This is a genomic window from Streptococcus cristatus, assembly GCF_008369405.1.
GTDB lineage: Bacteria > Bacillota > Bacilli > Lactobacillales > Streptococcaceae > Streptococcus > Streptococcus cristatus_G.
In genome coordinates this window covers 115344-157843 of record NZ_VSJJ01000005.1, presented here as the reverse complement: position 1 = coordinate 157843, position 42500 = coordinate 115344, and the positions used below count along the sequence as shown (strand labels likewise).

39 protein-coding genes and 1 pseudogene (1 of these 40 only partly in view) are annotated in these 42500 nt (G+C 43.4%); 30 read left to right on the top strand and 10 right to left on the bottom strand.

Annotated elements, in window-relative coordinates; genetic code table 11:
* Positions 1-113: 113 nt before the first annotated feature.
* A pseudogene (locus tag FXF62_RS06230) lies at positions 114-1380 on the bottom strand (ISL3 family transposase).
* 336 nt (positions 1381-1716) lie between these two features.
* Here FXF62_RS06230 and FXF62_RS06225 point away from each other — a divergent pair.
* The 17 genes from FXF62_RS06225 to FXF62_RS06140 all read left to right on the top strand — a co-directional run bounded on the left by FXF62_RS06225 (position 1717) and on the right by FXF62_RS06140 (position 16234).
* Positions 1717-2163 (top strand): LytTR family DNA-binding domain-containing protein, encoded by a 447-nt coding sequence (locus FXF62_RS06225; RefSeq protein ID WP_149518082.1) that lies wholly within the window; start codon positions 1717-1719, stop codon positions 2161-2163.
* Between the two features lie 5 nt (positions 2164-2168).
* Positions 2169-2834: a LiaF transmembrane domain-containing protein gene (locus tag FXF62_RS06220; protein ID WP_149518081.1), complete on the top strand. Its 666-nt coding sequence runs from the start codon at positions 2169-2171 to the stop codon at positions 2832-2834.
* Positions 2835-2969: 135 nt separating this feature from the next.
* Positions 2970-3158: a 50S ribosomal protein L28 gene (gene rpmB, locus FXF62_RS06215; RefSeq protein WP_001140948.1), complete on the top strand. Its 189-nt coding sequence runs from the start codon at positions 2970-2972 to the stop codon at positions 3156-3158.
* A gap of 145 nt (positions 3159-3303) precedes the next feature.
* A complete protein-coding gene (locus FXF62_RS06210) occupies positions 3304-3669 on the top strand; it encodes an Asp23/Gls24 family envelope stress response protein (protein WP_005591747.1) in 366 nt (121 codons plus the stop codon).
* 2 nt (positions 3670-3671) lie between these two features.
* A complete protein-coding gene (locus FXF62_RS06205) occupies positions 3672-5336 on the top strand; it encodes a DAK2 domain-containing protein (RefSeq protein WP_149518080.1) in 1665 nt (554 codons plus the stop codon).
* 263 nt (positions 5337-5599) lie between these two features.
* A complete protein-coding gene (locus tag FXF62_RS06195; RefSeq protein WP_149518078.1) occupies positions 5600-6190 on the top strand; it encodes an SP0191 family lipoprotein in 591 nt (196 codons plus the stop codon).
* Between the two features lie 148 nt (positions 6191-6338).
* Complete coding sequence (locus FXF62_RS10755) at positions 6339-6515, top strand: hypothetical protein (protein ID WP_185774118.1); 177 nt, start codon at positions 6339-6341, stop codon at positions 6513-6515.
* A gap of 183 nt (positions 6516-6698) precedes the next feature.
* The gene (locus FXF62_RS06185; protein WP_149518077.1) at positions 6699-7574 is read left to right on the top strand and encodes an ABC transporter ATP-binding protein; all 876 of its coding nucleotides are present in this window, start codon (positions 6699-6701) and stop codon (positions 7572-7574) included.
* Between the two features lie 12 nt (positions 7575-7586).
* The gene (locus FXF62_RS06180) at positions 7587-8321 is read left to right on the top strand and encodes an ABC transporter permease (RefSeq protein ID WP_149518076.1); all 735 of its coding nucleotides are present in this window, start codon (positions 7587-7589) and stop codon (positions 8319-8321) included.
* A gap of 4 nt (positions 8322-8325) precedes the next feature.
* Positions 8326-9432 (top strand): sensor histidine kinase, encoded by a 1107-nt coding sequence (locus tag FXF62_RS06175; RefSeq protein ID WP_149518075.1) that lies wholly within the window; start codon positions 8326-8328, stop codon positions 9430-9432.
* Positions 9429-10028, top strand: a complete 600-nt coding sequence (locus FXF62_RS06170) for a response regulator transcription factor (RefSeq protein WP_149518074.1) — start codon at positions 9429-9431, stop codon at positions 10026-10028. Before FXF62_RS06175 ends, FXF62_RS06170 begins: the two co-directional genes overlap by 4 nt.
* 160 nt (positions 10029-10188) lie before the next feature.
* Positions 10189-11889, top strand: a complete 1701-nt coding sequence (locus FXF62_RS06165; RefSeq protein ID WP_048766450.1) for an acetolactate synthase large subunit — start codon at positions 10189-10191, stop codon at positions 11887-11889.
* Complete coding sequence (ilvN, locus tag FXF62_RS06160) at positions 11882-12358, top strand: acetolactate synthase small subunit (RefSeq protein WP_005591757.1); 477 nt, start codon at positions 11882-11884, stop codon at positions 12356-12358. Before FXF62_RS06165 ends, ilvN begins: the two co-directional genes overlap by 8 nt.
* A 217-nt stretch (positions 12359-12575) precedes the next feature.
* A complete protein-coding gene (gene ilvC / locus FXF62_RS06155) occupies positions 12576-13598 on the top strand; it encodes a ketol-acid reductoisomerase (protein ID WP_149518073.1) in 1023 nt (340 codons plus the stop codon).
* Between the two features lie 66 nt (positions 13599-13664).
* Positions 13665-14915, top strand: a complete 1251-nt coding sequence (gene ilvA, locus FXF62_RS06150; RefSeq protein WP_149518072.1) for a threonine ammonia-lyase IlvA — start codon at positions 13665-13667, stop codon at positions 14913-14915.
* 93 nt (positions 14916-15008) lie between these two features.
* Entirely contained in the window at positions 15009-15908 is a 900-nt protein-coding gene (locus FXF62_RS06145) for an SPFH domain-containing protein (protein WP_149518071.1), read from the top strand.
* 110 nt (positions 15909-16018) lie between these two features.
* Positions 16019-16234: a capsule biosynthesis transcriptional regulator gene (locus FXF62_RS06140; protein ID WP_001130035.1), complete on the top strand. Its 216-nt coding sequence runs from the start codon at positions 16019-16021 to the stop codon at positions 16232-16234.
* A 97-nt stretch (positions 16235-16331) separates the two neighbouring features.
* Here the strand turns inward: FXF62_RS06140 and FXF62_RS06135 are convergent, their stop codons facing one another.
* Both FXF62_RS06135 and FXF62_RS06130 read right to left on the bottom strand, forming a co-directional pair.
* Entirely contained in the window at positions 16332-17072 is a 741-nt protein-coding gene (locus tag FXF62_RS06135; RefSeq protein ID WP_149518070.1) for an amino acid ABC transporter ATP-binding protein, read from the bottom strand.
* Positions 17069-18634, bottom strand: coding sequence for an ABC transporter substrate-binding protein/permease (locus FXF62_RS06130; protein ID WP_149518069.1), 1566 nt, complete (start codon positions 18632-18634; stop codon positions 17069-17071). Before FXF62_RS06130 ends, FXF62_RS06135 begins: the two co-directional genes overlap by 4 nt.
* Positions 18635-18764: 130 nt before the next feature.
* Between FXF62_RS06130 and FXF62_RS06125 the strand changes: the two genes are divergently transcribed.
* The 9 genes from FXF62_RS06125 (at position 18765) to sufB (ending at position 28894) form a co-directional block, all read left to right on the top strand.
* Entirely contained in the window at positions 18765-20660 is a 1896-nt protein-coding gene (locus FXF62_RS06125) for a DUF2207 domain-containing protein (RefSeq protein WP_149518068.1), read from the top strand.
* 88 nt (positions 20661-20748) lie between these two features.
* The gene (locus FXF62_RS06120) at positions 20749-21591 is read left to right on the top strand and encodes an undecaprenyl-diphosphate phosphatase (protein WP_149518067.1); all 843 of its coding nucleotides are present in this window, start codon (positions 20749-20751) and stop codon (positions 21589-21591) included.
* Between the two features lie 111 nt (positions 21592-21702).
* The gene (mecA, locus tag FXF62_RS06115; RefSeq protein WP_149518066.1) at positions 21703-22446 is read left to right on the top strand and encodes an adaptor protein MecA; all 744 of its coding nucleotides are present in this window, start codon (positions 21703-21705) and stop codon (positions 22444-22446) included.
* Positions 22437-23609 (top strand): glycosyltransferase family 4 protein, encoded by a 1173-nt coding sequence (locus FXF62_RS06110; RefSeq protein WP_045500708.1) that lies wholly within the window; start codon positions 22437-22439, stop codon positions 23607-23609. Before mecA ends, FXF62_RS06110 begins: the two co-directional genes overlap by 10 nt.
* 83 nt (positions 23610-23692) lie before the next feature.
* Positions 23693-24463: a Fe-S cluster assembly ATPase SufC gene (gene sufC, locus FXF62_RS06105; protein ID WP_149518065.1), complete on the top strand. Its 771-nt coding sequence runs from the start codon at positions 23693-23695 to the stop codon at positions 24461-24463.
* A 41-nt stretch (positions 24464-24504) separates the two neighbouring features.
* Positions 24505-25767 (top strand): Fe-S cluster assembly protein SufD, encoded by a 1263-nt coding sequence (sufD, locus tag FXF62_RS06100; protein ID WP_149518064.1) that lies wholly within the window; start codon positions 24505-24507, stop codon positions 25765-25767.
* 40 nt (positions 25768-25807) lie between these two features.
* On the top strand, positions 25808-27040 hold the full coding sequence (locus tag FXF62_RS06095; protein ID WP_149518063.1) for a cysteine desulfurase: 1233 nt from the start codon (positions 25808-25810) through the stop codon (positions 27038-27040).
* Positions 27027-27464, top strand: coding sequence for a Fe-S cluster assembly sulfur transfer protein SufU (gene sufU, locus FXF62_RS06090; RefSeq protein WP_002902442.1), 438 nt, complete (start codon positions 27027-27029; stop codon positions 27462-27464). The genes FXF62_RS06095 and sufU overlap by 14 nt, the downstream gene beginning before the upstream one ends.
* Positions 27465-27481: 17 nt before the next feature.
* Positions 27482-28894, top strand: coding sequence for a Fe-S cluster assembly protein SufB (gene sufB, locus FXF62_RS06085; protein ID WP_149518062.1), 1413 nt, complete (start codon positions 27482-27484; stop codon positions 28892-28894).
* Between the two features lie 188 nt (positions 28895-29082).
* On the opposite strand, the gene pbp3 is transcribed toward sufB, so the two are convergent.
* Entirely contained in the window at positions 29083-30360 is a 1278-nt protein-coding gene (gene pbp3, locus FXF62_RS06080) for a D-alanyl-D-alanine carboxypeptidase PBP3 (protein WP_149518061.1), read from the bottom strand.
* Between the two features lie 279 nt (positions 30361-30639).
* Between pbp3 and FXF62_RS06075 the strand changes: the two genes are divergently transcribed.
* Positions 30640-32598, top strand: coding sequence for a peptide ABC transporter substrate-binding protein (locus FXF62_RS06075; protein WP_187984249.1), 1959 nt, complete (start codon positions 30640-30642; stop codon positions 32596-32598).
* A gap of 285 nt (positions 32599-32883) precedes the next feature.
* Here FXF62_RS06075 and serS read toward each other — a convergent pair whose 3' ends face one another.
* The 5 genes from serS to FXF62_RS06050 form a co-directional block, all read right to left on the bottom strand.
* A complete protein-coding gene (gene serS / locus FXF62_RS06070; protein WP_149518059.1) occupies positions 32884-34161 on the bottom strand; it encodes a serine--tRNA ligase in 1278 nt (425 codons plus the stop codon).
* Positions 34162-34373: 212 nt separating this feature from the next.
* A complete protein-coding gene (locus FXF62_RS06065; RefSeq protein ID WP_015605694.1) occupies positions 34374-34745 on the bottom strand; it encodes a DUF956 family protein in 372 nt (123 codons plus the stop codon).
* A gap of 71 nt (positions 34746-34816) precedes the next feature.
* Positions 34817-35728, bottom strand: coding sequence for a PTS system mannose/fructose/sorbose family transporter subunit IID (locus FXF62_RS06060; protein WP_149518058.1), 912 nt, complete (start codon positions 35726-35728; stop codon positions 34817-34819).
* Positions 35729-35746: 18 nt separating this feature from the next.
* Positions 35747-36550, bottom strand: coding sequence for a PTS mannose/fructose/sorbose transporter subunit IIC (locus FXF62_RS06055; RefSeq protein ID WP_005591779.1), 804 nt, complete (start codon positions 36548-36550; stop codon positions 35747-35749).
* Positions 36551-36594: 44 nt separating this feature from the next.
* The gene (locus FXF62_RS06050) at positions 36595-37584 is read right to left on the bottom strand and encodes a PTS sugar transporter subunit IIB (RefSeq protein ID WP_005591780.1); all 990 of its coding nucleotides are present in this window, start codon (positions 37582-37584) and stop codon (positions 36595-36597) included.
* Between the two features lie 788 nt (positions 37585-38372).
* Here FXF62_RS06050 and glyQ point away from each other — a divergent pair.
* The 3 genes from glyQ to FXF62_RS06035 are packed head-to-tail and all read left to right on the top strand — an operon-like array spanning position 38373 to position 41612.
* Positions 38373-39290 (top strand): glycine--tRNA ligase subunit alpha, encoded by a 918-nt coding sequence (gene glyQ / locus FXF62_RS06045; RefSeq protein WP_002893545.1) that lies wholly within the window; start codon positions 38373-38375, stop codon positions 39288-39290.
* Between the two features lie 2 nt (positions 39291-39292).
* A complete protein-coding gene (gene glyS / locus FXF62_RS06040) occupies positions 39293-41332 on the top strand; it encodes a glycine--tRNA ligase subunit beta (protein ID WP_149518057.1) in 2040 nt (679 codons plus the stop codon).
* Positions 41333-41354: 22 nt separating this feature from the next.
* Positions 41355-41612 (top strand): DUF896 family protein, encoded by a 258-nt coding sequence (locus FXF62_RS06035; protein ID WP_149518056.1) that lies wholly within the window; start codon positions 41355-41357, stop codon positions 41610-41612.
* Positions 41613-41780: 168 nt separating this feature from the next.
* Here FXF62_RS06035 and FXF62_RS06030 read toward each other — a convergent pair whose 3' ends face one another.
* Positions 41781-42500, bottom strand: partial view of an asparaginase gene (locus FXF62_RS06030; RefSeq protein ID WP_149518055.1) — the 3' portion only. The gene runs 243 nt beyond the window's last position; the window shows 720 of its 963 coding nt (coding positions 244-963); its start codon lies beyond the right edge, outside the window; the stop codon is at positions 41781-41783.

The window sequence follows — 42500 nt, the reverse complement described above, 5'->3', positions numbered from 1 at the left end:
ACAAGACACCACTACTTTAACATAAAGAAAAAGTAGTGAGTACTCTCTCCCGTCGGAGATTTCTTCACTGCTAATCTTAGTATGTTTGTCAACTGTAGTGGGTTAACAAAAAGTCATACCCTGGAGAGGACCGAATTGGTTCTCTCCGTTTTGATGTTCAAAGCGATGAGAATACGTTTTTTGAAGTTTTCAAAGTTTCGAAAGCCAAAAGCGTTGCGCTTAATGACCTTGATGAGGTTGTTTGTAGCCTCTAGCTTAGGGGCAGTTCTAAAGCGTTGACAATCTTGTTCTTGTCTTTCAAAAAGGTCCTAAAGACAGTCTGAAAGATAGGATTTACACAAGCAATTCTTTCTTCAATGAGGTCAAAGAAATGGTCAGCCTGTTTTACTTGGAAATGAAAGAGTAAGAGCTGATAGAGCTTATAGTGTTCTCTGAGTTCTTGAGAGTAAGAGAGCAGTTTTTCAAGAATTTCTTGATTTGTCAAATGCAACCGAAAAGTCGGACGATAAAAGCGTTTGTCACTGAGTTTCCGACTGTCTTGTTGGATCAATTTCCAGTAGCGCTTGAGTGCCCTGTACTCGTGCGATTTTCTCTCAAATTGCTTCATGATTTGAATATGAACACGACTCATAGCCCGGCTCAGATGTTGGACAATGTGAAAGCGATTCAGAACGATTTTAGCCTTTGGAAATAGTTTTCTGGCAATGTCGTAATAGGGGCTAAACATGTCCATGGTAATGACTTTGACTTGGTTTCGGACCTGTCTAGAATAACGAAGGAAATGATTGCGAATCGTCACTTGCGTTCGCCCATCTAAGATAACTAGGATCTTTCTTGAATTAAAATCCTTTGCAATGAAGCTCATCTCTATCTGCCGATTGAAACAGTCACTTCCCTGACTGTTTCCACATCCCAGCCCATGTATTCTGTAAGGCAGGTCAGGTCTGCCTTACACTCGAATTCCTTTAGTTTTCGAATAACTGTGGAAGTGGAGACAGCCAAGCTTTCAGCGATGTCGGTCATAGAAAGCTTCTCCATTAGTTTTTTAGCGATTTTCTGCTTGACGATGGTTGCGATTTGGTGGTTCTTCTTGACTAAGGAAGTCTCAGCGACAGCCATTTTCCCGCAATCCTGACAGCGAAAACGCCGTTTCCTTAGGCGAATGAGTGTCCTGTATCCAGCGCACTCTAAATAAGGGATTTTTGATTCTTTTTGGAAGTCATATTTAGCCATCTGCCCTTGGCAGTGAGGGCATTTAGGAGCAGGATAATCCAGCTTCGAGATGATTTCTTTATGGGTTCCAGCATCTAGAGCATCTAAAATAGTGATGTGAGGGTCTTTGATTTCCAGTAGGTTTGTGATAAAATTTAATTGTTCCATATGATTCTTTCTAATGATGGTTTGGTTGCTTTTCATTATAGGTCATATGGGACTTTTTTTCTACACTCAAAAAGGCTCTATAATTCCTGCGGCGGATTTACCCACTACAGATATTATAGAGCCTATTATTGTTGGGTTCAATTCATTAAAAGAATTCGAATCCCTGCAATCGGCATATGTCTGATGAAATCGAAATCTTGCTTGGCAAGGTTTTTTTATTTCATTTTCACCTTTTAAAACAACCACTTACTGCTCCAAATTGACCACTTACTGAAAGTCCCTTGTTTCTTTTCAAGAAATTGTTATAATGAAGATAGAAAGAGGGGAGGAGTGCTTATGAAAGTTCGGATTGAGCTAGACGATCGTTTAGCTGATACAGAATTGGTGATTCGAGTATCGCGGATTGATGATAGGATTCAGAAGATTCAAGATGCTTTGAATGAAGCGACTGCTCCAGCCATTCTCTTTTATAAGGAAAATAGTGAGTATTTTGTGGACTTGGCGGAGATTCTTTTTTTCGAGACGGACGGAGCCAAAATCTTCGCTCACGCGCGCAATGATGCCTATGAGGTCAAACTCAAACTCTACGAGTTGGAGGATATATTGCCCCGCTATTTTTGCAGAATTTCTAAGTCAACCATTGCTAATGCTAGGGCGATTTATTCTCTAGAAAAGTCTTTCTCGGGTACCAGTTCCGTCCAGTTTTCTGAAACACATAAGAAAGTGCATGTTTCAAGGCATTATTATCAACTACTAAAAGAAAAGTTAAGTGAAGTGAGGTAATCATCATGAAAAAAACAATTCTAGGCGTCGGTTTTTTGGTTTTAGCCGGCTGGGTTTTGCTTCAGGGAAACTTTGGTATTCCCATGTTCAATTTTAATATCTGGCCCCTGCTTTTGGTCGGCATGTTTGCTTATTTTGCTCTGGAAAATTTCTTGGAGCGAGATTTTGGGGCTGCTCTGATCATGACGATTATTGCTCTGATGATTGCTAATTCTGCCTATCATTTCTTAGCCATCTCCACTGGTACCTTGATCATGGGTGGAATTTTGGCCTGCATTGGGCTTAACATGATTTTTAAACCGAGAAGAATCTGGGGGGTCCGTTATTTGTCTGGTAAGGGCTTGTCTACAAAGGAAGGAGAGATTTCCTTTGGCAGTGGGACTCGCTATATCAACTCGGATAATTTTATCCATGATAAAGTAGAGTGTGCTTTTGGCAGTGCGGCCGTCTATTTTGATAATGCCAGAATTTTAGGTGATTCTGCTAGTTTTGATGTGGAAGTATCTTTCGGCAGTGCTGTGCTTTACATTCCAAGCAACTGGCGAGTAGAGTTAAATGTGGACAATACTTTCGGTACGGTTGTCAATCCGCATAATGTCAATGAAAAAGACAAGACTTTATATGTGCGCGGGGATGTCGCCTTTGGAGCTTTGAAGATTGTTTACATTTAAGAAAACGGATTATTGGTCAGAAATTGCAAAGTTTGGGAAAATTTACTTGCCAAAAGCCAAGTTTTTTGATAATATAGTACGGTATGTGGTGCTAGCACATCCGTAATATTAGATCTAATAGGAGGAAACACACTAATGGCTAAAGTATGTTACTTTACAGGTCGTAAGACTGTATCAGGAAACAACCGCTCTCACGCGATGAACCAAACAAAACGCGCTGTTAAACCAAATCTTCAAAAAGTTACTGTTTTGATCGACGGAAAACCTAAAAAAGTTTGGGCTTCAGCTCGCGCGCTTAAGTCAGGTAAAGTTGAACGCGTTTAATACATGAAAGGGATTGGAAAGATTTATTCCTTCCCTTTTTTGTTGTTGAATTTTCAGACTAGACAGTTTATTTCTATCCTTCCTCTTTTACACCCTGTCTAAAATATGGTAAAATAAACTATAAAATACTTTTGAGGTACAAATGATGACTGTAAAAATCAATACAAAAGATGGTCAAATTGAACTGACTGATGATGTAATTGCAACCATCGTCGGCGGTGCAGCAACCGAAATTTTTGGTGTGGTTGGAATGGCCAGCAAAAATGCAATTAAAGACAATTTTCAAGCTCTTTTGGGTAAAGAAAACTATGCCAAGGGTGTGGTAGTAAAAACGTCTGAGGATGGTGGTATTGCAGTTGATGTTTATACCGTTTTGAGCTACGGCATTAAAATTAGTGAAGTTTCCAAAAATATCCAAGAACGCGTTAAGTTTAGTTTGGAAAATCAACTTGGAATCACTGCCCACACAGTGAATGTCTATATCCAAAATATTAAAGTTGTAGGAGAATAATCGTGTCAAATATTACTACTAGTTTATTTCAAGAAATGGTGCAGGCGGCATCAACTCGTTTAAATAAACAGGCTGAATATGTCAATTCTTTAAATGTTTTCCCAGTTCCAGATGGTGATACAGGAACCAATATGGGCATGACCATTGAAAATGGTGCCAAAGAAGTAGCTGATAAGTCAGCTTCAACAGTTGGTGAAGTGGCCGCTATCTTTGCCAAGGGACTCTTGATGGGCGCACGTGGGAACTCTGGTGTTATCACGTCTCAGCTCTTCCGTGGTTTTTCACAAAGCGTAAAAGGCAAAGCTGAGCTTGATGGACAAGCTTTGGCTCTTGCCTTTCAGTCTGGTGTAGAGGTAGCCTATAAGGCTGTTATGAAGCCAGTTGAGGGAACAATTTTGACCGTTTCCCGCGGTGCAGCTATCGGTGCTAAGAAGAAAGCTGAAGCGACAAATGATGCTGTCGAAGTCATGAAAGCGGCTCTTGAAGGAGCAAAGACTGCTCTTGCTAAAACACCAGATATGTTGCCAGTTCTCAAGGAAGTTGGCGTCGTGGATTCTGGTGGTCAAGGTTTGGTCTTTATCTATGAAGGTTTCCTATCTGCCCTGACTGGCGAATATATCGCATCAGAAGATTTCCAAGCGACTCCGGCTACGATGAGCCAGATGATCAATGCTGAACACCACAAGTCTGTAGCAGGCCATGTGGCGACAGAAGACATCACTTTTGGTTATTGTACAGAAATCATGGTGGCTTTGAAGCAAGGACCAACCTATGTCAAGGACTTTGACTATGATGAATTCCGTAATTATTTGAATGAGCTTGGGGATTCCTTGCTGGTAGTTAATGATGATGAAATCGTGAAAGTGCATGTCCATACAGAAGATCCAGGTCTTGTTATGCAAGAAGGATTGAAGTATGGTAGCCTTGTCAAGGTAAAAGTGGACAACATGCGTAACCAGCACGAAGCCCAGCTTGAGAAGGAAGAAAAAGCTACCAAGCCAGCTGAAGAAAAAGAATACGCTATTATCGCCGTAGTAGCTGGTGAGGGCTTTGCTGAAATCTTCAAGGCTCAGGGTGTGGACTATATCATTTCTGGTGGTCAGACTATGAACCCTTCTACAGAGGACTTTATCAAGGCTGTTGACCAGGTGAATGCGCGCAATATCATTTTCCTACCTAACAATAAAAATATCTTCATGGCGGCTCAATCTGCAGCAGAAGTGCTTGAGCAACCAACGACAGTGATTGAAACACGCACGCTTCCTCAAGGTTTGACAAGTCTTTTGGCCTTTGATAGTGGAAAAACCATCGAAGAGAACCATGAGCGAATGACAGCGGCTTTGAGCGATGTGGTCAGCGGTAGCATTACGACAGCGGTTCGTGATACGACGATTGATGGTCTCGAAATCCATGAAAATGATAACTTGGGTATGGTTGATGGCAAAATCCTTGTGTCAAATCCAGATATGTTAACAACTCTGAAGGCAACCTTTGCGAAGATGTTGGATGAAGACAGTGAGATTGTTTCCATCTATATCGGTGAAGATGGTGACGAGGAATTGGCAAATGGCTTGGCTCAAGATCTGATGGAAGAATATGAAGATCTGGAAGTTGAGATCCACCAAGGAAATCAGCCAGTTTATCCATATATTTTTAGTGTAGAATAATTTATTTGGGAGTGGGACAGAAATCGGTAATTAGTTAGAATTCGATTTCGTCGTCCCACCTCCGCACAGTTGAGTAGGGCTGTAAAAGTTGATGAAATCAGCGTAGTAGAGCCCACTCAACCACTGCGTCTTTGCTCGACAATCCAAAGACAATTGAGAGGCTAGGACTTTTGCCCCAGCCTCTTTGATTTTTTTATATGCAAGATTTAGACAAGATAGTGGCATTATGGTATACTGGAAAAAATAAAAAGAAAAGGTGTACTATGAAAAAGTTATTTATTCTAGTTATTTCTGCTTCTGTATTATTGACAGGATGTGTAGTTCCGAAATTTGGCAAGCATCGTCCAAAGGTTCCGGCTGAATCAAAAGTTGCTAAAACAAGTTCTAGCTCAAGCCCAAGTGACTCCTCTACGAGTGCTTCTTCTGAAAGTACAGCTATTGTCTCTAAAACCTTGGTCGGAGACCTTAAAGGTATCCATCATCGCGATACGGTGACCTATCAGGGAGACAAGCTCTTGAAACTACGAATGGAGCTACTGAGCGACTTGCCAGAAGAAGCCAGTGGAGCTGCAGCTACTATGAGCCCAGAGGAAATGACAGCTATCATCCGAGAAGGCATGGAATCAGAACCAAACTATGTGGAAGCTAGGAATATGGAAGGAGTGACGATTGAATACTCCGTAACAGCTGATAAGAAACTACAGGCCATAGTCGATCTGGATTTTGAAAAAATGGATGTAGCGAAAGCAGCGAGTCTATCTTTCTTTAAAGACTTGGGACTTAATGATATAAAAGATACCTCTCCTTCAATGTTTATCCTAGGGATGAAATTGGGCGGCTTGAAAGAAGAATAAGAATATTTAAAAGGCGAGTCATCTCGTCTTTTTTTGCTGTCTAGAAACTATGACATTTGTCATATGGTCTAGTGACAAAATCATCTAGTCGGAAGATACAGGAAGTTTTATAATACAAGTAAGAAATGAAGAAATTAGGAGTAGTTACATGAAAATATGGTTGATAAAGGTAGCAGTCTTGAGTCTTGTTGGGATGATGTTTTATCAGTTGGCGAGAATGAGCGGAGTAGGTCTTTACCGCTTTCCTTGGGAGATTTTTGCTAGCTTGGGAATGGCTAGCTATGTCCTAAAGGAAGTGGCTAAGTTAAGCAAAAGGGGAAAGTAGAAATGAAAAAGCACTTGCCCCTCTTATTCATTGGAGTTGCAATGGGTGTATGGTGTTTTCAGATGATACCGGGTTTTCTGTTGGAATTTCTACCCCGGCAATTTTATATAGGAGTATGGGGAGTGATTCTAGTTGTCTTTGTCATCTGGCCGCTCATCTATGATTTTATTAAGGAGGAAGATCATGAAATTGATTGAAGTGAAAAAGCTATCTAAAAGCATTCTGGGAAAGGAAATCTTGCGTCACATTTCCTTTGACATTGAAGAAGGGGATTGTGTGGCTCTGATTGGCCCTAACGGAGCTGGCAAAACAACTCTGATGGATTGTCTCCTAGGCGATAAATTCCTAACTTCTGGCCAAGCCCTGATTCAGGGGCTAAAGCCAACGGACAATCGCCTGAAAGAGATGGTTGCCATTTTGCCTCAGGAAAATACAGTGGTGGGGGATTTGAAAGTCAAGGAACTCCTTGCTTTCTTTCGAGCCATCTATCCTAATAGCCTGACTGAAGAGGAAATCGATTCCTTGTTGGGCTTTTCTGACAAGCAAAAGAACCAGCTAGCTTCCAAGCTCTCTGGTGGTCAAAAACGCCTCTTCTCCTTTATTTTAGCCTTGATTGGCCGTCCAAAGATCCTCTTCTTGGATGAACCGACTTCGGCCATGGATACCTCGACCCGCCAGCATTTCTGGGAAATTGTGAATCAGCTCAAGAAGCAAGGTGTGACTATTGTCTATTCTTCCCACTACATTGAAGAAGTAGAGCATACGGCTGACAGGATTTTGGTGCTCCACAAGGGTGAGCTAATCCGCGACACCACACCTTATGCCATGCGCAAGGAAGAGCAGGAAAAACACTTCACTCTGCCCCTTTCCTATAAAGAAATCGTGGAAAAGATAGCTGGTGTGACAGAGATTGAAATCAAGCAAAAGGCTCTATCTTTTGCGACCAAGGATGCCAGTCAAGTCTGGCAAATTCTGCAGGAGCATGGCTGTACGATTGAAGAAATCGAAGTCCGCAATCGCACCCTGCTGGATAGTATTTTTGAGACAACACAAGAGTAAAGGAGCAGCATCATGAAAAATATGGCAAGTTTAATGAAAATGGAGCTGATTTTGATGAAGCGGCAGGCAGCTTACTACCTGCTCTCTATCGGGCTACCCAGCGTTTTCTATCTGATCTTTTCAGGAATGATGTCAAGTTCTGATGTACCGGCGCTTGTGCTCCAAACCTATCTCTTTTCTATGACACTTTTTAGCATCATGTCTAGTGCCTTTTTCAGTATTCCCAGCACCTTGCAGTCGGACAAGACCAATAACTGGCAAAAATTGATTCAGCATTCGCCAGTTTCTATGGTAGAATATTATATATCAAAGCTTTTTAGTACTTTACTGACCTTTCTGCTTTCCATCATCGTGGTCTTCTCTGTCGGACATTTCGTTCGTGGAGTCAATGTGCCCATGATGGACTGGCTAATGATTGCACTGATTCTTTTGATTGGTAGTCTGGTCTTTATCGCCATGGGCGTCTTGGTTAGTCTCCTGCCCAGTGCCCAACTCATGTCTGTTGTGGGCAATATCGTTTATATGGCTTTAGCAGTCTTGGGTGGGCTTTGGTTTCCACTGACTATGTTTCCAGACTGGCTACAACCCATCGGCAAGCTAACGCCAAGCTATCAGCTCATGCAGGTGGTCTCTTCCTATTTGGAACACCATAACTGGAATGTCTCTGCCATGCTAATCGTCCTAGTCTACACCATTTTCTTTAGTATTTTAGTCCTTCAGCTCAAAAAACGGATTGAGGTTAAATAATTATATGTGGGAAAAGTTCCAAAACATACATCATATGTTTCATATTTCTCTGGTCTTTATCATCTTTCCGATAGCGGGTGTCATCAGTGGTGAGTACCCGCTTTTGACTTTGCTTTGGACAGCATTGTTAATAGTGGCCTATTACACCATCCTCATGGAGACAAAGCCTTTCTACCAGGCTCTATCCTGGTGGGTCATGCTTGCTTACATTTTTTACACTCCCATTTGGCTGAATGTGGGCTTCGTTTGGTATATTTTTTATTTGTCCAATCTTCTTGTTTATCATTACAATGATATTTCCCTTAAATCTTGGCGCTTTTGGAGTTTCCTAGCTGTCCAACCAGCTCTTCTGGTCGGGGTGTATCTGCAACATCAATTGAGCACTGGCTATCTGGTCTTTTTCTCAACGACCTTTCTCTTTGCGGATTTCTTGACGCTAGGTCTGCATCGTATCCAAGTTGCTGAACAGCTCAAGGAAGAAAAAAGTAAGCAAAATGCCCAGCTCAATCTTTTCTTGGCGGAAAATGAGCGCAATCGAATCGGACGGGATTTACATGATAGTTTGGGCCATACCTTTGCCATGCTCAGTGTCAAGACAGAGTTGGCCCAGCAATTCCTACAAATGGAGGCCTACGAGCAGGCGGAGAAAGAGATGGAGGAAGTGCGACGAATCAGTAAGCAGGCCATGGCTGATGTTCGACGGATTGTAGACAATCTCAAGACGCGGACGCTGGATGAAGAATTAGCAACAATCCGAACCATGCTGGAAATGAGCAATATTGACTTGGAGCTTCATAATCAGCTCAATGTCGCCAGCATCCCTACGGAAATGCAGTTTACTATTAGTATGATTTTGTTGGAGTTGGCAACCAATATTATCAAGCATGCGGAGGCCAAGAAGTCCAGAATTGATTTGTATAGTCAGAACCGAGATTTGATCTTGGAAGTTGAAGATGATGGTCGAGGCTTTAAGCGAGTGACGGGCCAAGACTTGCATTCGGTACGTGAGCGCTTGGAGGGGCTTGATGGTAGAGTGGAGGTCATCAGCAATCACAAGCCAACCATTATTCGCGTGCGCTTGCCGTATAGGGTTAAAGGAGATGAAAGATGAAGGTATTATTAGCAGAAGACCAGAGTATGCTACGGGATGCCCTTTGCCAGCTCTTGCAATTGCAGCCGGATGTTACTAGTGTTTCTCAAGTGGCAGATGGTCGTGAAGCTGTTGAGCTGCTCAAGACCAATCCAGTCGATGTGGCTATCTTGGATGTAGAAATGCCCTATCAGACGGGACTGGACGTCCTAGAATGGGTGAAGGAGCATCAGCCAGCTGTCAAGGTCATCATTGTGACGACTTTTAAGCGGCCAGGCTATTTTGAGCGAGCGGTTAAGGCGGATGTTGATGCCTATGTACTCAAGGAACGTAGCATTGCGGATCTGATGAAAACCATCCACACTGTCTTGGCTGGACAAAAAGAATACTCACCTGAACTCATGGAAGTGCTGATGACTCATAAAAATCCCCTCTCTCATCAGGAGCTTCTAGTCTTAGAAGCAGCAGCAACTGGGCTTTCTAATAAAGAAATTGCTGAAAAACTCTATTTATCAAATGGAACTATTCGTAACTATATGTCGACCATCCTGACCAAGCTAGCAGCAGACAATCGCACAGAAGCTGTCCGGATTGCTCAAGAACAAGGATGGATATAAAATAATTATCTCGCTACATTCGGATTTAGCGGGATTTTCTTATCTTTTTCAATCAGAATGAAAAAAACATCCGCGATACTTGCAATTTTTTTCAAAAATGTTATCATAGTAGAAAGCTTTTTGAATTTTTAGAAAATTGTAAATAAATGAAAGGGGAAATATGGAAAGAATCCAATTAGAAACTCCTAAGTCCGGCTCGCAGCTGGTCTTGGAAACCTTGAAAAATCTTGGTGTTGATACTATTTTTGGCTATCCTGGTGGTGCAGTCTTGCCCCTCTATGATGCTATTTATAGCTTTAAAGGTATCCGCCATATTCTTGGTCGCCATGAGCAGGGGTGTGTTCATGAAGCAGAAGGCTACGCTAAGTCTACTGGGAAAATTGGTGTGGCCGTTGTAACCAGTGGTCCGGGGGCAACCAATGCCATTACCGGTATTGCCGATGCCATGAGTGACAGTGTTCCCCTTTTGGTTTTTACTGGGCAGGTAGCGACACCAGGCATTGGTAAGGATGCCTTTCAAGAAGCCGACATTGTCGGTATTACTACTCCCATCACTAAGTACAATTATCAGGTACGGGAGACGGCAGACATACCAAGAATCATTACGGAGGCTATTCATATTGCGACCACAGGTCGTCCAGGGCCAGTCGTTATTGATTTGCCAAAGGATGTCTCAGCTCTGGATACGGACTTTATCTATGACACTCAGTTGCATCTGCCTAGCTATCAACCAACAATTGAGCCTAATGAATTACAGATTAAGAAGATTCTTAAACAGCTTTCTAAGGCAAAAAAACCTGTTCTTCTTTCTGGTGGTGGTATTAGCTATGCAGGAGCAGCAGCGGAGATGGTTGCTTTTGCAGAGCGGTATCAGATTCCAGTAGTGACCTCATTGTTGGGTCAGGGAACGATTGCGACAGATCATCCTTTGTTCTTAGGTATGGGTGGCATGCATGGTTCTTTCGCGGCTAATATTGCTATGACGGAAGCAGACTTCATGATTAGCATTGGATGTCGTTTTGATGACCGTCTGACTGGTAATCCTAAGACCTTTGCTAAAAGTGCTAAGGTGGCCCACATTGATATCGATCCAGCAGAAATTGGCAAGATCATCAGCGTGGATATTCCTATTGTAGGAGATGCCAAGAAAGCTTTGCAAATGTTGCTTGAAGAAGAGCAAGTGCACAACAATACCAGCAAGTGGATAGAAAAGGTGACACGAGACAAGGAGCGGGTGCGCTCCTATGATAAGAAGGAACGAGTTGTCCAACCTCAGGCTGTTATTGAGCGCGTGGGGGAGTTGACCAAGGGCGATGCCATTGTGGTAACGGACGTCGGCCAGCACCAAATGTGGACAGCCCAGTATTATCCTTATCGAAACGAACGTCAGTTAGTTACGTCTGGTGGTCTTGGAACCATGGGCTTTGGTGTTCCAGCAGCGATTGGGGCTAAGATTGCCAATCCAGATAAGGAAGTAGTTCTCTTCGTTGGAGACGGTGGCTACCAGATGACCAATCAAGAGATGGCCATCCTTAATATCTACAAGATTCCGATTAAGGTCATCATGCTCAATAATCATTCGTTGGGTATGGTTCGCCAGTGGCAGGAAGCCTTCTATGATGGTCGTACCTCCGAGTCAGTCTTTGACAGTTTGCCAGATTTTCAGCTGATGGCTCAGGCTTATGGTGTCAAATCCTATAAATTTGATAATCCCGAGACAATTGCTCAAGATTTGGAAGTCCTAAAGGAAGATATACCGATGTTTATCGAGGTAGATATTTCTCGCAAGGAGCACGTCCTGCCGATGGTGCCAGCTGGCAAGAGCAATCATGAGATGTTGGGGGTGAAGTTCCATGCGTAGAATGTTGACAGCTAAACTCCAAAATCGTTCGGGTGTTCTGAATCGCTTCACTGGTGTGCTTTCCAGACGTCAGGTTAATATCGAGAGTATCTCTGTCGGTGCGACCGAGGATGAAAATGTCTCTCGGATCACCATTATCATTGACGTAAATTCCCTCAATGAAGTGGAGCAGATTATCAAGCAGCTTAATCGCCAGATTGATGTGATTCGGGTGCGGGATATTACAGATCATCCTCACCTAGAGCGAGAAGTTATTTTGATCAAGGTATCAGCACCGGTTGCTAAGCGTGCAGAAATCTTGGCCATTATCCAGCCTTTCCGGGCAACGGTAGTCGATGTGGCGCCAAGCTCGATCACTATCCAGATGACGGGCGATGCAGAAAAGAGCGAAGCGCTCTTACGAGTCATCCGTCCTTACGGCATTCGCAATATCGCACGGACTGGGGCAACCGGCTTTACCCGCGATTAACACTCTCCGAAAATCTCTTCAAACCACGTCAGCTTCGCCTTGCCGTAGGTATATGTTACTGACTCCGTCAGTCCTATTGATAACCTCAAAGCAGTACTTCGAGCAACCTACAGCTAGCTTCCTAGTTTGATCTTTGATTTTCAGTGAGTATAAAACCCTACTTAAATTTGTTAAAACCGCCTAAGAGGCAATAAAAAATAGAAAAGAGAGAAAAATTATGGCAGTTCAAATGGAATACGAAAAAGATGTTAAAGTAGCAGCACTTGACGGTAAAAAAATCGCCGTTATCGGTTATGGTTCACAAGGTCATGCTCATGCACAAAACTTGCGTGATACAGGTCATGATGTGATTATCGGTGTTCGTCTTGGTAAGTCATTTGACAAAGCTAAAGAAGATGGCTTTGACACTTACACAGTAGAAGAAGCTGCTAAATTGGCTGATGTGATCATGATTTTGGCTCCAGACGAAATCCAACAAGAATTGTACGAAACAGAAATCGCTCCGAACTTGGAAGCTGGTAATGCTGTTGGTTTTGCCCACGGCTTCAATATCCACTTTGAATTTATCAAGATTCCTGCTGATGTAGATGTCTTCATGTGTGCACCTAAGGGTCCTGGTCACTTGGTTCGCCGTACTTTCGAAGAAGGCTTTGGTGTTCCTGCTCTCTATGCGGTTTACCAAGATGCGACTGGAAATGCCAAAGACATCGCAATGGACTGGTGTAAAGGCGTTGGTTGTGCCCGTGTTGGTTTGCTTGAAACAACTTATAAAGAAGAAACAGAAGAAGATCTCTTTGGTGAACAAGCCGTTCTCTGCGGTGGCTTGACAGCTCTTATCGAAGCAGGATTTGAAGTCTTGACCGAAGCAGGCTATGCACCAGAATTAGCTTACTTTGAAGTGCTTCACGAAATGAAACTTATCGTTGACTTGATCTACGAAGGTGGCTTCAAGAAGATGCGCCAATCTATCTCAAATACAGCTGAATATGGTGACTATGTATCAGGTCCACGTGTGATTACTGAGCAAGTCAAAGAAAACATGAAAGCAGTTCTTGCAGATATCCAAAATGGTAAATTCGCAAACGACTTCGTAAACGACTACAAGGCTGGTCGTCCAAAACTCACTGCTTACCGTGAACAAGCAGCTAACCTTGAGATTGAAAAAGTCGGTGCAGAATTGCGTAAAGCAATGCCATTCGTTGGTAAAAACGATGACGATGCTTTCAAGATCTACAACTAAGATTGTGTGGAAAACTCAGCTGGAATGCCAGCTGAGTTTGTTTACCTCATTTGGAAAGGAAAAGGAATGTTAACAGCAAAAGATATCGTCCGTGCTCATAAGGTTTTAAAAGATGTTGTTGCCAATACGCCACTCGATTACGACCATTACTTGTCAGAAAAGTACGGGGCAAAGATTTATCTCAAAAAGGAAAATGCCCAACGTGTCCGTTCTTTCAAAATCCGTGGTGCCTATTATGCCATTTCTCAGTTGAGCAAGGAAGAGCGAGAACGTGGGGTTGTCTGTGCTTCTGCGGGCAATCACGCTCAAGGTGTCGCATACACTTGTAATGAAATGAAAATCCCAGCGACTATTTTTATGCCTATCACAACTCCTCAGCAAAAAATTGGGCAGGTTCGTTTCTTTGGTGGTGATTTTGTTACGATTAAGCTAGTAGGAGATACTTTTGATGCTTCTGCTCGGGCGGCTATGGAATTCACACGGATGGAAAATCGGACTTTCATCGATCCTTTTGATGATGCTCATGTTCAAGCAGGTCAGGGAACGGTTGCTTATGAAATCCTAGAAGATACAGCTCGGGAGTCCATCGATTTAGACTTGGTCTTGGTACCAGTAGGAGGCGGCGGTCTCATCGCAGGAGTATCCACTTACATCAAGGAAAGCCAGCCACAAATTGAAGTGATTGGGGTAGAGGCGAATGGAGCCCGCAGTATGAGAGCAGCTTTTGAAGCAGGCGGTCCTGTAAAACTCAATGAAATTGACAAATTTGCGGACGGTATCGCAGTCCAAAAGGTAGGGGCTTCTACTTATGAAGCAACGAAAAAGAATGTAGAAACACTTATCGGTGTTGATGAAGGCTTGATTTCAGAAACCTTGATTGATCTTTATTCTAAACAAGGAATCATCGCAGAGCCTGCTGGAGCAGCTAGCGTAGCAGCCTTAGAAGTGTTGCGGGAATATATCAAAGGAAAAACTGTCTGCTGTATCATTTCGGGAGGAAATAATGACATTAACCGTATGCCTGAAATGGAAGAACGTGCCCTCATCTATGATGGCATCAAGCATTATTTTGTAGTAAATTTCCCGCAGCGGCCTGGTGCCTTACGTGAATTTGTAAATGATATTTTAGGGCCAAATGATGACATCACTCGATTTGAATACATCAAGCGGGCCAGCAAAGGAACCGGACCAGTCCTGATTGGGATTGCTCTGGCCAATAAGCATGATTATGCGGGTCTGATCAATCGGATTGAGCAGTTTGACCCATCCTTCATCAATCTGAACGGAAATGAAACTCTTTATAATATGTTGGTCTGAACCTAAAGATATTTTAGTAAAACTCTGCTTTTTAATTGCAAGCGATTGAGGAGTGTGCTAGAATATACTATATTAAATTAAGGAGATGTGATTATGTTTTTAAATTTCTTCTTTTTCTTCTTTCTCTTTTTTATCATTCTTTGTGTTTTAGCGGCATTTAGTTCGCTCTATGTCGTACGCCAGCAGTCTGTTGCCATCATTGAGCGTTTCGGCCGCTACCACAAGACCAGTACAAGTGGGATGAATGTGCGTTTGCCTTTGGGAATTGACAAAATTGCTGCTCGTGTCCAGTTGCGTTTGCTGCAGAGCGAGATTATTGTTGAGACCAAGACTCAGGATAATGTCTTTGTGACCATGAATGTTGCGACCCAGTATCGGGTAAATGAACATAATGTCACGGATGCTTACTATAAACTCATGCGACCAGAAGCGCAGATCAAGTCTTATATCGAAGATGCCCTGCGTTCCTCTGTTCCTAAACTGACCTTGGACGAGCTCTTTGAAAAGAAAGATGAGATTGCCCTAGAAGTTCAAAAGCAGGTGGCAGAAGAAATGTCGACTTATGGCTATATCATTGTTAAAACCTTGATTACCAAGGTTGAGCCAGATGCAGAAGTCAAGCAGTCTATGAACGAAATCAACGCCGCTCAACGCAAGCGGGTGGCAGCTCAGGAATTGGCAGAAGCAGATAAGATCAAAATCGTTACTGCAGCAGAGGCTGAGGCTGAGAAAGACCGTCTTCACGGGGTCGGTATAGCAGAGCAGCGGAAGGCGATCGTAGATGGTTTAGCTGACTCCATCCAAGAGCTCAAAGGGGCCAATGTTGAACTGACAGAAGAGCAAATCATGTCCATCCTCTTGACCAACCAATATCTAGATACTTTGAATAATTTTGCGGATAAAGAAGGAAATAATACGATTTTCCTTCCAGCAAATCCTGATGGAGTGGAGAGTATTCGCACCCAGATCCTTTCAGCCCTCAAAGCTAAATAAATATAGAATATTCAGAATTATTTAATTTGTTTGTTTTGGTTTTTCTAAGTTGACAAACTGTATAAAAACCATTATATTAGTATTCGAAATAAGTTAGAGAGGAGTAAGAAATGGCTAAATCAAATTTTGAAAAAGTAGAGTCAGTTGTTGGATGGGTTCGTGACAAAAAAATTACAGGTTACCGTATTAGTAAAGAAACAAACGCGCGTGAAATGTCAATTATTGCTCTTGCTCAAGGACGTGCAAAAGTAAAGAATATTTCTTTTGAAACAGCTCTTGGCTTGATTGATTTCTACGACAAAAATCATGAAAAGTTTGAAGACTAATCTTCAAAAAGTGGGGGAACCCGCTTTTTTATTTTGCGAATAAAAAAACAAGACGGATGTATTTTTTCCGTCTTGTTCTGTTTGGTTGATTGTTTATTTATTTTAAGAAGCGACGTAGGAATTCCTTGGTCCGTTCTTCTTTGGGATTGGTAAAGAATTCTTGAGGAGTGCCTTCTTCTGCGATAACGCCCTTATCCATAAAGATAACGCGGCTGGAAACATCGCGGGCAAATTCCATTTCGTGGGTCACGACGATCATGGTCAGGCCTTCTTTGGCCAAATCCTTCATGATTTTCAAAACTTCACCGACCATTTCTGGGTCAAGAGCTGAAGTTGGTTCATCGAAAAGGATAGCGTCAGGATTCATGGAAAGCGCACGCGCAATGGCAACCCGCTGTTTTTGTCCACCTGAAAGCTGTTTAGGCTTGGCCTGCCAGTAGAGCTCTCCCATTCCCACCTTTTCCAGATTTTCTTTGGCAATCTTTTCTGCCTCAGCACGTTCTCTTTTGAGTACGGTTGTCTGAGCAACGATGGTGTTTTCGAGGACATTGAGATTTTCAAAAAGATTGAAACTTTGGAAGACCATGCCTAACTTTTCGCGGTAATGAGTCAGGTCGTAATTTTCATCCAAGACATTTTTTCCGCGGTAGAGAATTTCGCCAGCAGTAGGTGTTTCGAGGAGGTTGATGGAGCGGAGAAAGGTTGATTTCCCGCTACCTGAACTTCCGATAATGGAGATAACTTCGCCCTTGTGGACAGTCAGAGAAATGTCTTTCAAGACTTGGTTCTCTCCATAGGATTTTTTGAGATTTTTAATTTCTAAAATTGTTTCGGTCATTGTTTCAATTCTCCCGTCTGCATTTGATTGGCACCTGTTGTGTAATGATCTGTGTCAAACTTCCGCTCGATGAAACGTAGGATTCGAGTGATGGTAAAGGTCAAGACGAAGTAAATGACTGCGATAATGGTAAAGGTTTGGAAATACTGATAAGTCTGAGTTGCAATCGTATTTCCTGAGAAGTAGAGCTCCACCACAGAGATAACATTGAGGACAGATGTATCCTTGATATTGATGACAAATTCATTACCCGTTGCAGGCAAAATGTTGCGGACTACCTGTGGCAGGACAACCTTGCGCATGGTTTGACCATGGGTCATTCCTAGCGCAGTAGCTGCTTCGAATTGTCCCTTGTCAACGGCAAAGATACCACCGCGGACAATTTCACTCATGTAAGCACCAGTATTGATAGAAACGATAAAGATGGCTGCAGCTGTCCGGTCAATCGAAATACCGAAAGCCTGAGCCGTTCCATAGTAGATAACCATGGATTGGACAATCATAGGAGTACCACGGAAGATTTCAATGTAAACATTGAGGAACCAACCAAATAGTTTTTGCAAGAAGGCTAAAGCCTTGTTTTTTGAAATCGGTGCTGTCCGATAAACTCCAATCAGCAAGCCGATCAGTAGACCAGCAACTGTCCCTGTGATGGAAATGAGCAAGGTCAAGCCAGCTCCACGTAAAAACTGTGGCCAGTTTTCTTTCCAAATCTTAAAAACTTTGTTGAAGAATGTATCTTCAGCATCGTCGGTATCAGTATCTACCGGTTGATTTTTAATCATCTGATCCATCAGCTGGACTTGGTCATCTGTTGAGAGTTTAGCGATAGCTGCATTAGCTTGCTCGATTCGGCTGTCGTCTTTACGCATACCGACAGCGATGGAGGCATCTTCTTCACCAACTTCAAAGCCCTCTTTGAATTGAATCATTTTGAACTTAGAGTTGGCAGCTTCGGCTGTCAGAGCTTCGGGACGTTCAGAAATGTAACCGTCAATAACACCAGATTCTAGAGCTTGACGCATTTGGGCGAAATCTCCCATGGCGGTCTCTTGCTTAGCACCTGGCAGTTGAGAAATCAGATTGTAAAGATAGACACCTTGCTGAGAGGTGATTTTAGCATCTTTGAAGTCTTTGAGGGTCTTAGCATTAGCGTAGTTGCCGTCTTTTCGAACCAGCATAACAGGCTCACTAGTATAGTAGCTGTTAGAAAAGGCGATTTCTTTTTTCCGTTCGGCAGTTGGGCTCATACCAGCGATAATCATATCGATTTTACCAGATGTCAAGGCTGGAATCAGTCCGTTCCAAGAAGTTTTTACAACTAGAGGCTCCTTGCCCATTTCCTGAGCAATCTTCTTGGCAACTTGGACATCGTAGCCATTGGCATACTGATTTGTTCCTTCGATTTTAACAGCACCATTTGAATCATCATCTTGGGTCCAGTTGAAAGGGGCATAAGCCGCTTCCATCCCAATTCTAAGATAATCATCCGCCTGAGCTACGGTAAGGGTTCCCAGACAGACGAGGAGGGCTGTCAATAAGGTTAAAATGAATTTTTTCATATTCTCTCCTAGTCCTTCTAAAATAGTTCTTTCTATTCTACCGAAAAATATTCGACTTTTCAATCTCGGTAAGCCCTTACTTGAGAAAAATGCTATAATAGGATAAAGATTTAGAAAAGGACTTTGGTTTATGAAAAGGTACTTGTCAGGAATTTTCCTTCTTCTTTTGAGTTTGTTTTTTGCTGGGACAGTGTCAGCTTTAGACTATCAAATCCAGTCTTATAATGGAGATTTAGAGATCCATGCCGATAATACAGCCACCTATACAGAAGAGGTGACTTATCATTTTGATGATGATTACAATGGCCAGATGGTTTCCCTAGGCTCAGCAGGAAAGATGCCAGAAGGCTTTGCTATTGATTCAGATCCAAAAGTCTCCGTGAAAACCAATGGAGTCGTAAAATATGACTTTGAGCCACGAGTTACAGATTTGGGAGATGGCTACGAAGTCAAGATTTACAATGCAGGTAAAGAGGGAGACACGGTCAAAGTAACAGTCACATGGAACTTGACCAATCTTCTTTTCCTCCATAAAGATATAGCAGAGCTCAAATGGACACCGATCAGTGATTGGGAAGAGGAGCTGCAAAATGTGACGATTAAGGTCTGGGGCTTGGGAACCTGGTCTTTAACAGACATGTATGTTCATACAGGTTATTTTGGTCAATCGGCCACTATAGATAGAAATCGCGCGGATTATCGGATTCAGCTATCTCATTTACCTAGTAGGAAGAAGGTCGAACTGCATGGATATTGGCATCGCCAGGCTCTGCATCAGGCGACAGAGGATCTGAGAGCGACCGACTATCTAAAGACTTTTCAAGCAGTTGAAGAAGAAATTGTAGCCAAGAGCCAGTTTTATCATCGCTTGGGAGAAGTCTATCTGCCTCTTTTGGCCTTGTTCTTGCTGATACTTTCGGGGATATTTTATCTGATCTTTCGGATGAAGATTCGCCCTAGCCAAGCTTTTCCTAAAGACGCTCGCCTCTATGAAGCTCCGCAAGATCTGGCCCCTCTCATTGTAGCGGCTAATATCTTTGCTGTGGATATGAGAGAAGTCGATCCGACCAGTGGTGGACGAGCGCATTTGAAATTTGAAAATTTGGTGCAGGCGACCTTGCTGGATTTGATGGATCGGGGCTATATAGAGCTTTTAGGAACTGCAGACAAGCCAATCCTGAAACCAATTCCTAAAAAAGGTTTGTCAGATTTTGAACGGAAATTCCTACAGATGGCATTTGGCGACCATAAACAGGCAGCTGTAGCAGACTTGTTTGAATCTTATCAGATTTCAGAAGATCTTTATAAAAATAAGAAATCAGCAGATGAAGCACGAATCCGCCAAATTGGAAATCGAATAAAAAATCGCTTTTCAACTGATTTAAACCTTTTGTCTGAACAAGTATTAAAGGAGATTCGGGAGCTAAACTTGCAGGATCACTATCGTCCTTTGAAACGAGGAGAAAAGCTTCTCTTGTGGTTGGCTCTAATGGCGAGTTTCCTTGCTTTTGGCTTGTCTCTCTTGACATTTTTTATTTATTTGATCAAGCTAGACGGTTTTATTTGGTCCTATCTTCCACTTGCAGCTGTTGCTTCGGTGTTGACCGTTCTGCTGGGCAGAGCCTTACAGCTATATCAGCGGGATGGTGTCTTGAGTGATGAGGGAGCTCATGATTTCTATCTCTGGAATAGCTTTGCGAATATGCTACGCTACATCGCTCGCCTATACGATACCGAGGTAGAGGGCATTGTCCTGTGGAACCGACTTTTGGTCTATGCTACCCTATTTGGCTATGCGGATCGGGTCAGTCGGGTCATGAAGCTGCGTCAAATTTCCTTGGAAAACGCGTCTATGAATACTTATCTACAATACAATCTTCATCCTATTTTCTACGCAAGTTCCCATAGTTTTTCAAATTATGGACACATTGCTTCGACGGCCAGTCATTTCTCGGTTTCATCAGGAGGCGGAGCAGGAGGTGGCTTCTCTGGTGGCGGTGGAGGCGGAGGTGGCGGAGCCTTTTGATAAAAAGCTTGCCAAAGCCCTTGTGAAAGCTTTTCCTCTCCTCCAATATGTGGTATAATAAATGTTAGAGTTGTTTTAGGAGTTAGATATGTTTATTATTGAAATTTTAAAGTCCATTATTTATGGAATTGTTGAAGGAATTACAGAGTGGCTACCCATTTCGAGTACCGGCCACTTGATTCTGATTCAAGATTTTATTAAGTATAAAAATGAAAATCCAGCCTTCATGGAAATGTTCAATGTTGTCATTCAGCTGGGAGCTATCTTGGCGGTTGTGGTGATTTATTTTGATAAGCTCAACCCTTTTAAACCAGGGAAAACAGCTCGTCAAATTCAGCTGACATGGCAGCTCTGGGCTAAGGTCGTCGTTGCTGCTTTGCCAGCTGCAATCATCGGTCTCTTCCTAGACGATTGGTTTGAAGCCCATTTTTATAATCTGGTATCCGTCGCAATCATGCTGATTATCTACGGGGCTGCCTTTATCTATCTGGAAAAACGAGAGCAGGTGGAACCGACTGTTACAGAATTGAGCAAACTTCCTTATCAAACAGCTCTTTATATCGGTCTTTTCCAAGTCTTATCCCTCTTTCCAGGAACCAGCCGTTCAGGTGCGACCATTGTCGGTGGTCTCTTGAATGGTGTCAGCCGACCAGTTGTGACAGAGTTTACTTTCTACTTGGGGATTCCAATCATGTTTGGTGCAAGTGGGCTGAAAATCCTGAAATTTATTATCAAGGGTAATTCTTTAGGTTTCGACCAATTATTCCTTTTATTGGTAGCGATGGGAGTGGCTTTCGGAGTCAGTCTTTATGTGATTCGCTTCCTGACAGACTATGTCAAGAATCATGACTTTACAATCTTTGGTAAATATCGGATCGGACTCGGAGTTTTGCTGTTGGTTTACGGTCTGATTAAGGTCATTATTGGCTGATCAAGGCTTGGGAAATTTTCCCAGCCTTTTCTTATTTGACCAGTTATTTTTTTGAAATAAGTTTAGAATTTTAGTATAATAGAAAGACTATGAAAGTATGAGGTTGATGAGATGGAAGTGAAACAGATTAATGACTCGACGATTAAAATCACCATCCAGTTGGAAGATTTAGAAGAACACGGAATGGAAATCGCAGATTTCCTAGTGCCCCAAGAAAAAACAGAAGAATTTTTCTATACAATCTTGGATGAGCTGGAAATGCCGGAAAGCTTCTTAGATAGTGGCATGCTGAGTTTTCGGGTGACGCCTAAGCCAGACAAGCTGGATGTCTTTGTGACGAGATCCAAGATTGATAAGAATTTGAATTTTGAAGATTTGGGCAATCTACCGGATATTGATGAGCTCAGCCAGATGTCTCCAGATGAGTTCTTAAAGACTTTAGAGAAAAATATCTTTGAAAAGAGTAAGGATGACCTTGAGGCGGTCAAATCTTTAGAGGCAGCAGAGGCTGATCAGGAGGCCTCTGTAGATTCTTCAGAAGATAGGGAAGAGAATCTAGACCGTTATGTCTACTATATTTTGTCATTTACTGATTTGCAGAGTGCAGTTTCTTTCGCCAAAACGGTTGACTACCCAATAGACCTGTCAGAACTCTATAAATATGACTCTGCCTACTACCTGACTATTTTGGTAGATTTGGAAGAGCAACCGGAGCTTTATCCAGCTTGGTTACTGGCTAAAATGCGGGAATTTGCTGAGGATACAGATATTACTCGTGCTGTCCTGCAAGAACACGGACGTCTGCTTTTGGTGACAGAAGCCATCCAACAATTGCAAAAGGTTGAATGCGTATGATTGCTTTTCCCTTAAAGTTCATTTTGGTGCTACTAGCGACATTTTTTGTCGGAGTTTTGCTGACTCCCCTCGTTCGGCTCTTGGCTTTTAAAATGGATGCAGTCGACTATCCTAATGCTCGACGAATCAATAAGAAGCCCATGCCGAGTGCAGGCGGTCTGGCGGTTGTAGCGGCTTTTACCTTGGCAACTTTGGTATTCATGCCGCAGATTGTTGGCGTCACTTTTTTTGAACAGACTTATTTTGACTATATTTGGCCAGTAGTGCTAGGAGGCTTGATTGTAGCCCTGACGGGTCTTATCGATGATATTAAAGAATTAAGTCCTTTGATGAAGTTAGGGGGGATTGTGCTGGCTGCCTGCCTGATTTGGTGGCTGACGGATTTCCGCTTGGATGACTTTAAGATTCCTTTTGGTGGTCCCCATCTCTTTTTCCCACCTTGGCTATCTTTTATTTTGACCATTCTCTGGATTGTCTCCATTACCAATGCGGTCAATCTCATGGATGGTTTAGACGGCCTTGTCAGCGGGGTCTCCATTATTTCCTTGCTAACCATGGGGATTGTTTCCTACTTTTTCTTGCCGGGCCATAATTTATTCCTAACCCTGACAATCTTGGTCTTAGTAGCCTCTATTGCTGGCTTCTTTCCTTACAATTATCATCCAGCCATTATATATGGCGGGGATACGGGGGCTCTTTTCATCGGTTTTATGATTTCGGTCCTGTCTCTACAAGGCTTGAAAAATGCGACGGCAGTAGCGATTGTCACGCCTATGATTATCTTGGGGGTGCCGATTACTGATACTTTTTTAGCAATCGTTCGTCGGACTTTGTCTGGTCAGAAATTTTACCAGCCTGACCGTCATCACCTTCATCATAGGCTCTTGTCCTTGGGGCTGACACATCGGGGAACAGTTCTAGTTATCTATGGGATTTCGATGATTTTCTCTATGATTTCCCTCCTGCTAAATGTATCGACCCGCATCGGTGGACTCCTCCTCGTGATTGGCCTTCTGCTAGGTGTCGAACTCTTAGTAGAACTAATAGGGGTTCTGGGTCCACAGAGGACGCCTCTGCTCAATATCCTGCGCTTTATCGGAAACTCCTCTTATCGAGAAGAAGTTCGAGAGAAGAGATACCAAAAGAAACACAAACAAGAATAGTTCTAAACAAAATAAAAGCCTTTTGGGCTTTTTTTTGGTATACTAAAGTATGTAAATCAGCTAAGTAAAGAAAGGAAAAAGAAATGTCTGTCTTAGAAATCAAAGATCTTCATGTTGAAATTGAAGGGAAAAAAATTCTCAAAGGGGTAAATCTTACTCTGAAAACGGGAGAGGTTGCAGCGATCATGGGTCCAAATGGAACAGGGAAATCTACCTTGTCTGCAGCCATTATGGGAAATCCTAACTACGAAGTAACTCAAGGAGAGGTGCTTTTTGATGGGGTTAATATCTTGGAGCTGGAAGTAGACGAGCGTGCTCGTATGGGACTCTTCCTTGCGATGCAGTATCCTAGTGAAATTCCTGGCATTACCAATGCAGAGTTTCTCCGTGCGGCCATGAATGCTGGCAAGGAAGATGATGAAAAAATCTCTGTCCGTGACTTCATTACTAAACTAGATGAAAAGATGGAACTGCTCAACATGAAAGAAGAGATGGCTGAGCGCTACCTCAATGAAGGCTTCTCAGGTGGTGAGAAAAAACGCAATGAAATCCTGCAGTTGCTTATGCTAGAGCCAACTTTTGCGCTTTTGGATGAGATTGACTCAGGTCTGGATATCGATGCGCTTAAGGTCGTTTCTAAAGGGGTCAACGCTATGCGTGGTGAAGGTTTTGGTGCGATGATTATCACCCACTACCAACGCCTGCTCAACTATATCACTCCAGATGTAGTTCATGTCATGATGGATGGTAAAGTCGTTCTTTCTGGCGGTCCAGAATTGGCAATCCGCTTGGAGAAAGAAGGCTATGCTAAGTTGGCTGAAGAGTTGGGCTTCAACTACACTGAGGAAGCTTAGTCAAACATTCTTTTGACTTTGATAAAAGATAGGAGAATGACATGACGAAAGAATTAATTCACGAATTTTCACAGCTTCACGCAGAACCAGAATGGTTGGCCAGTCTCCGTCAGCAGGCTTTTGACAAGATGGGCCAACTGGATTTGCCAGTTATTGAGCGGGTTAAATTTCACCGCTGGAATCTGGGAGACGGACGGATTTCTGATAGCGAGCCTTTGACCAGTGTGCCAGATTTTACGGCTCTCGGAGACAATCTCAAGTTTATCCAAATGGGAACTCAAACGGTCCTTGAGCAGTTGCCAGCAGATTTGGCGGAGCAAGGTGTGGTCTTCACTGATTTTCACACTGCTTTGGAAGAAATTCCAGAGTTGGTGGAGCAGCATTTCATGTCCGCGGTCAAGTACGACGAGGACAAATTAGCAGCTTACCATACGGCTTATTTCAACAGCGGTGCGGTGCTTTATGTGCCGGACAACGTTGAGATTGACCAGCCGATTGAAGGGATTTTTTATCAGGACAGCGAAAGCGATGTTCCTTTTAACAAGCATATTTTGATTATCGCGGGCAAGCACTCCAAGGTTAACTACTTGGAACGCTTGGAGACTTATGGCCAAGGGACTGTTCCGACAACAGCTAATATCACCGTCGAAGTCATTGCCCAAGCTGGAGCTCAGATTAAGTTTTCAGCCATTGACCGCCTAGGCGAAAATGTAACAGCTTATATCAGCCGTCGCGGTAAGCTGGACAACGATGCTATGATTGACTGGGCAATTGGCGTTATGAACGAAGGAAACGTCGTGGCAGACTTTGACAGTGACCTTTATGGCAAGGGCAGCCATGCGGATATGAAAGTAGTTGCCCTTTCCAGCGGTAAGCAGGTTCAAGGAATTGATACCCGCGTAACTAACTATGGCTGCAACTCTATCGGAAATATCCTGCAGCACGGGGTTATCCTGGAAAAAGGAACCCTGACCTTCAATGGTATCGGTCATATTATCAAAGGGGCTAAGGGAGCAGATGCCCAGCAGGAAAGCCGAGTTCTCATGCTGTCTGACCAAGCGCGCTCAGATGCTAATCCCATTCTCTTGATTGATGAGAACGATGTGACAGCTGGTCACGCGGCTTCTATCGGTCAGGTAGATCCAGAAGATATGTACTACCTCATGAGTCGGGGGCTTGATAAGGCGACGGCAGAGCGCTTGGTCGTGCGCGGCTTCTTGGGCTCAGTGATTGTAGAAATCCCTGTTAAAGAAGTCCGTGATGAAATGATTGAAAATATCGATATTATTCTCGCAAAAAGATAAAAAGCTGGGCCTTGTCCCTTGTAAGTAGATAGGAGTCTTCATGTCTGGATTTAATGCAGAAGTAATCAAGCAAGATTTTCCCATTTTGGACCAAATTGTCAATGATGAGCCTTTGGTTTATTTGGACAATGCGGCGACAACCCAGAAACCCAAGCAGGTGCTGGCAGCTATTGAAAACTACTATCTTAGAGACAATGCCAATGTCCACCGCGGTGTGCATACGTTAGCTGAGCGGGCAACTGCAGCCTATGAAGCAGCCAGAGAAAGAGTTCGCTCTTTTATCAAAGCAGCTTCTAGCAGAGAAGTCCTCTTTACACGAGGAACTACGACGGGGCTTAACTGGGTGGCTCAGTTTGCGTCTGAAAGGCTGCAGCCTGGTGACGAAGTGATGATTTCCATTATGGAGCACCATTCCAATGTTATTCCTTGGCAAGAAGCTTGTAGGAAGACTGGAGCCAAGTTGGTTTATGTCTATCTCAAGGACGGTGCTCTGGATATGGAAGATTTCCGTGCCAAGCTCAATGAGCGAACCAAGTTTGTTTCTCTGGCTCATGCTTCCAATGTTCTCGGGATTATCAATCCCATCAAGGAGATTGCCCAACTGGTTCATCAGCAAGGGGCACTTTTGGTGGTGGATGGGGCTCAGTCTATTCCCCATATGAAGATTGATGTGCAGGATTTGGATGTGGACTTCTTCGCCTTTTCGGGGCATAAGATGGCAGGCCCGACTGGTATAGGGGTTCTCTATGGCAAGGAAGAACTGCTAGAGCAGATGTCGCCAGTTGAGTTTGGCGGCGAAATGATTGATTTTGTCTATGAGCAGGAAGCGACCTGGAAGGAGCTCCCGTGGAAGTTTGAGGCCGGAACGCCAAATATGGCAGGAGCAATCGGTCTTGCGGCGGCCATTGATTATTTGGAAGAATTGGGCATGGATGCCATTGCTCAGCATGAGCAGGACTTGATTGCCTACGTATTTCCTAAGCTACAAGCAGTGGAAGGTTTGACGATTTATGGCTCTCAGGATTTGGCCCAGCGTTCGGGCGTGATTGCCTTTAACCTAGATGGTCTCCATCCGCATGATGTCGCGACGGCTCTGGACTACGAAGGAGTGGCTGTTCGGGCGGGTCACCATTGTGCCCAACCCCTGCTCACCTATCTGCAGGTGCCAGCGACTGTGCGAGCCAGCTTTTATGTTTACAATACCTATGCGGATTGCGACAAGCTGGTAGATGCTTTAGAAGAGACAAAGGAGTTTTTCAATGGCACTTTCTAAGTTAGACAGTCTTTACAAGGCGGTTGTGACCGATCACTCGGCTCACCCCCATCATCATGGGAAACTGGAAGATGTGGAGCAGGTGGTTCTCAATAACCCGACTTGTGGCGATGTTATCAGCCTGTCTGTGAAGTTTAATGCTGAAAATCAGATTGAGGATATTGCCTTTGTAAATTCTGGCTGTACCATTTCAACGGCTTCGGCCAGCATGATGACGGATGCGGTTCTGGGCAAGACAAAAGAGCAGGCGCTGGAATTAGCAGAGGTCTTCTCGCAGATGGTTCAGGGCCAAGAAGATAGTCGCCAGAAAGAATTGGGAGATGGAGCCTTTTTAGCAGGCGTTGCCAAATTCCCGCAGCGAATTAAGTGTGCGACCTTGGGCTGGAATGCCCTCAAGCGAGCGATTGAAGAAGATAAAAAGTAAGAACGTGAAAGGAAATTATGTCAGAAGAAAGAGTAGAACCAAAACCGATTGATCTCGGTGAGTACAAGTTTGGTTTCCATGATGATGTTGAACCTGTTCTCTCGACAGGGAAGGGATTGAATGAAGCGGTCATTCGTGAGCTTTCTGCAGCCAAGGATGAACCAGAATGGATGCTAGATTTTCGTTTGAAGTCTTATGAGACATTCAAGAAGATGCCTATGCAGACTTGGGGACCGGACTTGTCCGAGATTGATTTTGACGACTTGATTTATTACCAAAAGGCCTCTGATAAGCCGGCTAGAAGCTGGGATGATGTACCTGAGAAGATCAAGGAAACTTTTGAGCGGATTGGGATTCCAGAAGCGGAGAGAGCCTACCTGGCTGGTGCGGCTGCCCAGTATGAGTCAGAAGTGGTTTACCACAATATGAAGGAAGAGTTCCAAAAACTAGGAATTGTCTTTACGGATACCGATTCAGCTCTCAAGGAATACCCAGAGCTTTTCAAGCAGTATTTTGCTAAGCTGGTCCCTCCGACAGATAACAAGTTAGCAGCACTCAATTCCGCCGTCTGGTCTGGTGGGACCTTTATCTACGTGCCAAAAGGTGTTAAGGTAGACATTCCGCTTCAAACCTACTTTCGTATCAACAATGAAAATTCCGGTCAGTTTGAGCGGACCTTGATTATCGTTGACGAGGGAGCAAGTGTCCACTACGTAGAAGGATGTACAGCACCAACTTATTCAAGTAACAGCTTGCATGCAGCGATTGTTGAAATCTTTGCCCTGGACGGCGCCTATATGCGCTATACGACCATTCAAAACTGGTCTGATAATGTTTATAACTTGGTAACCAAACGTGCACGGGCCATGAAAGATGCGACAGTTGAGTGGATTGATGGAAATTTGGGTGCCAAAACAACCATGAAGTACCCATCTGTTTACCTTGATGGAGAAGGGGCGCGTGGAACCATGCTTTCTATCGCCTTTGCCAATGCTGGCCAACACCAGGATACAGGGGCTAAGATGATTCACAATGCGCCACACACTAGCTCATCTATTGTTTCCAAGTCCATTGCTAAGGGCGGAGGTAAGGTAGACTACCGTGGCCAAGTGACCTTTGCTCGCAATTCTAAGAAATCTGTCAGCCATATCGAATGTGATACCATTATCATGGACGATTTGTCTGCTTCAGACACCATTCCATTTAATGAAATACACAACTCGCAAGTGGCTTTGGAGCATGAAGCTAAAGTTTCTAAGATTTCTGAAGAGCAGCTCTACTACCTCATGAGCCGTGGCTTGTCCGAATCCGAAGCTACTGAAATGATTGTCATGGGCTTTGTCGAGCCTTTTACCAAAGAACTGCCTATGGAATACGCTGTTGAGCTCAACCGTCTCATCAGCTATGAAATGGAAGGGTCTGTTGGATAAAAAGAGGCGTTGACCTCTTTTTAATTGTGAATAAATGTTTGCTTAAGCAAAGTGTTTAAAAGATTTAGAGGACCTGTTAAACAGTAGCGGAATACTCGATTGCTAGTTAACCCTCAAAGAACTTTTTTTGATTATGTTAAACGTTTATAAAAGAGATACCGCGAATCAATTGATTCGCGGTATCTCTTTTATAACTTCTCATTGACAAAGCGGATGAAGTCGTTCCACCAGACTTTGAAAATGATAGCTTTTTCAATGTTTTTTTCTGTTACCATAGAAACAGAAGTTTTCTTGTTTTCGATGTAGCCCTGGCCGATTGGCTCAGAATCTGTATAAGTAAGGGTACCCACTACACTACCCTTTTTCAAAGGTGCCTGCAGTTCCTGTGGACTTGGAGTAAAGGTGACTTTATGTTCAGCCTGATTGGCTATCCGTTCTAGGATTACTAGGTCCTCACTAGCAACTGCAGCGACCTTATCCTCTTGGCTGTCTCTAATGGCTACTTGTGAGTTATTATATCGTTCGCCTTTTTTGACCAAGACCGTCGGAGAAAAATTTTGCGTAACGTAGGTCATTAGGCTAGATGTAACGCCAAAACGGGTATTAGGGTCGTTATCTTCCTGTGCGACCCCTAAAACGACTGTGATCAATCGCATCCCTTTTTCACTTGTCACACCGACAAATGAAACACCATTCTGCTCAGATCCTCCTGTCTTCAAACCCTTCACTCCTGTCCGAAAACTAGGAGAACCTTCCAACATTAAGTTGGGATTTTCTAGTTGGATTCCTGCAAAATTCACATGAGATTTGGAAGTGATGCCAAGGACCTCTGGGTAGTCATCGATCAGATGTGAGGCAATCACAGCTATATCATAAGCACTGAACTTATTGACAGTTTCTTGTTTTTTCTTGCTTTTAGAATTCTCGGTAGTCTCTTCCTCAGCACTGCTAGTTTCGAGCGAACCATCTAGTAAACGAATATCCGTACCAGTAGCATTTACAATGGTTGCATCAGAAATATTCCATTCCTTGAGTTTGGCTTTCATCATTTTGACAAAATTTTCTTCACTTCCAGCAACTTTTTCTGCCAGAGCGATAGTGGCGCTGTTGGCACTGGCCAAAAGAGAGGCATTCAGTAAGTCCTTTACCTTGTAGCGTCGCGCTTCCAGAGGAAGATTTGCGATAGATGGATTTACTGTCAGATGATAAGCATAATCAGAAATATCAACTTCAGTTTCTAGACTTAATTTGCCATCAGCAATGGCCTCGTAAACCAGATAAGCAGTCAAGATGTTAGTAATAGCACCGACTTCTAGTGGGCTTGTAGCCTCCTTTTCATAGAGGATTTTTCCTGAGTTTGCATCGACAGCAATGGCGCTTTTAGCGGCAATTTCATAGTCATCTGCCAGAACAGGCTTGGCAATCAGGCCAAAGAATAGCAGTAGGAATACAAAAAGTTTTTTCATTTCTTTCCCCTAGGTTAGTAGTAAGTATATTGTAACATAAAAAAGCCGATATTTTTGATAATCCTATTCAAGAATCCTTGTAAAATATTGAACAAATTTTTATTTATAAGATTTTCTGCATGTTTATGAAAATATATGAAAATGCATAGAAATTTTACTATATTTTGTTTCAATAAAAATAAGAAAAATGCATAGAAATTTAAATTTTTCTAAAATAAGACTTGTATTTGTCTAGAAATGATGTATAATAATACATAATCTAAAGAAGGAGATTTGCTCATGAAAAAATCTAAATGGTTGGCTATTACTGGTTTGGTTGCAGCATCAGCGCTATTCTTAGCTGCTTGTGGCAAGTCAAGCACCAGCTCGGCAAAGACATATTCTTATGTCTATAATACAGATCCAGATACATTGGATTATGTAAACTCCAATCGCGCCTCCACTTCTGACGTTATTGCCAATTTGGTCGACGGTCTTTTAGAAAATGATCAATATGGGAATCTTATCCCTTCATTGGCTGAAGACTGGACTGTGTCTAAAGATGGCCTAACTTATACTTATAAGTTGCGTAAGGATGCTAAATGGTACACAGCAGAAGGTGAAGAATATGCTGCTGTCAAGGCACAAGACTTTGTAACAGGGCTTAAGCACGCTGCAGATGAAAAATCGGAAGCATTACCAATCGTGCAAAACTCTATCAAAGGCTTGGATGCTTATATCAAAGGGGAAAGCAATGATTTCTCTACTGTAGGTGTCAAGGCAATCGATGACTATACAGTCCAATACACCCTGAATCAGCCAGAAAGCTACTGGAATTCTAAGACAACGATGGGCATTCTCTTCCCGATTAACGAAGAATTCCTGAAGAAAGAAGGCAAAGACTTTGGTACCGTGAAACCTTCCGGTATCCTCTACAATGGTCCATATGTATTAAAGTCATTTACTTCTAAGTCTGTTATCGAATATTCTAAAAACCCAAACTATTGGGACAAGGACAATGTGAAGATCGAAGATGTCAAGTTGACTTACTACGATGGTTCTGATCAAGAGTCATTGATCCGTAACTTTACTGATGGTGCTTACACACAAGCTCGTCTCTATCCGACTAGCTCAAACTATGCATCAGTAGAAAAGAAATATAAAGACAACATCATCTTTACTCCACAAAACTCAACTAGCTATTTCTATGCCTTTAACTTGAATCGTCAGGCTTATAGCCACACTTCTAAGACAGATGCCCAAAAAGCTGCCAGCAAAGAAGCAATTCAAAATAAAGACTTCCGCCAAGCAATCAACTTTGCTTTTGACCGTAAATCCTTTGGTGCCCAGATGAATGGTAATGAAGGAGCAACGAAGATCATCAGAAGCTTGCTTGTACCTCCTAGTTTTGTGCAAGTAGATGGCAAGGACTTCTCGGATATCGTTGAATCTCAGTTAGCTTCTTATGGGGATGAATGGCAAGGTGTCAAATTAGCTGATGCCCAAGATAGCATTTACAACCCAGAAAAGGCCAAGGCAGAATTTGCTAAGGCAAAAGAAGCTTTGCAAGCACAGGGAGTTGAATTTCCAATTCATCTAGATGTACCAGTTGACCAGACAGATAAAATCATGGTGCAGCGGACGAATTCCTTCAAACAATCTGTTGAGGCAGCTCTAGGCCAAGAAAACGTTGTGATTGACGTGCATCAAATGTCATCAGACGATTTTGATAACTCTACTTACTTTGCAGAAACAGCTGCCCAAAAGGACTATGACCTCAATATGTCTGGTTGGTCAGCAGACTACCAAGACCCAGTGACTTATCTGAATATCTTTAACCCAGAGACAGGGGATATCTTGGACAATATTGGTCTGACAAAAGGACAAAACCAAGACCTTGCTTCCAAGGTTGGTTTAACGGACTACAAAGCGCTTTTGGATCAGGCAGATGCAGAAAAGCAAGATACCAATGCTCGCTATACGAAATATGCAGCAGCGCAGGCTTGGTTAACAGATAGTTCCATTGTGATCCCATCTATTTCTGCAGGTGCTTCACCAATGGTTCAAAAGGTTGTACCATTTACCAAAGCCTACTCTTATGTAGGTATCAAGGGTGATGTCTATGTATTTAAGGGAATGGAGCTTCAAGATAAAGTTCTGACAGTAGCTGATTATCAAAAGGCTTTGAAAAAATGGGAAAAAGAGAAAGAAGAATCAAATAAAAAAGCTCAAGAAGAGTTAGCAAGTCACGTTAAGTAAAAGAAAAGAGGCTGGGACAAAAGTCCTAGCCTCTCAATTGTCTTTGGATTGTCGAACAAGACGCAGTGGTTGAGTGGGCTCTACTACGCTGATTTCATCAGCTTTTACAGCCCTACTCAACTGTGCGGAGGTGGGACGACGAAATCGAATTCTAACGAATTACCGATTTCTGTCCCAGTCTCTTTTAAAGTAGAAAATCCTATATTTCGTTCATTTTTTTGAACTGTTGGATTTCTCCTCAACTAGAATAAGAAAAGGTCCGATTTGTTTCGGACCTTTCATTGCTTATTTTGGTGCGATGACTTCCAAACCGCCCATGTAGGGACGCAGGACTTCAGGAATGGTCACAGAACCATCTTCATTTTGGTAATTTTCTAAGATAGCAGCGACTGTGCGTCCGACAGCCAGTCCAGAACCGTTGAGAGTATGAAGGAGTTTGACCTTGCCATCTTCTTCGTCACGGTAACGGATTTGAGCTCGACGAGCTTGGAAATCTTCTGTATTAGAGCAGCTAGAGATTTCACGGTAGGTATTTTGCGCTGGAATCCAGACTTCCAAGTCATAGGTTTTAGCAGCTGAGAAGCCCATGTCGCCAGTAGAAAGGGCAACAACACGGTAAGGCAGATTGAGCTTTTGTAGGATGTTTTCTGCATTGGCAGTCATCTTTTCCAGCTCTTCATAAGATTCTTCTGGCTTGGAAAATTTCACCATTTCAACCTTGTGGAATTGGTGCAGGCGGATCAGACCACGTGTGTCACGACCAGCAGAACCAGCTTCAGAGCGGAAAGATGGGCTCATAGCTGTGAAGTAGATTGGCAATTCCTTGCCATCTATAATTTCATCTCGATAGTAGTTGGTCAGTGGAACTTCAGCAGTTGGAATGAGCACGAAGTTAGTGTCGCTCAGCTCAAACGTATCTTCTTTGAACTTAGGATATTGCCCAGTACCAAACATAGAGTCATGGTTGACCATATAGGGAGTGATGACCTCCGTATAGCCTTCTTTGCCATGCTCATCCAGCATGAAGTTGTAGATAGCACGCTCCAGTCTAGCTCCTAGGCCCTTGTAGAAGAGGAAGCGAGCACCCGTAACTTTTGCACCACGCTCCCAGTCTAGGATATCCAAATCTTCGCCCAAATCCCAGTGAGCCTTAGCTTCAAAGTCAAATTGGCGAGGTGTACCCCAGCGGCGGACTTCTACATTATCATCCTCGTCTGCTCCGACTGGCACGCTATCGTGTGGAATGTTCGGCAGGGTTGTAGTAAATTCAGTCAGTTTAGCATCCAATTCAGCCAAAGTAGCATCCAAGTCCTTGACTTGGGCAGATAGTTTTTGCATGGCTGCAATCTTGTCATCTGCATTTTCTTTGTTGCGCTTTGCTTGGGCAATCTCAGCAGAAACAGTGTTGCGCTCTGCTTTGAGATTTTCTACTTTCACCAACAAATCACGTCGTTGCTCATCAATTTCCTTCATTTGATTGAGCACATCAGCTGCTACGCCACGGGTAGCTAATTTCTCTGCGACAGCATCAAAGTCTGTCCGAATACGTTTTAAATCTAACATAAGACCTCCAAAAATAAAAGCACACCGAGGAAACTGTTGGAGCGGCTAGGCCGCGGTTCCATCCAACTTCACAGGTGTGCACTTGATTATGTATGTAGTTGTATTGCAACGGTAGAATTTCACACTAGGCTCCTATCTGCTCGCAGCACCCGCAGACTTTCTGAAAGAAGCGATAGTCTTACTTATCCGTTTCCTAGATTATACAGGATTTTCTATTTTTTTGCAAATAGATTTTTAAAGAATTGGCCAATTGTTTGGATCAAGGTAGGCAATTTGACGACTTTCTCATTCCCGATATGTTGCCGTGCAATTTTGAGAATCTTTCCAGTGTCCTTAGATGCAAATAGAAACTTGCCCTTGTCTGTAAAAACTTCGAAATGGCGACTGATATTTTTCCCAGAGACATTGGCACCGATTTGCTGGATGCTAGACCAAGGTAGCTGGATATAGTCTTCTACATTGGCGTCAGCGTAGAATTCCAGTGCGACATCACCGACCAAAAACTTTCCAACCTTGCCACCTAAACCCAGATAGGAAACTCCTGTCGTTTGAAATTCAATCGATTTATTTTGCGATTGTGCCATAGAACATCTCCCTTTTAAATGATATAGCTATTATACCATAATAAAAAGAAGGCCGAAACCTTCTTTTTTGATTACATCAAACCAATAACGCGGGCAACGATACCAACAACGAAAAGTCCGATGATGATTGTGATTGGTGAAACTTTCTTCTTAAGCAACCACATGCAGAGGAAGGTAAGGAGAAGTCCCATCAAACCTGGAATCAGAGAGTTTATTTGTCCTTGAAGGGTGTTTGTCTTTTCAGGAGTCAAGCTCAAGCCGCCTGCAACATCACCCAAGATTTTTTGAAGTTCTTCACCAGTTACGGCACCTTTAGGGAAGTTGATGTAAGCTCCTTCAGAGAGTTTTGTAGATGGCAATTGAAGCGCAAAGCTAACGTTTACCCAGCGTGCAACCAATACAGCCAAGATAAACATACCAAGGATTGAAGCACCTTTTGTGATGTCTTGGAGGATACCACCAGACATGTCTTTTGTGATTTCAGAACCAGCCTTGTAACCCAATTCTTGAGTGTACCACAAGAAGGCCATACGGATCGCATTCCAAAGAACGAAGAAGAGAAGTGGACCGATGATATTTCCTGACATAGCAAGAGAAGCACCGAGCGCTCCAAGGATAGGGCGAACTGTAAACCAGAAGACTGGGTCACCGATACCAGCCAAAGGTCCCATCATACCGATTTTAACCCCTTGGATAGCTGCATCGTCAATTTCTGCACCGTTTGCTTTTTCTTCTTCAAGGGCAAGTGTTACACCAATGATTGGAGCAGCAACATATGGGTGAGTATTGAAGAATTCCAAGTGACGCTCAAGAGCAGCAGCTTGATCTTCTTTTTTAGTGTAAAGTTTCTTGAGAGCTGGAATTAAAGAATAAGCCCAACCCAAGTTTTGCATACGTTCATAGTTCCAAGAACCTTGCAAGAAAGTAGAACGCCACCAAACTTTTTGACGGTCTGATTTAGATAATTGAATTTTTTCAGTCATGATATAGCAGCTCCTTTCTTAGTAGTCTTCTAGGATATCGCCGATTGGGTCGTTAGATGTAGCAGAACCGCCACCACCGTTTCCGCCTTTCTTAGAAAGGTTGAGGTAGATAAGAGCGATTGCTACACCGATAGCACCGAGGGCAATCAAAGTCAATTGGCTAACAGCAGCAAGAGCAAAACCGATAGCAAAGAATGGCCATACTTCGCGAGTTGCCATCATGTTGATAACCATAGCGTAACCAACGGCAACAACCATTCCCCCACCGACAGCCATACCGCCTGCCAACCAATCAGGCATCATAGCAAGCAATTTTTGCACTGCTTCTGCAGGGATAGCAAGAAGAAGGGCTGCAGGAATAGCGATACGAAGTCCTTGAAGAAGGAGAGCTACAAAGTGCGCGCGTTCAACGCTAGCAAAATCACCTTTTTTAGCAGCAGAGTCTGCAGCGTGAACCAAGGCAACAGAGATAGTACGCACGATCATAGTAAGGAAGAGACCAGCTACGGCAAGAGGAATCGCGATTGTAGTTGCAACTGTGATACCTTTGTCAGTGAAGTCTCCACCTTGAACCATGATGATAGCAGCAGCAACTGAAGCCAAAGCAGCGTCAGGAGCAACGGCAGCACCGATGTTAGCCCAACCAAGAGCGATCATTTGAAGAGATCCGCCAAGGATAACACCAGCAGTTAAGTTACCAGTTACAAGACCGATCAAGGTACATGCAACCAATGGTTGGTGGAATTGGAATTGGTCCAAGATACCTTCAAGACCAGCTAGGAAGGCAACAAAGACTACTAAAACCATAGAAATAATAGACATGTTTTAAATCCTTTCATAATAATATGAGAGCGAAACGTTTAAGATTATTGAACGTTGGCTTTGTTAATTAAGTCAAACAAATCTTTCTTAGAGTCATTTGGTACTTTACGTACGTCGAATTCAACTCCGAGATCACGCAATTTTTCGTAAGTTGCCACATCGTCCTTGTCCATTGACAGAACGTTGTTGACCATTGTCTTACCAGTTGAGTGAGCCATTGAGCCGACGTTGAGAGTCTTGATTGGCACACCGCCTTCGATAGCGCGTAGGGCATCTTGTGGAGTTTCAAATAAGATAAGAGCGTGCGTATTACCGAAACGTGGATCTTTTGAAACAGCAATCAACTTATCAATTGGAACAACGTTTGCTTTAACATTACCAGGTGCAGCTTGTTTGATGAGCTCTTTACGAAGTTCATCTTTAGCTACAGAGTCAGAAGCAACGATGATACGGTCTGCTTTTGAATCTGGAGTCCAAGCTGTTGCAACTTGTCCGTGCAACAAACGTGTATCGATACGAGCAAGGTTGATTTTGAGCTTGCCGTCTCCGATAACGGTTCCTTCTGGGATAGCTGCTTGAGCAACTGGTGCAGCAGCAGGAGCAGCGCTTTCTAGGACTGGATTTAGCTCTTCTGGAAGTGCTTTTACGCCTTCCTTAGCTTCCTTGATAATGTTTGCAACGACAGCATCTACGCCAGCGTTTGCATCCATCATGCGCTCTGTGTAGGCTTGAATTAGCATAGGCAAGTTCAAACCTGTAATAATAGCGAACTTGCGGTCTGGATTTTCACCCATGACACGGCTAGCTTGGTTAAATGGAGACCCACTCCAAAGGTCAGCCAAGACCAATACCTCATCGTTCGCATCAAACGAAGCCACAGCGTCATTGAATTTTGCATACAGATCATCAGGACCTTCGTTTGGCATGAAAGTTACAACTTGAACTTTTTCTTGCTCACCAAAAATCATAGAACCTGACTGATGAATGCCGGCAGCAAATTCACCGTGGCTGGCAATAATGATTCCAATACTCATTATTGTTTTTCCTCCTTATAAAATGTTTGACTTAAGTTTAAGAAAACTTTAAGGCTAACTATTATTATAAAACGTTTTCATGAAAAATGCAAGTACCTGAGTCAAAGCGACAATTATTTTCAAATTTTATTTCTAGTGAAAAACGCCGTTATATCAGTCTTTTTTTATCTTTTCTTCTCACTAAATAATTAGATGAAGATTAGATCATTAATGTAACTAGGTTAATATATGAAAGTTATTGAAAATTTCTATGAAAACAGATAGTTATTCAATTTTATAACCTATGTTATAGAAAAAACTTACTTTGAATTCCTATTTAAAAATTATTAAGTATTTTACAAATCATCTATTTTCTGCTATAATCGTTTTTAGAAAGAATTTTCATTGTCTACTTTTTAGCGAGTCTGGGTTGGTGGGAGCCAGATAGGGAAGCAGTGCAGATGGCGCTTTCAGTTAACATTTTTAAAGATAATGAAGTAATAAATTAGGGTGGAACCGCGTTTTGACGCCCCTAGGTTGAAGAGCCTAGGACTGTCGGATGTGGTTCTTTTGCTTGTTCAAACAGAACAGAGGATGGGCCTAGCGCTAGAAATAAAAAAAGGAGTAACTAATGTCTAAGAAACTTACCTTTCACCTCGCCAAAGTCAATTACGAACCTAAAGGTTCGATTGACTAACGACAACCGCTATGGGCGGTTTATCTAGGCGATGTACTAGCTTTTCAAAAGGGAAATAATCGCTCCCTTTTGAACGCTTCGCAAGAACCTCAAGAAACTAAAGGAGTTAAAAATGTCTAAGAAGTTAACATTTCAAGAAATTATCTTGACTTTACAGCAGTTCTGGAATGACCAAGGCTGTATGCTCATGCAGGCTTATGATAATGAGAAGGGGGCGGGAACAATGAGTCCCTATACCTTCCTGCGGGCTATTGGGCCTGAGCCTTGGAATGCGGCCTATGTAGAGCCGTCTCGTCGGCCAGCAGATGGACGCTATGGGGAAAACCCTAACCGTCTTTACCAGCACCACCAATTTCAGGTGGTCATGAAGCCATCTCCAAGCAATATCCAAGAACTTTACTTGCAGTCTTTGGAGCTCTTGGGCATCAATCCACTGGAGCACGACATCCGCTTTGTTGAGGATAACTGGGAAAATCCATCAACTGGATCGGCTGGTTTGGGCTGGGAAGTCTGGCTGGATGGGATGGAAATCACTCAGTTCACTTACTTCCAGCAGGTCGGAGGTCTGCCAACTCAGCCGGTGACTGCTGAGGTAACTTATGGTCTGGAGCGTCTGGCTTCTTATATCCAAGAAGTGGACTCTGTCTACGACATTGAGTGGGCTGATGGTGTTAAGTATGGCGAAATTTTCACGCATCCTGAGTATGAGCATTCCAAGTATAGCTTTGAGGTCAGCGATCAAGACTTGCTCTTGGGGAATTTTGAGAAGTTTGAAGCAGAAGCCAAGCGCTGTCTGGACGAGCATCTGGTGCACCCGGCCTATGACTACGTTCTCAAATGCTCGCATACCTTTAACCTCTTGGATGCGCGTGGAGCCGTATCTGTGACAGAGCGGGCTGGCTATATCGCCCGTATTCGTAATCTGGCGCGTGTCGTGGCTAAGACCTTTGTGGCTGAGCGCAAGCGTCTGGGCTATCCGCTTTTGGATGCAGAGACTCGTGAGAAACTCTTGGCAGAGGAGGGAGAATAATCATGGTAAAAAATTTATTAGTTGAATTAGGCTTGGAGGAAATGCCAGCCTATGTCGTGACACCGAGCATGAAGCAGCTGCGCGATAAGATGGTAGCCTTCCTGACAGACCATCGTCTGACCTTTGAGAAGATTGAAATGTTCTCTACTCCGCGTCGTCTGGCGGTGCGCGTAGTTGGCTTGGCGGACAAGCAGTCTGATTTGACCGAAGATTTCAAAGGCCCTTCTAAGAAAATCGCACTGGACGCAGATGGTAACTTTACCAAGGCTGCCGAAGGTTTTGTCCGTGGTAAGGGCTTGACGGTTGAGGACATTACTTTCCGTGAAATCAAGGGAGAAGAATATGTCTATGTGACCAAGGAAGAGGTCGGCCGCCCGGTAGAGGAAATCATCCCCGCAGTGACGGAAGTTCTGCAAGCTCTGACCTTCCCTGTCAGCATGCACTGGGCCAACAACACCTTTGAATATATCCGTCCAGTCCATACTTTGACTGTACTTCTAGATGAACAAGCCTTTGACTTGGATTTCTTGGATATCAAGAGCAGTCGTACTAGCCGTGGACACCGTTTCTTGGGTCAAGAAACGCAGATTGCCTCAGCAGATTCTTATGAAGATGACCTACGGGCTCAGTTTGTCATTACCAATCCTATTGAACGGGAAAATATGATTGTCGAGCAGATTCGAGCGTTAGAGCAGAAGCACGGGGTTTCTATCGAGATTGACGAAGACCTGCTCAATGAAGTGTTGAATCTAGTGGAATATCCAACCGCTTTCTTGGGTAATTTTGATGCCAAATACTTAGAGGTGCCAGAAGAAGTCTTGGTAACTTCCATGAAAGAGCACCAGCGTTATTTTGTTGTGCGCGATGCTGAAGGCAAACTTTTGCCGCACTTCATCTCTGTCCGCAACGGAAATGCTGAGCATTTGGAAAATGTCATCAAAGGAAATGAGAAGGTCTTGGTGGCTCGTCTGGAAGATGGGGAATTCTTCTGGCGGGAAGACCAAAAGCTGGCTATTGCTGACTTGGTTGAAAAGCTGAACAATGTGACCTTCCACGAAAAGATTGGCTCTCTAGCAGAGCACATGGAGCGGACGGGTAAGATTGCGGCTCTCTTGGCGCAAGAAGCAGGCTTGGATGCGGATGAGACGGCCGACTTGGCTCGTGCAGCAGCTATTTATAAGTTTGACCTGCTGACTGGCATGGTTGGTGAGTTTGATGAGCTGCAAGGTATCATGGGTGAGAAGTATGCTCTTCTGGCTGGTGAGAATGCTGCGGTGGCGGCTGCCATTCGGGAGCACTATATGCCGACTTCAGCCGATGGCGAATTGCCTGACACCAAGGTCGGAGCCGTCTTGGCGCTGGCTGATAAGCTGGATACCATTTTGTCCTTCTTCTCAGTTGGCTTGATTCCAAGTGGTTCCAATGACCCTTATGCTCTGCGCCGTGCGACTCAAGGTGTTGTGCGTATCTTGGACAAGTTTGGCTGGAACATTGACTTGGCTCAGCTTCTTGGTCGACTTTACGACCTCAAGTTTGATAGCTTAAACTATGACAATCAAGAGGCCGTGCTGGACTTCTTCCGTGCCCGTGTTGAGAAAATGATGGACCGCAGCATTCCGAAAGACATCGTGACGGCTGTTCTTCAAAGCACTAACTTTGTCGTACGTGATTTGGTAGAAACAGCTGCGCTTCTAGCGGAAAAAACTAAGGAAGACAACTTCAAGTCAGCAGTGGAAAGCCTGTCGCGGGTTTTCAATCTTGCTGAGAAAGCCCAAGGCCAGACAGATGTCAATCCAGCACTCTTTGAAAATCAAGAGGAAAAAGACTTGGCTGCAGGCATTGAAGCAGTAGAGCTGACATCTGACTTAGCTGCCAATTTGGACCAACTCTTTGCTCTCAGTCCAGTTATCGATGCTTTCTTTGACCATACTATGGTTATGGCAGAAGATGAAGCTGTGCGTAACAACCGCCTAGCTCTCCTGGCTTCTTTGACGGCTAAGGCTGGACAAATGGCGCAATTTAATCAGATCAATACCAAATAAAAGGTAAGAGAGAGGTAGAATCATGGATCCTAAAAAAATTGAACGCATCAACGAACTGGCTAAAAAGAAAAAAACAGTCGGTCTGACTGGTGAAGAAAAGGTAGAACAAGCCAAGCTTCGTGAAGAGTATATCGAAGGCTACCGTCGTTCTGTTCGCCATCACATCGAAGGTATCAAGATTGTCGATGAAGATGGCAATGATGTGACACCTGAGAAGTTGCGTCAAGTTCAGCGCGAGAAAGGTCTTCATGGCCGCAGTCTGGATGACCCAAATTCATAAAAACAAGAAAAAGAGACTCCGATTTATGATTTCGGAGTCTTTTTCAGTTGATAATTTTGCTTAAGGCTAGAAAAGTTTATGAACTTGGAACTTTATATCGAAGGATACAGCATTTTAAAGGAAAATCAAGAAATAATGCCTTAGCAAGCGAATAAATAAACTTGGTTTTTATCCTTCTATATAATCTCTTAATACTTGACCGCTTAGGCCGACATTGAGGGCAATCAGCAGCTTGATGCGGGCTTTCGGTGCATTGAGCTCTTTGACAAACATGATTCCGGCTTGGTGCAGTTTGACACCACCGCCTTCATAGGCGTAGACAGGCTCAGCAATGCCGTTGAAACAGCGTGAAACGAGAGCGATGGGGAGGCCAGATTTTGCCATCTCTGTTAATGTTTCCGCAGTTTCTTTTGGCAGATTGCCTGCGCCAAAGGCTTCGATGATGAGGCCGTCTAGCTTTTGCCAATCCAGCATATCAAGCAGTTCTGTTTTCATACCGGCATAGGCTGGAATGATGGGTACCAGGCCTGAAATGCTAGTCAGGTCAAAGCGGACGCGAGGTTCTGCTGTTTTGAAATAGAGAATTTCGTATTTCATGACCAGGCCTAGAGGACCGTGCGTCGGAGTTTGAAAGGTGCTGACATTGGTGGTGTGGGTTTTAGTGACATATTTGGCAGCATGCACTTCATCATTCATAACGACGAGAACGCCCTTGCCTCGACTCTTCTCGTCGCTGGCTACCCGTAAAGCAGTCAGGTAGTTATAAACTCCGTCACTGCCGAGTTCATTTGAACTTCTCATAGCTCCGGTCAAAACGACAGGGATGTCAGGCAGGTCCATGGTATCAAGGAAGTAGGCAGTCTCCTCCAGAGTATCGGTTCCGTGGGT

Excerpts from the sequence above, each read along its gene's own strand:
- FXF62_RS06145 (WP_149518071.1), top strand. The coding sequence starts at position 15,009 with ATGTTTTTAAATTTCTTCTTTTTCTTCTTTCTCTTTTTTATCATTCTT.
- FXF62_RS06220 (WP_149518081.1), top strand. The coding sequence starts at position 2,169 with ATGAAAAAAACAATTCTAGGCGTCGGTTTTTTGGTTTTAGCCGGCTGG.
- FXF62_RS06035 (WP_149518056.1), top strand. The coding sequence starts at position 41,355 with ATGGATCCTAAAAAAATTGAACGCATCAACGAACTGGCTAAAAAGAAA.
- FXF62_RS06195 (WP_149518078.1), top strand. The coding sequence starts at position 5,600 with ATGAAAAAGTTATTTATTCTAGTTATTTCTGCTTCTGTATTATTGACA.
- FXF62_RS06060 (WP_149518058.1), bottom strand. The coding sequence starts at position 35,728 with ATGACTGAAAAAATTCAATTATCTAAATCAGACCGTCAAAAAGTTTGG.
- sufD (WP_149518064.1), top strand. The coding sequence starts at position 24,505 with ATGACGAAAGAATTAATTCACGAATTTTCACAGCTTCACGCAGAACCA.
- sufC (WP_149518065.1), top strand. The coding sequence starts at position 23,693 with ATGTCTGTCTTAGAAATCAAAGATCTTCATGTTGAAATTGAAGGGAAA.
- sufB (WP_149518062.1), top strand. The coding sequence starts at position 27,482 with ATGTCAGAAGAAAGAGTAGAACCAAAACCGATTGATCTCGGTGAGTAC.
- FXF62_RS06175 (WP_149518075.1), top strand. The coding sequence starts at position 8,326 with ATGTGGGAAAAGTTCCAAAACATACATCATATGTTTCATATTTCTCTG.
- FXF62_RS06120 (WP_149518067.1), top strand. The coding sequence starts at position 20,749 with ATGTTTATTATTGAAATTTTAAAGTCCATTATTTATGGAATTGTTGAA.
- FXF62_RS06055 (WP_005591779.1), bottom strand. The coding sequence starts at position 36,550 with ATGTCTATTATTTCTATGGTTTTAGTAGTCTTTGTTGCCTTCCTAGCT.
- glyQ (WP_002893545.1), top strand. The coding sequence starts at position 38,373 with ATGTCTAAGAAGTTAACATTTCAAGAAATTATCTTGACTTTACAGCAG.
- ilvA (WP_149518072.1), top strand. The coding sequence starts at position 13,665 with ATGTTAACAGCAAAAGATATCGTCCGTGCTCATAAGGTTTTAAAAGAT.
- sufU (WP_002902442.1), top strand. The coding sequence starts at position 27,027 with ATGGCACTTTCTAAGTTAGACAGTCTTTACAAGGCGGTTGTGACCGAT.
- FXF62_RS06050 (WP_005591780.1), bottom strand. The coding sequence starts at position 37,584 with ATGAGTATTGGAATCATTATTGCCAGCCACGGTGAATTTGCTGCCGGC.
- mecA (WP_149518066.1), top strand. The coding sequence starts at position 21,703 with ATGGAAGTGAAACAGATTAATGACTCGACGATTAAAATCACCATCCAG.
- pbp3 (WP_149518061.1), bottom strand. The coding sequence starts at position 30,360 with ATGAAAAAACTTTTTGTATTCCTACTGCTATTCTTTGGCCTGATTGCC.
- FXF62_RS06140 (WP_001130035.1), top strand. The coding sequence starts at position 16,019 with ATGGCTAAATCAAATTTTGAAAAAGTAGAGTCAGTTGTTGGATGGGTT.
- FXF62_RS06095 (WP_149518063.1), top strand. The coding sequence starts at position 25,808 with ATGTCTGGATTTAATGCAGAAGTAATCAAGCAAGATTTTCCCATTTTG.
- FXF62_RS06125 (WP_149518068.1), top strand. The coding sequence starts at position 18,765 with ATGAAAAGGTACTTGTCAGGAATTTTCCTTCTTCTTTTGAGTTTGTTT.
- FXF62_RS06210 (WP_005591747.1), top strand. The coding sequence starts at position 3,304 with ATGACTGTAAAAATCAATACAAAAGATGGTCAAATTGAACTGACTGAT.
- FXF62_RS06075 (WP_187984249.1), top strand. The coding sequence starts at position 30,640 with ATGAAAAAATCTAAATGGTTGGCTATTACTGGTTTGGTTGCAGCATCA.
- FXF62_RS06130 (WP_149518069.1), bottom strand. The coding sequence starts at position 18,634 with ATGAAAAAATTCATTTTAACCTTATTGACAGCCCTCCTCGTCTGTCTG.
- FXF62_RS06065 (WP_015605694.1), bottom strand. The coding sequence starts at position 34,745 with ATGGCACAATCGCAAAATAAATCGATTGAATTTCAAACGACAGGAGTT.
- glyS (WP_149518057.1), top strand. The coding sequence starts at position 39,293 with ATGGTAAAAAATTTATTAGTTGAATTAGGCTTGGAGGAAATGCCAGCC.
- FXF62_RS10755 (WP_185774118.1), top strand. The coding sequence starts at position 6,339 with ATGAAAATATGGTTGATAAAGGTAGCAGTCTTGAGTCTTGTTGGGATG.
- FXF62_RS06135 (WP_149518070.1), bottom strand. The coding sequence starts at position 17,072 with ATGACCGAAACAATTTTAGAAATTAAAAATCTCAAAAAATCCTATGGA.
- FXF62_RS06110 (WP_045500708.1), top strand. The coding sequence starts at position 22,437 with ATGCGTATGATTGCTTTTCCCTTAAAGTTCATTTTGGTGCTACTAGCG.
- FXF62_RS06180 (WP_149518076.1), top strand. The coding sequence starts at position 7,587 with ATGAAAAATATGGCAAGTTTAATGAAAATGGAGCTGATTTTGATGAAG.
- ilvN (WP_005591757.1), top strand. The coding sequence starts at position 11,882 with ATGCGTAGAATGTTGACAGCTAAACTCCAAAATCGTTCGGGTGTTCTG.
- FXF62_RS06170 (WP_149518074.1), top strand. The coding sequence starts at position 9,429 with ATGAAGGTATTATTAGCAGAAGACCAGAGTATGCTACGGGATGCCCTT.
- FXF62_RS06225 (WP_149518082.1), top strand. The coding sequence starts at position 1,717 with ATGAAAGTTCGGATTGAGCTAGACGATCGTTTAGCTGATACAGAATTG.
- ilvC (WP_149518073.1), top strand. The coding sequence starts at position 12,576 with ATGGCAGTTCAAATGGAATACGAAAAAGATGTTAAAGTAGCAGCACTT.
- FXF62_RS06185 (WP_149518077.1), top strand. The coding sequence starts at position 6,699 with ATGAAATTGATTGAAGTGAAAAAGCTATCTAAAAGCATTCTGGGAAAG.
- serS (WP_149518059.1), bottom strand. The coding sequence starts at position 34,161 with ATGTTAGATTTAAAACGTATTCGGACAGACTTTGATGCTGTCGCAGAG.
- FXF62_RS06165 (WP_048766450.1), top strand. The coding sequence starts at position 10,189 with ATGGAAAGAATCCAATTAGAAACTCCTAAGTCCGGCTCGCAGCTGGTC.
- rpmB (WP_001140948.1), top strand. The coding sequence starts at position 2,970 with ATGGCTAAAGTATGTTACTTTACAGGTCGTAAGACTGTATCAGGAAAC.